50 protein-coding genes and 1 other RNA gene (1 of these 51 running past the window's edge) are annotated in these 57,671 nt (G+C 57.6%); 22 read left to right on the top strand and 29 right to left on the bottom strand.

All coding sequences use genetic code 11. The annotated features are described in order from the left end of the window. The 3 genes from RDK48_RS11730 to RDK48_RS11720 all read right to left on the bottom strand — a co-directional run. Positions 1-770: the 5' portion of a DUF169 domain-containing protein gene (locus RDK48_RS11730; RefSeq protein WP_298993993.1), read on the bottom strand. 10 nt of this gene lie to the left of the window's left edge; the window shows 770 of its 780 coding nt (coding positions 1-770); the start codon lies at positions 768-770; its stop codon lies beyond the left edge, outside the window. A 487-nt stretch (positions 771-1,257) separates the two neighbouring features. Continuing rightward, positions 1,258-2,295: an EF-hand domain-containing protein gene (locus RDK48_RS11725; RefSeq protein WP_298993995.1), complete on the bottom strand. Its 1,038-nt coding sequence runs from the start codon at positions 2,293-2,295 to the stop codon at positions 1,258-1,260. Positions 2,296-2,570: 275 nt separating this feature from the next. Beyond that, positions 2,571-4,007, bottom strand: coding sequence for a histidine-type phosphatase (locus RDK48_RS11720; protein WP_298993997.1), 1,437 nt, complete (start codon positions 4,005-4,007; stop codon positions 2,571-2,573). Positions 4,008-4,261: 254 nt separating this feature from the next. Between RDK48_RS11720 and RDK48_RS11715 the strand changes: the two genes are divergently transcribed. The 8 genes from RDK48_RS11715 (at position 4,262) to RDK48_RS11680 (ending at position 11,739) form a co-directional block, all read left to right on the top strand. Then, positions 4,262-4,810: an N-acetyltransferase gene (locus RDK48_RS11715; protein ID WP_298993999.1), complete on the top strand. Its 549-nt coding sequence runs from the start codon at positions 4,262-4,264 to the stop codon at positions 4,808-4,810. 60 nt (positions 4,811-4,870) lie between these two features. Next, positions 4,871-5,893: an ornithine carbamoyltransferase gene (argF, locus tag RDK48_RS11710; RefSeq protein WP_298994001.1), complete on the top strand. Its 1,023-nt coding sequence runs from the start codon at positions 4,871-4,873 to the stop codon at positions 5,891-5,893. 505 nt (positions 5,894-6,398) lie between these two features. After that, positions 6,399-8,354, top strand: a complete 1,956-nt coding sequence (locus RDK48_RS11705) for an NADH-quinone oxidoreductase subunit L (protein WP_298994003.1) — start codon at positions 6,399-6,401, stop codon at positions 8,352-8,354. After that, entirely contained in the window at positions 8,354-9,205 is an 852-nt protein-coding gene (locus RDK48_RS11700) for a respiratory chain complex I subunit 1 family protein (protein ID WP_298994005.1), read from the top strand. Before RDK48_RS11705 ends, RDK48_RS11700 begins: the two co-directional genes overlap by 1 nt. Before the next feature lie 12 nt (positions 9,206-9,217). Further along, complete coding sequence (locus RDK48_RS11695; protein WP_022658252.1) at positions 9,218-9,778, top strand: NADH-quinone oxidoreductase subunit B family protein; 561 nt, start codon at positions 9,218-9,220, stop codon at positions 9,776-9,778. An 18-nt stretch (positions 9,779-9,796) separates the two neighbouring features. Continuing rightward, a complete protein-coding gene (locus tag RDK48_RS11690) occupies positions 9,797-10,273 on the top strand; it encodes an NADH-quinone oxidoreductase subunit C (protein ID WP_022658253.1) in 477 nt (158 codons plus the stop codon). Further along, on the top strand, positions 10,270-11,352 hold the full coding sequence (locus RDK48_RS11685) for a nickel-dependent hydrogenase large subunit (protein ID WP_215647835.1): 1,083 nt from the start codon (positions 10,270-10,272) through the stop codon (positions 11,350-11,352). Before RDK48_RS11690 ends, RDK48_RS11685 begins: the two co-directional genes overlap by 4 nt. A gap of 3 nt (positions 11,353-11,355) precedes the next feature. Further along, a complete protein-coding gene (locus tag RDK48_RS11680) occupies positions 11,356-11,739 on the top strand; it encodes a 4Fe-4S binding protein (RefSeq protein ID WP_298994009.1) in 384 nt (127 codons plus the stop codon). Between the two features lie 210 nt (positions 11,740-11,949). Here RDK48_RS11680 and RDK48_RS11675 read toward each other — a convergent pair whose 3' ends face one another. The 8 genes from RDK48_RS11675 to RDK48_RS11640 form a co-directional block, all read right to left on the bottom strand. Further along, positions 11,950-12,456: a Fur family transcriptional regulator gene (locus RDK48_RS11675; protein WP_298994011.1), complete on the bottom strand. Its 507-nt coding sequence runs from the start codon at positions 12,454-12,456 to the stop codon at positions 11,950-11,952. Further along, positions 12,434-13,072 (bottom strand): DUF3299 domain-containing protein, encoded by a 639-nt coding sequence (locus RDK48_RS11670; protein ID WP_298994013.1) that lies wholly within the window; start codon positions 13,070-13,072, stop codon positions 12,434-12,436. Before RDK48_RS11670 ends, RDK48_RS11675 begins: the two co-directional genes overlap by 23 nt. 14 nt (positions 13,073-13,086) lie before the next feature. Next, complete coding sequence (locus tag RDK48_RS11665) at positions 13,087-14,358, bottom strand: ABC transporter permease (protein ID WP_298994015.1); 1,272 nt, start codon at positions 14,356-14,358, stop codon at positions 13,087-13,089. Further along, entirely contained in the window at positions 14,355-15,143 is a 789-nt protein-coding gene (locus RDK48_RS11660; protein WP_298994016.1) for an ABC transporter ATP-binding protein, read from the bottom strand. Before RDK48_RS11660 ends, RDK48_RS11665 begins: the two co-directional genes overlap by 4 nt. Positions 15,144-15,148: 5 nt before the next feature. Further along, the gene (locus RDK48_RS11655; RefSeq protein ID WP_298994018.1) at positions 15,149-15,778 is read right to left on the bottom strand and encodes a DUF2796 domain-containing protein; all 630 of its coding nucleotides are present in this window, start codon (positions 15,776-15,778) and stop codon (positions 15,149-15,151) included. A gap of 156 nt (positions 15,779-15,934) precedes the next feature. After that, the gene (locus tag RDK48_RS11650; RefSeq protein ID WP_298994020.1) at positions 15,935-17,194 is read right to left on the bottom strand and encodes an MFS transporter; all 1,260 of its coding nucleotides are present in this window, start codon (positions 17,192-17,194) and stop codon (positions 15,935-15,937) included. Between the two features lie 77 nt (positions 17,195-17,271). Continuing rightward, positions 17,272-19,836, bottom strand: coding sequence for a PEP/pyruvate-binding domain-containing protein (locus RDK48_RS11645; protein ID WP_298994022.1), 2,565 nt, complete (start codon positions 19,834-19,836; stop codon positions 17,272-17,274). 78 nt (positions 19,837-19,914) lie between these two features. Then, positions 19,915-22,626, bottom strand: a complete 2,712-nt coding sequence (locus RDK48_RS11640) for a sigma 54-interacting transcriptional regulator (RefSeq protein ID WP_298994024.1) — start codon at positions 22,624-22,626, stop codon at positions 19,915-19,917. Between the two features lie 252 nt (positions 22,627-22,878). Between RDK48_RS11640 and RDK48_RS11635 the strand changes: the two genes are divergently transcribed. The 10 genes from RDK48_RS11635 (at position 22,879) to RDK48_RS11590 (ending at position 31,838) form a co-directional block, all read left to right on the top strand. Next, complete coding sequence (locus tag RDK48_RS11635; protein WP_022658263.1) at positions 22,879-23,184, top strand: DVU0150 family protein; 306 nt, start codon at positions 22,879-22,881, stop codon at positions 23,182-23,184. 17 nt (positions 23,185-23,201) lie between these two features. Further along, entirely contained in the window at positions 23,202-24,266 is a 1,065-nt protein-coding gene (locus tag RDK48_RS11630) for a sulfite exporter TauE/SafE family protein (protein ID WP_298994029.1), read from the top strand. A gap of 13 nt (positions 24,267-24,279) precedes the next feature. After that, a complete protein-coding gene (locus RDK48_RS11625; protein WP_308587967.1) occupies positions 24,280-24,876 on the top strand; it encodes a DUF4881 domain-containing protein in 597 nt (198 codons plus the stop codon). A gap of 93 nt (positions 24,877-24,969) precedes the next feature. Continuing rightward, positions 24,970-25,281, top strand: a complete 312-nt coding sequence (locus RDK48_RS11620; RefSeq protein ID WP_022658266.1) for a hypothetical protein — start codon at positions 24,970-24,972, stop codon at positions 25,279-25,281. 59 nt (positions 25,282-25,340) lie between these two features. Next, positions 25,341-26,246 carry a hypothetical protein gene (locus tag RDK48_RS11615; RefSeq protein ID WP_298994033.1) on the top strand — a complete coding sequence of 302 codons (906 nt, stop codon included), beginning with the start codon at positions 25,341-25,343 and terminating at the stop codon, positions 26,244-26,246. Between the two features lie 169 nt (positions 26,247-26,415). Further along, the gene (locus RDK48_RS11610) at positions 26,416-26,928 is read left to right on the top strand and encodes a YchJ family protein (RefSeq protein ID WP_298994035.1); all 513 of its coding nucleotides are present in this window, start codon (positions 26,416-26,418) and stop codon (positions 26,926-26,928) included. Continuing rightward, complete coding sequence (locus RDK48_RS11605) at positions 26,928-27,314, top strand: hypothetical protein (RefSeq protein WP_298994037.1); 387 nt, start codon at positions 26,928-26,930, stop codon at positions 27,312-27,314. The genes RDK48_RS11610 and RDK48_RS11605 overlap by 1 nt, the downstream gene beginning before the upstream one ends. Positions 27,315-27,355: 41 nt before the next feature. Beyond that, positions 27,356-28,696 (top strand): glucose-6-phosphate isomerase, encoded by a 1,341-nt coding sequence (locus RDK48_RS11600; protein ID WP_298994038.1) that lies wholly within the window; start codon positions 27,356-27,358, stop codon positions 28,694-28,696. Between the two features lie 263 nt (positions 28,697-28,959). Next, a complete protein-coding gene (locus RDK48_RS11595; protein WP_298994040.1) occupies positions 28,960-30,450 on the top strand; it encodes an ATP-binding protein in 1,491 nt (496 codons plus the stop codon). A gap of 8 nt (positions 30,451-30,458) precedes the next feature. Beyond that, positions 30,459-31,838: a sigma-54 dependent transcriptional regulator gene (locus RDK48_RS11590; RefSeq protein ID WP_298994042.1), complete on the top strand. Its 1,380-nt coding sequence runs from the start codon at positions 30,459-30,461 to the stop codon at positions 31,836-31,838. A gap of 577 nt (positions 31,839-32,415) precedes the next feature. On the opposite strand, the gene RDK48_RS11585 is transcribed toward RDK48_RS11590, so the two are convergent. Further along, positions 32,416-33,663, bottom strand: coding sequence for a malic enzyme-like NAD(P)-binding protein (locus RDK48_RS11585; RefSeq protein ID WP_366125078.1), 1,248 nt, complete (start codon positions 33,661-33,663; stop codon positions 32,416-32,418). A 333-nt stretch (positions 33,664-33,996) separates the two neighbouring features. Here RDK48_RS11585 and RDK48_RS11580 point away from each other — a divergent pair, with 333 nt between their 5' ends. Continuing rightward, positions 33,997-34,785, top strand: coding sequence for an FCD domain-containing protein (locus RDK48_RS11580; RefSeq protein WP_298994046.1), 789 nt, complete (start codon positions 33,997-33,999; stop codon positions 34,783-34,785). Positions 34,786-34,931: 146 nt separating this feature from the next. Here the strand turns inward: RDK48_RS11580 and ffs are convergent. From ffs to tolQ, 9 genes are all read right to left on the bottom strand, one after another. Further along, positions 34,932-35,017, bottom strand: an RNA gene (gene ffs / locus RDK48_RS11575) — signal recognition particle sRNA small type. Positions 35,018-35,049: 32 nt separating this feature from the next. Beyond that, positions 35,050-35,883, bottom strand: a complete 834-nt coding sequence (locus RDK48_RS11570; RefSeq protein WP_298994048.1) for an amidohydrolase family protein — start codon at positions 35,881-35,883, stop codon at positions 35,050-35,052. Between the two features lie 9 nt (positions 35,884-35,892). Continuing rightward, entirely contained in the window at positions 35,893-36,861 is a 969-nt protein-coding gene (locus tag RDK48_RS11565) for a D-2-hydroxyacid dehydrogenase (RefSeq protein WP_298994050.1), read from the bottom strand. 346 nt (positions 36,862-37,207) lie between these two features. Beyond that, on the bottom strand, positions 37,208-37,675 hold the full coding sequence (pal, locus tag RDK48_RS11560) for a peptidoglycan-associated lipoprotein Pal (protein WP_192112865.1): 468 nt from the start codon (positions 37,673-37,675) through the stop codon (positions 37,208-37,210). Between the two features lie 231 nt (positions 37,676-37,906). Further along, entirely contained in the window at positions 37,907-39,220 is a 1,314-nt protein-coding gene (locus RDK48_RS11555) for a translocation protein TolB (protein ID WP_298994051.1), read from the bottom strand. A gap of 32 nt (positions 39,221-39,252) precedes the next feature. Further along, positions 39,253-40,464, bottom strand: coding sequence for a TonB family protein (locus tag RDK48_RS11550; protein ID WP_298994053.1), 1,212 nt, complete (start codon positions 40,462-40,464; stop codon positions 39,253-39,255). 49 nt (positions 40,465-40,513) lie between these two features. After that, entirely contained in the window at positions 40,514-41,485 is a 972-nt protein-coding gene (gene tolA / locus RDK48_RS11545) for a cell envelope integrity protein TolA (RefSeq protein WP_298994055.1), read from the bottom strand. 9 nt (positions 41,486-41,494) lie between these two features. Continuing rightward, positions 41,495-41,947, bottom strand: a complete 453-nt coding sequence (locus tag RDK48_RS11540; protein ID WP_022658281.1) for an ExbD/TolR family protein — start codon at positions 41,945-41,947, stop codon at positions 41,495-41,497. Between the two features lies 1 nt (position 41,948). Beyond that, complete coding sequence (gene tolQ, locus RDK48_RS11535; RefSeq protein ID WP_192112869.1) at positions 41,949-42,644, bottom strand: protein TolQ; 696 nt, start codon at positions 42,642-42,644, stop codon at positions 41,949-41,951. Positions 42,645-43,197: 553 nt separating this feature from the next. On the opposite strand from tolQ, the gene RDK48_RS11530 reads away from it, so the two are divergent. Beyond that, complete coding sequence (locus tag RDK48_RS11530; protein ID WP_298994058.1) at positions 43,198-44,631, top strand: TolC family protein; 1,434 nt, start codon at positions 43,198-43,200, stop codon at positions 44,629-44,631. 43 nt (positions 44,632-44,674) lie between these two features. Further along, positions 44,675-46,333 (top strand): ribonuclease J, encoded by a 1,659-nt coding sequence (locus tag RDK48_RS11525; protein ID WP_298994060.1) that lies wholly within the window; start codon positions 44,675-44,677, stop codon positions 46,331-46,333. A 307-nt stretch (positions 46,334-46,640) separates the two neighbouring features. On the opposite strand, the gene RDK48_RS11520 is transcribed toward RDK48_RS11525, so the two are convergent. The 6 genes from RDK48_RS11520 to RDK48_RS11495 all read right to left on the bottom strand — a co-directional run bounded on the left by RDK48_RS11520 (position 46,641) and on the right by RDK48_RS11495 (position 53,107). Beyond that, complete coding sequence (locus tag RDK48_RS11520; RefSeq protein ID WP_298994062.1) at positions 46,641-47,345, bottom strand: ABC transporter ATP-binding protein; 705 nt, start codon at positions 47,343-47,345, stop codon at positions 46,641-46,643. Then, positions 47,338-48,123, bottom strand: a complete 786-nt coding sequence (locus tag RDK48_RS11515; protein WP_298994064.1) for an ABC transporter ATP-binding protein — start codon at positions 48,121-48,123, stop codon at positions 47,338-47,340. Before RDK48_RS11515 ends, RDK48_RS11520 begins: the two co-directional genes overlap by 8 nt. Then, entirely contained in the window at positions 48,123-49,343 is a 1,221-nt protein-coding gene (locus RDK48_RS11510; RefSeq protein WP_298994066.1) for a branched-chain amino acid ABC transporter permease, read from the bottom strand. Before RDK48_RS11510 ends, RDK48_RS11515 begins: the two co-directional genes overlap by 1 nt. A 2-nt stretch (positions 49,344-49,345) precedes the next feature. Further along, positions 49,346-50,254: a branched-chain amino acid ABC transporter permease LivH gene (locus tag RDK48_RS11505; RefSeq protein ID WP_240825111.1), complete on the bottom strand. Its 909-nt coding sequence runs from the start codon at positions 50,252-50,254 to the stop codon at positions 49,346-49,348. 120 nt (positions 50,255-50,374) lie between these two features. Further along, positions 50,375-51,505, bottom strand: coding sequence for a branched-chain amino acid ABC transporter substrate-binding protein (locus RDK48_RS11500; RefSeq protein ID WP_298994068.1), 1,131 nt, complete (start codon positions 51,503-51,505; stop codon positions 50,375-50,377). 180 nt (positions 51,506-51,685) lie between these two features. Beyond that, the gene (locus RDK48_RS11495) at positions 51,686-53,107 is read right to left on the bottom strand and encodes a PLP-dependent aminotransferase family protein (RefSeq protein WP_298994070.1); all 1,422 of its coding nucleotides are present in this window, start codon (positions 53,105-53,107) and stop codon (positions 51,686-51,688) included. Positions 53,108-53,263: 156 nt separating this feature from the next. Between RDK48_RS11495 and RDK48_RS11490 the strand changes: the two genes are divergently transcribed. After that, a complete protein-coding gene (locus tag RDK48_RS11490) occupies positions 53,264-54,283 on the top strand; it encodes a DMT family transporter (protein ID WP_298994072.1) in 1,020 nt (339 codons plus the stop codon). Positions 54,284-54,761: 478 nt separating this feature from the next. On the opposite strand, the gene RDK48_RS11485 is transcribed toward RDK48_RS11490, so the two are convergent. Next, a complete protein-coding gene (locus RDK48_RS11485) occupies positions 54,762-56,357 on the bottom strand; it encodes a (Fe-S)-binding protein (RefSeq protein WP_298994074.1) in 1,596 nt (531 codons plus the stop codon). 11 nt (positions 56,358-56,368) lie between these two features. After that, positions 56,369-57,307, bottom strand: a complete 939-nt coding sequence (locus RDK48_RS11480; protein WP_298994076.1) for a respiratory nitrate reductase subunit gamma — start codon at positions 57,305-57,307, stop codon at positions 56,369-56,371. Between the last annotated feature and the right edge of the window lie 364 nt (positions 57,308-57,671).

The raw sequence follows: 57,671 nt of genomic DNA, 5'->3' as shown, positions 1-57,671 counted from the left end.
CGTTCTTTCTTGAAAACAATGAGAGGGCAGTTCTTGCACACGGCTGCGCCGGGGAAGGGTTCGCCAAGGCGGGTGATGGACGCGCCGCCCTTGTTGGTGACGCGGTCTTCAAGGCGCTGCACCAGAGCTTCCATGTGCTCGCCGGGGATGGACACGTTGATTTCGCCCCGTTCCGTCTTGCCGGAATTGTAGCTGCCGCTGCAAGCGAGGTACAGGTTCGCCTGCTTGGTGTTCAGCGTGTAAACGTTGCCGGAGCAGACGGCAGAGTTGACGCTCATGGACGGGTGGAAGTTGTCGATGCGCTGGGTTGCCATCCAGTCGCCAATGATGTGGTAGGCCTGCATGGTATCGCACACAAAGTGCACCACATCGGGCTGGGTGGTGGCTGCCGCAAGCGGGCTCACGGCTATGGCCAGCAGGTTGGCCGGAACATGTGGCTTGGCTTCGAGCACCTTGCGGGCATGGTCGGCATCGGCGCAGTACTTGAGGTGGCTTTTGATTTCGGGTTCGTCCAGCTCTTTCCAGCCGAACACAAAACTAGCATTGGTACAGCCCATCTTTTCACGCTCTACAATGACTGTAATACCTTCCATGCGTGCTCCGACTTCGCTCTGGCAGAAGGTCAGCGGCTTCATGGGAGAGTAGTGGGGCTGATTTTGCTTGAAAGAATCAAGCTCCTGCTGGTCGTAGAAGTATTTGATTGCAACGGGTGCATGAATGAGGCGCAGCTCACGCATCAACGTTTCACTAAGCTTTTCAAATGTGTTCATATAATCCTCTGGTCTAGATGCTATTATACAAGAGTCCATTGGTGCGGCCATGTTCATATTTCTTTATGCCGTTTATGTCAATATAATCACACTAATTTCACAAGTGGTATAACTGCCCCCTAATTTGTTTTATTCTTAAATTTAATCATTATAAAACAGTGCGTTACACTTGATATTTTTTTGAGTTACTGATTTTGTTTCGCAATTAGATTGTGAAAGTTATTATTTTCATATGGTTATGCATCGGCGATTTTTTCTTGATCAGTGCGGATTTTTTATGCTTTTGCGGCAGCTCAGCGGCGGCACTATCTGCCTTGCTGTGCAAAAAATGGCGAGCGGTTTTATCATAATGGGCAGGGCTGGAATTAACGCGTAGTCGGTCGCGTCATATAACATGAGCCCGGCTGTTTTGCACAGCCGGGCTCATGTTTGCGGGCATAATGTATGAGCGCCCCCTGCGTGGAGGAGGCATTGTTTCTGGTGGGGATCAGGCCACTGCTTCCACACTCTGGGCAGCGGCGGTGGTCTGGCTCACGCTCTGATATGCACTGTTGGCAATGGCTGACAGAAAGCTGCGGGCCATGGCGGTTCGGCTTGTGCTGGTCTGGTCCGTTCCCATTGCGGCGCGTTGCTTTTCAAGCGCGGTGGCAAGCTCGTCAGCAGAAACGGAGCCGTCCTGATTCACGTCCATGGAGTCGAACACTGACTGGCTGAGGCCTGTTTCATCAACGCTGAGGCCGTCACTGCCATCGCTGTCCAGGCTCGAAAAAAGCTTGGAAGCCATGTGGGATGATCCGGTCTGACCAGACGAAGCAGACTGCCCTTGCGAGGGAGGCGGCGGGGGCGTCTGGCCGTTCATGATTGAAGACAGCAGGGTTTTTGCGTCCATTTCGCCCGATGAGTTCTGCGCGCTGGACTGGTTTTGTGAATTCTGGGAGTTGTTGTTCATGGCTTCGCGCTGTTTTTTCAGCGCGGCCGCCAGTTCATCGGAAGAGACGGAGCCGTTCTGATCGGTGTCCATGGCGTCAAATACGGACTGGCTGAGGCCCGTTTCCTCGGCGCTCAGGCCGCCGCTGCCGTCACTGTCCAGCGAAGAAAAGAGCTTGGACGCAAGGTCGTCACCCTTGCCGCCGCGCCCCGCACCCTGCATGCCGCCGGGAACCTGTCCGCTCATTATGGCGGAAAGCAGATCCTTGGCAGTTGGCTGAGTCGACGCCGCTGTCTGTGCGGCCTGGCTCTGCCCCATCTGCATGTTGGTGAGCATGGCGTTGCGTTGGGTTTCGATGGCTTTTTGCAGTTCAGTCTGCGAAACGGCCCCATCGCCATCGGTATCAATTTTGTTGTAAAGATCACCGCTCAGCCCTGTTTCATCAAGGCTCAGCGCGCCGTTTCCGTCAGAGTCCAAATCCCCGAAAAGCTTGCTTGCCAGATTGTCCTGCGCTTGCGTCTCGCTGGAGCCTTTCATCTGCGCAAGCATCTTCTCCCAATAGGAGGAAGAGGATGATGATAACGCACTGACGCTCATACTGTCTCCCAGTCCTTGTGGACATTGTCGGCAACACCTGCAATCCCCTGCGGGCGAAGCCGAATACTGTAAGCGCACCTCCCTGTGTCGCGTATCAGCCGGGGAAATTTTTTCCCAATCTGATTATGCAAAAGACATTCCGTTTTGTGCGGGGGAAAATTTTGCCGCCAGCCTGTTTTTGTCGCGTCAGAAGCCACTATGCGATGTTGTGAAAATGAAAAACCGCTGCATCATTTGACGCAGCGGTGTGGAATACAGATGGGATGTCTATGAGGTCAGCGGTTTTTTACTGGCGAAGAGGGCTCAGCGGAAGAGATCGTGGCAGGGCTGTTGTCCACATCGCTGTCCACACGCAGGCGCAGAGGGGGGACCTCTTGCGGCACCAGGGATGCATTACGCAGTGCTTTGTTGACCCGCTGGGAAAAATTTTCAAGGCTAAAGCGGGCTTCCCCCACAACAGGGGGCGCTGTTACCAGAGCCGCAGTTGTCTTGTGGGTTCTGGCTGGGTCGGTAAACTGGGGGATGGTCAGGCCGCCCACTGGCTGGGGCGGATCAACAAAGGGTTCGTGCAGGGCTTCCAGCGACTGGGCAAAAAAGCGCACGCGAACTTCTTTTTTACCGCCCATATCCCACAGCTCAAGTATAAGGGCTGATCCTGGCGGGGTGGCGTCATCGGGGTAGCCGGGCAACTGCCAGTGCACGCCCAGCAATTCGCCCACATTGGCAAGGTTGGTGTCGTGCCCCACAAAAACAACCAGGGAAGCCGCGTTGCAGCGTTGATCCCTATGAGTGCCGTCAAGGGCCGCAGCCATTTCTGAAAGCAGCGATGCCCCCTTGAAAAGAGCCACAACTGGAGAGCGGTTCACAGTGTTGAACACGCTTGTGTGTACGGGCAGCACTTCACGCAGAACGTGCGCGTCCACCTGGCCCCATCCGGCAGAAGATTCAGGCCACTGGGCGTATTCCAGCAAAAAAATTTCCGCCATGCTTGATGCGGTTGCCAGTGCGCCGGAAAGCCCCGCGCCCTTGCCGTCAGCATCAACGCTCACAGAATTTGGCAGGTCTGCGAGCCCGCAGGTGGGCGGCAGATTGTAGCGCGAGCACAATGTGGGGGCCACGGGAGCGCTCAGGTGCTGGATGTGGGTCAAGGCTCCTGCATTGTCCTCGTGCAGCCGATCAAGATCGCCCCCGGCCGTGGCCATGATGCTTGCGGCTACCGAGGCGGGATCAAAAAGTTGAAACCCCGCCTGCACGGGATGAAAAAGCGGATCAGGCGTCTGACTTGAAACGGCATAGGTCTGCCCGCCCCCCCGGCACAGGCCATCAAGCAGGGCTTTGGCTGTTGCTCTGGTGCGCTGATCCACATCGGCGCGCACAAAAACCTTGCCGGGCGGCGGACAGGCGCTGTCAGGCAGCAGGCCAAGATTCAGCATTTGTCCGCGCATGTCTTCCCACATGGCGGTTACCAGCCGCGCACCGCGCGGCGTGAGGAAACCCCTCGGCACAGGCCACTGGGGCCAGTTGCGGGTGCTCCACTGCGAAAGCGTATCGGGAGCCTGCGTAGGCGAGCGCACCCCGTGGCGGGAAAGCGCTACAACTTTCATAAGGCGGGGTTGTTCATCCCCCTGCTGCGCCGCAATGCCAGATAGGGGCAAATGGCAGAGCAGTGCGCAGGCAAGGCAGACAGTGATTAAGCGTGGTGCAGTGCGCATGCGTTCTCCTTGATGGGGGGTACCATAGCCATAAAGGCCTGCGCGGGCAACGCCGATTTGCATGCGTAAAGGCTGCAGGCCCTGCGCCAGTGCAAATTTTGCCCACCTCGCGGGCCGTAATTGCTTGCACAGCGCGGAGCTTGTTATTATGGTTATTCTTTGCGGCAGAGTTTGGCTCTGGCTGCTTTGTACGTAACCTTTTTCGGCTTCTTCCCTGTCATGGGCGGAGCGTAATCCAGATATCGAGGCGTATAATGCCCATTGCCGTTCCACGCGTTGGCGTAGAAGACAAACCTCTTGTTCAGGATGTTCGCGTAGAAAACCTTTCAGCGCTGGTCATCCGTTCGGCCACGGTACGCGACGTGCACGGCATGTCTGCGCTTATCAACCACTATGCGTCGTCCAACGTCATGCTGGCGCGCGGGCCGCAGTATCTCTATCAGCATATTCAGGACTACATGGTTGCCACGGCTCCCTCGGCTGACGACGGGCATGAGGTTGTGGTGGCCTGCGGCGCTGTGCATGTGCTGTGGGAAGACTTGGCGGAAATTCGGTCGGTGGCGGTTCACCCCCTGTGTCAGGCGCAGGGCTTCGGCAAAAGGCTGGTGGCCGCGCTGGTTGACCGATGCCGTGGTCTCGGCTTGCCGAGGGTTTTTGCCTTTACGCTGGCTGCACCGTTTTTTTCCAAGTGCGGCTTCAGCGAGTTTAAACGCGATGACATGCCCGCCATTGTGTGGGTTGAATGCAGTAAATGTCCCAAGTTTTACTGCTGTGACGAAATTGGAATGATACTCGAATTATAGTTTTCAACCTGCGATATAATCGCAGGGATTCACACTGTCTGCAAAGGGTGGGAATGCGTCATGAGCAACAGGCTGTATCACCGGGATTTTCTGAAAGAAATAGACTTCACGCCGGAAGACCTCACGTATCTGCTGGATCTGGCGGCCCAGCTCAAGCAGGCCAAAAAGGTCCGGCGCGAGCCGAAGTTTCTGCAAGACAGAAATATTGTCATCCTTTTTGAAAAGGATTCCACGCGTACCCGCTGTTCTTTTGAAGTGGCAGCCTATGATCAGGGCGCGCGCGTGACCTATCTTGGCCCCTCCGGCTCGCAGATGGGCAAAAAGGAATCCATGGCCGATACCGCCCGCGTGCTTTCCCGCTTTTATGATGGTATTGAGTATCGCGGTTATGAACAGGCGAGGGTAGAGGCTCTGGCAGAACACGCTGGCGTGCCGGTGTGGAACGGCCTCACCAACGAATGGCACCCCACGCAGTTTCTGGCCGACATGCTGACCATGCGCGAGTGCTGCGAAAAACCTTTGAATCAACAAACGCTGGCATATCTTGGGGATGCACGTTATAATATGGGCAATTCCCTGATGGTTGGTTCGGCCCTGCTTGGGCTGGATTTCCGTTCTGTTGCTCCCAGGGCTTTGTGGACATCGGACGAAGTTTTTGAACTGGCCCTCCACATAGCCAAGAGCACTGGCGCGCACATTATGCGCACGGAAAGCGTGGCCGAAGGCGTTAAAGACTGCGATTTTCTCTCCACTGATGTCTGGGTGTCCATGGGCGAGCCTGATTCCGTATGGAAAGAGCGCATTGATCTGTTGACGCCGTATCGCGTGGACGCAGCAGCAATGGAACTGACGGGCAATCCCCAATGCAAGTTTTTGCATTGTCTGCCGAGCTTCCATAACCGTGATACCGCAGTTGGCGAAGACATTTATCAGCGCTTTGGCATTGAATGCATGGAAGTGAGCGATGAAGTCTTTGAATCGCCGCGCAACATGGCTTTTGAAGAGGCGGAAAACCGCCTGCACACCATCAAGGCCGTCATGGTCGCCACCATGGCTGAAGGCCCTCTGGTGTTCAACGCCTGATCCCATATCCCCTCCGGCTCCGACCGGGGGAGAGTGCATCTGTTTGAGCCAGCCGTTACGGCTGGCAGCAAGCGCCCTTGCAGCACAAGGTCATGTTTTTCGCATGGCTGTGCCGCAAGGGCGCTTGTGTTTTTTGGGGGGTGCAGCCCACAGCCCCCGCCGCTATCTGTTATCCCCGCTAGTTGCTCTAAAAAGTAATCTGGTCAGGTTCTGCCTGCGTTTTCTAGAAACCATCGTCTTGAGCAGAAAAACACGGCTGTTTTGCCGATTGGCGATTGGGCCATAAATCAGAGTGTTAAAATATTAGCGTTTTGCTAAGAATCATTCTTTGAGTAATCAATGTGGGCAAATTAATCAAATATGTTGACGCAAAAATGTACATAGATTAACTCTAATAAAAATAATATGTGCAAAGAATGTAAGGAGGGGGGCAGTTTTTTTATGTTGTGAGGAAGTTATCAAGAGTGAAGTTTTTCACAACTCGCAATGTAGTGGGGCAAAGAAGATGAGTACACTTGTTTTTTGTTGTGTAGCACTGCCGTTTATTATGGCGCTTGTGCTGTATTTCACGCAAAGCAGCAGCGCTCGCAAGTTGATAGTGCCTGCAGCGGTCACAGTCATGGCGGTGGCAGCCGTGATCCTGGGAGCGAACGGCGCTTTTCGGCTTGAGATAGACACCATATTTGGTCTGTCTGCCGATTCTGTGTTCAGCGTGCTGGACTTGCTGTTGCTGGTTTACATTCTTGGCATAGGTTGGAAGCTGGGCAGCCGCCTGATTATGGGCATGACCCTGCTGCAACTGATTGGTCTGTTATACCTTAAATTTGTTCTTCCCGGGCATGAAGTGCCCATCACTGCCTTTGTGGCAGACGGCCTGTCGCTCATCATGGTGATCATCATCAGCGTGGTCGGCGGGCTTATTACCATTTACGGCATGGGCTACATGGATCTGCACGAAGAGCATCTGCATCTGCGTGTTTCGCGCCAGCCCAGATTTTTTGCCATTATTTTCTGCTTCCTTGGCGCCATGAACGGCCTGGTGCTCTGCAACAACCTTTCATGGATGTTCCTGTTCTGGGAAATCACAACGTTGTGTTCCTTCATGCTCATAGGGCATGACCAGACAGACGAGGCCAAGGCCAATGCCCAGCGCGCATTGTGGATGAACGTTCTGGGCGGTCTGGCCTTTGTTTCGGCCATGCTGTTTATTCAGAAAAGCCTTGGCACGCTTTCGACCGAGCTCGTGCTGCAAAAGATGACCTCGATAGACGTAAAGAACACGGCCATTCTCTTGCCCTTTGCGTTCTTCTGTCTGGCGGCCTTTACCAAGTCGGCGCAGGTTCCTTTCGAGAGCTGGCTGTGCGGCGCAATGGTTGCGCCAACGCCAGTTTCGGCCCTGTTGCACTCGGCTACCATGGTCAAGGCGGGCACCTACCTGCTGTTGCGCATGGCTCCGGCCTTTGCGGGAACCACCATGTCCACCATCGTGGCCCTGTTCGGCGCGTTTACCTTTGTGGCCACATGTATTCTTGCGGTCAGTCAAAGTAATGCAAAAAAGGTTCTGGCGTATTCCACAATCGCCAACCTCGGGCTGATCATCGCCTGTGTGGGCATCAATACCGCTGCATCCATGATGGCGGCAACGACCATCATCATTTACCACTCCGTATCCAAGGGCCTGTTGTTCATGTGCGTCGGCGCCATTGAACAGCGCATTGGTTCGCGCGATATCGAAGACATGCGCGGCCTTTACGGTATAATGCCCCGCACAGCCATTATCACTGTGATCGGCATCTTCACCATGATGCTGCCGCCTTTTGGCATGCTCATAGGCAAGTGGATGGCCATAGAAGCCATTGCACGCGCCACTCAGGCCATGACGCCCATCGTCTTCTTTGTGGCGCTTGGCTCGGCCTTTACCGTGCTCTTCTGGGCGCGCTGGGCCGGTGTGCTGGTGTCGTCTTCCAAGATGCACGAGCATGCGGCTCACGGTAATCCCAAGCCCTCGGTCATGTTTGCGCTGCGTTCGCTGTGCGGGCTTGCCGTGGTGTTTTCGTTCATTTCACCCCTGGTGCTGAAGACCTTTGTGGAGCCTTCTGTTTCGGGTGTTTACGCGCGCTTTAACTTGCAGACTGAAGGCTTTATTCCCGGCGCAACCCTGACCAGCGCAGAAGGGTATGTGTGGATTTATCTGCTGTTCATTCTTCTTGGCTTGGGCGTGTGGTTTGCATGGCGAGAATCCCGCAGAACACCTGAGTCTGCCCATGCGCAGCCGTATTTTTCGGGCCTGGCGGCAGAAAAGGACGGCGTGGTGGGCTTCAAGGGTCCCATGAATGTGTTTGAGCCAGTGCGCGTATCCAACTTCTATCTCTGCCAGTATTTCGGCGAGAGCAAGATCACGCGGGCTATCGACATGATTTCCATCGCATTCCTGGTCGTTCTGGTAGGAGGTCTGCTGTAATGCTCACCATCTTCAGCGCTATCGGCGGGTTGATCCTGTCGCCCCTGGTGGGCGGCCTGCTTACCGGTCTGGATCGCCGGATCACGGCGCGTCTTCAGTCGCGCATTGGTCCGCCACTGCTCCAGCCCTTTTACGACATCCTCAAACTGCTGGGCAAACAGCCCCAGGTTACCAACGCATGGCTGGTGTTCAGCGCGTATATCACGCTGATTTCATCGGCGCTTGCCTTGCTGATTTTCTTCATGGGCGGGGATTTGCTACTGCTGTTCTTCGTGCTCACAGTGGGCGCGGTGTTTCAGGTGGTTGGCGCTATATGCGTGCCTTCGCCCTACAGCAACGTGGGCGCGCAGCGCGAGCTGTTGCTCATGCTTGCCTATGAGCCTATTCTGATCCTGGTGTTCGTTGGCTTTGCCATGTGCACGGGCTCGTTCTCCATTGCCGCAGTGTTCCATCTCGAGCAGCCGTTGCTGCTCAAGATGCCCCTGCTGTTTCTGGCGTTGGGTTACGCCCTGACAATCAAACTGCGCAAGTCGCCCTTTGATATCGCGGCCTGCCACCACGGCCACCAGGAACTGGTGCGCGGCGTGCAGACCGAATATTCCGGCCCGTACCTTGCGCTGATTGAAATTGCCCACTGGTTTGACCTTGTGCTTATTCTTGGGCTGTGCGCCATGTTCTGGCACACCAGCTGTGTGGGAATGGCCGTTCTTGTGGGCGCCTCACTGTTCACGGAAATTCTTATCGACAACATCACCGCCCGTCTGACGTGGCAGTGGATGGTGCAAAAGAAGTCTCTGCTGCTCGGCATGGGCCTGGCCCTGGTTAATCTTTTATGGCTGTACGTGGCGTAAGGAGGCCGGAATATGGGTTTCGTCGACAATATGATCAAGCGGAGCCGCCTGAAGTCTCCGTGGATAGTTCATTTTGACTGCGGTTCCTGCAACGGCTGCGACATCGAGGTGCTGGCCTGTCTGACGCCCATGTATGACGTAGAACGTTTCGGGGTGGTCAACGCGGGCAACCCCAAGCATGCCGACGTGCTGCTGGTTACAGGCACGGTGAACCACCGCAACCAGCATGTGCTCAAGCAGATATACGAACAGATGCCTTCGCCCAAGGCCGTGGTTTCCATCGGAGCCTGCAACCTTTCCGGGGGCGTGTTCAAGGATACCTATAATGTGCTGAACGGCGCGTACAACATCATTCCTGTTGATGTGTTCGTGCCCGGATGCCCGCCCAAACCCGAGGCCATCATTGACGGCGTGGTGCAGGCCCTTGGCGTGCTCAAGGCCAAGATGGGCCTTGGCCCCGAGCCTGTGCCCACCTTTATGCCGGGCGATGAGGACGGCACTCCCGACATGACGCCGCAGGCGGAGTCCGCGCCGGAAGAAGCCCCCGACAAGCCACAGCAAAACGCGGGTTAACCCGGAAAGGATAGAGCCATGTTTTTTGAAGCCAAGGAAGTGACGCCGCAAACGCTGCTTTCAGAAGTGCAGCAGCTTGCCAACGCCAAATACCGTTTTGTGACCATGTCGCAGACCGTCATGGACGAAAACACGCTGCGGCTTTTCTATCACTTTGACGTAAACCTCACCATGTCCGACCTGCGCCACAACGCCGAGCTGTGCGTGTGGGAACCCACTGACGCCAAGGGCATGGTGCATCTGCGCATGGATGTGAACAAGAACGACGCCATCCCCAGCATCACGCCCGTATATTTCTGTGCTGTCCTCGTTGAGAACGAAACGCAGGATCAGTTCGGGGTGCATTTTGCTGATCTGCCTCTGGATTACCAGGGGGCCATGTATCTGGAAGGCGAAGTCACCCACGCGCCGTACTTTACCATGACCACGGTCCGGCGGCCTGCCGCCAAGGCCGAGGCCGCCAAGGATGACACGGCCAAAGGAGAGAAGGCATGAGCAACCGCACAACCGTGATTCCTTTCGGGCCGCAGCATCCCGTACTGCCCGAGCCGCTGCACATCAAGTTTGTGGTGGAAGATGAAACCGTGGTCGGGGCCGTGCCCCAGCTTGGTTTTGTCCATCGCGGGCTTGAAAGCCTTGTGCGGCTCAAGGACTACAATCAGATGGTCTTTGTGGTCGAGCGCATCTGCGGCATCTGCTCGTGCATTCATGCCAACTGCTACTGCAACGCCATTGAAGACATGATGGGCATTACAGCGCCGCCGCGCGCGCAGTTTTTGCGGGTTATCTGGTCAGAACTGCACCGGATACACTCCCACATGCTGTGGCTCGGCCTGTTTGCCGACTCGTTTGGCTTCGAAAGCGTGTTCCAGCAGTTCTGGCGCATCCGCGAGCATGTCATGGACATCTGTGAAGCCACGGCGGGCAACCGCGTTATCCTTTCGGTCAACGTGGTTGGCGGCGTGCGCCGCGACCTCAGCCCCGATCAGATACGCTGGATGCATGGCCGTCTGGATGAACTGGAAAAGGGCATGCGCGAACTTACCCGCACCATGCTTGACGACTACACCGTGCAGGAACGCACGCGCGGCATCGGCTACCTGAGCAAGGACGATGCCCGCCTGCTTGGCGCTGCCGGCCCCACCCTGCGCGGCAGCGGCTGGGAAATCGACGAACGCATGCACGGCTACGCCGCTTACAAGGATCTCAACTTCATTCCCGTGGTTGAGAATGATGGCGACTGCTACGCCCGCTCCAAGGTACGCTTTTATGAAGTGCTGCACTCCATAGAGCTTATCCGCGAGGCCTTGAACCGCCTGCCCGAAAGCGAGCTGACCGTAAAGGTCACTGGCAACCCCGAGGGCGAATCGGTCTTTCGTGTGGAGCAGCCCCGCGGCGAGCTGTTCTATTACATACGGGCCAACGGCACCAAGAATCTGGAGCGCATGCGCGTGCGTACGCCCACCTTTGCCAACGTGCCGCCCCTGCTGCACATGCTGCCGGGCTGCAAACTGCCCGACGTGCCGGTTATCGTGCTGAGTATCGACCCGTGCATCTCCTGCACAGAGAGGTAGCCCATGTATATGCTCCCAAACGTGCTGCGCAATCTTTCGGGCAAGCCAGCCACGCGGCTGTATCCTCTGGAAGAGCGCGAACCCTTCCCCGCTTATCGCGGCGTGATCACCAACGAGGTTGAAAAGTGCATATTCTGTAGTTCCTGCGCAAGAGTATGCCCAACTGATGCTATTACCGTGGATGCAAAAGCCGGAAAGTGGAATTATGATCCCTTCCTGTGCGTGTACTGCTCCGCGTGTGTGGAAAAATGCCCCACAAAATGTCTGCATCAGGAGCCAGTGCACCGCAAACCTTCCATCAGCAAGTTTGTAGTGCACCGCACCGGAACCCCGCGCGTCAAAAAAGCCAAGGCCGAGGCCAAGGGCGGGGAAGACACGGAAAAATAACTGAAAAAGCGAAGGGCCTGCAACGGCCCTTCGCTTTTACCAAACTTTGCTTTCTGATTTACCCTTGAGTTGACTTTGCCAACATTCTCACCCCGTCTGTTTTCCGGACAGGGCAAGGCGGCGCGTTTTTTCTGTTATGGAGAACCGCGCCGCCTTTTGCGTTTGCGGGGCTATCGCTGGCTCAGAACCGCAATACTCTGTATTAATCCGTCACGCGCCGAATTCCGCACCGATTTGCGCGCACTGGGGGCAGATGCCGGTCAGTTCCACCGTGTCGCCCTGAAGCTGAAAGCCCTGCTGCTGCATGGTGGAAAAGATGGTCTGATACAGCGCGGGATTGTCTACCTCCCGGCTCTTGCGGCAACCGGGGCATACCAGCATGAACACGGGCGCATGAGGCTCCTGGCAGGCTTGCGCGCAGGCCACAAAGGCATTGAGTGAGCCGATCTTGTGCACAAGGCCCTGGTTGAGCAGAAATTCAAGCGTCCTGTAGACGCTTGCAGGCGTGAGGGCCTTGGAGGATTTGCCGCGCAGGGCATCAAGGATGTCATAGGCCTTAACGGGTTCCTGAGCCTGTTGCAGATAGGCAAGCACCATGCGCCGCAAGGGCGTAAGCCGCAGAGTGTGACCCATGCGCGGCTGGTCTGACTGACAGCACGATGTTTCCGCCTGACAGCAGGCAGGTTCTGCCTGATCAGTTGTTTTCGTCTTCCACATAGGGTTCCACCGCCTCAGCCTTGATGCGGTATCCCGCATCGCCGATGTCGCTTTCTGTTTTTTCGATTTCAAGCTTTCCGTATACCCACACGGTGTCCATCATCTGTATGCCGCGCGGCTTGTCCAGTGTGACGTAGATGATCTGGTTGGCCGGGGGCGGCGGCACGTGAATGCACGCGCCGAAATAGGGAACCAGCAGAAATTCGGCCAGTTCATCGCCGCCCAGAAAATCAAGGGGAGCCACAAATCCGGCTATGCGAACCAGCTTGCCGCCCAAGGCCTTGTTGGCTGGCGCGTTGCTCCACAGGGCCTGAAATTCTTTCAGGGCCTTGTCCGCTCTGGGGTCGTCATCGCTGAACTTGTCAAAATTGAACTTGTCAAAAACTTTTGCGGGATTCCATGATGGCGGAATCAGCTTGTCCCATGTGATTTCGGTGTATTTCCCGCTCTTTTTTGCGGCTGCGGCAGTGTCCGCATCTTCGCGCGAGGGCTGCCAGTGTTCGATTTTTTGCCGCTCGTAATCGTCAGTCAGGGCAAGGGCAGTTGCGCTGTGCAAGCCGCACAGCAATGCTGCCAGCATACAGAGGATGCGCCCTGTGGACGAGGCTGTTTTCATGGCAGGTTCCTTTATTATACAGAGGTGTTGAGGCCGTCAGCCAGACTCATGCGGTAGGCCCGCCATGCCGGGATAAGCCCGGCGGCAAAGCCAGCGGCCACAATCCAGCCAAGCAAGCGCCACTCGGCGGTTGTGGGCAGAGTGAGCGTAAGGCTCAGCCCATAGCCCGAAGCCAGCACCGGGCCAAACACAGCCAACAGGGCAGCCAGGGCGGCAGTTCCCGCCAGAGCGCCCGCAACGACCAGCAGTGTGCTTTCAAACGACAGGAGGGCCATAATGTCCAGAGGGCTTGCCCCTGCCGCGCGCAGCACGGCCAGCTCGCGCCGCCGTTCACCCAGCCCTGCCAAAATGGCGGCCACAAGGCCCGCCAGCCCTGCAACAGTTACAAGCCAGGAAAGGACGCGCAAGGCATTTTCTCCCGAGCGCAGCAGGCTCCACAGCTGATCCAGCGCCACCCCAGGCATAACAGCCATGAGGGCCTCCTGCTGGTCGGCGTTGATTTCCCTTTGCGCGGCGAAAACGCGGGCGCGGTTTTTCAGGCCAACTAGCACCGCCGTAATACTCTTGGGCGCGAGGCTGAACTTGGTTACCTGATCTGGCCGCACATGAAAACCCGGCACAGGCGCGCCGCCCTGCCAGTCGATGTGGATGGCCTCCATGGCGGCAAGGCTGATGTACAAAGCTCGATCCACAGGCGTACCTGTGGGCGCAAGAATGCCGCAAACAGTAAAGGGCTTGTCCGTATGTTGGGCAAGGTGGGCGCTGCCCGAGCCGTGGCTGAGTACCAACTTGTCGCCCAGCCTGTAGTGCTCTTTGCTGGCAACCTCCGCCCCCAGCACAACATCAAAGATGCCGTCAAAAGGCGCGCCCTGCGCAAATTGCAGATGCATGCGCCTGCTGTATTGGTACTGGGTAAAAAAATCGCCCGTAGTGCCAACTACGGCAAATCCCTTGTGCGAATCGCCGAGCGACAGGGGGATAGTCCAGGCCACGTCCTTGCGCTGGGCAATGCGCTGGGCGCTGTCCCACCCCATGTTGTTGGTGGCTTTGCCCATGTGGAACACGGCATAGAGCAGTAGTTGCAACTCGCTGCCGCGTGCCCCGACCACCATATCTGTACCAGAAACGGCCTGAATAAAATTATCGCGCACCTGAGTGCGCACTCGCTCCATACCGAGCAGCAAGGTGGTGGAAAGCGCTATGGAAAATACCACAAGGCTCAGGGTTCCCCGGCGGTTCCAGGCGCTCGACCAGGCAAGCCCCAACAAAAAACGCCAACGGCTCATTCGGTTTCCCCCTGCGGGATTGTTCCCTTGTCGGCCCTGCTGGCATCGGCCCGGTTAATCTCTGCCAGTCGGACCCGGCGTTCAAAAAAATCCGCCAGAGACAGGTCATGGCTGACAAACAGCAGGCTTAATCCGGCCTCGGCGCTTTCGCGTAGCAGCAGGTGCAGAAAATCCGCCCGCCGTTCCGCATCCAGCGCAGAGGTGGGTTCGTCAGCCATGACCAGCGGGGGCGAGCCTACAAGGGCGCGGGCGGCGGCAACCCGCTGCTGTTGCCCCACAGAAAGGCGGGTTACGCTTTTGCGCCACAGTTCCGGCCCAAGGCCAAGACGCTCAAGCAGACGTTGCGCGGAGTGCTCCGGGCTTCCATCCGTTTCCGTTGCCCGTGCGGTGCGTATGGGCGAAAAACGGCAGGGCAGCAGCACATTGTCCAGCATGGAGAGATGCGGAACAAGATTGAACTGCTGAAATATCAGGCCGATGGTGCCGCCGCGAAAGGAATCTCTGGCGAATCTGGGCAAGGTGTCCACACGAATTCCGTTGACGTGCACACTGCCAGAAGCTGGTTGCAGTATCCCTGCAATGAGGCTGAGCAGGGTGCTTTTGCCCCCGCCGCTGGGGCCGGAAAGAAAGACCGTCTCCCCTTTGCCCACACTGAACAGAGGGATTCGCAGGGTTTCTTCCTCCTGACCGGGCCAGCAAAAGGTGCAGTTTTCAAGCAGGACTGCCTGCTCGCCTGCATTCGTGCTGCAAGGCGCTTGCGGTGGTGTTGGCGTATCGGAATTCATGGGAGTTACCACTTGAGGGTGTGGGCCTGTTCGTTCAGCTCTGCGGCATGCTGCCCTGTGGGGCTGACTATCTGCACTCGCAGCTCATGCAGAGCTGGCCATGCGGAAAAAAGACGCACGTCCATGCCGTGCAGGGCATCGGGCTGCGCACATTCAAAAGTGAAGGACGCGTCCAGATCTGCGTGCCCGCTGTGTTCATCGTGCCCGGCGTGTTCGTCATGGTCTGCATGTGCCTTGGGTTCAACCTCGGGGGCGGCAGACGCGTTCTGCGTTGATGCTTGCGCCTGTTCCGGCTGCGTGGCTGGCTTTGCTCCCAGCAGGGCCTCGGGTAGGGCCTCGGATTCTAGCGTTACCTTTTTGATGCGGCACTGGGCTGCGGCGGGAAAAACAAAAATATTTTCTGCCTTATGCCAGGTTGCCGCCATGTTCTGCACGGCTTGGCGTTGGGCTGCATCGCGGGGAGCGTGCTCAAAGGGCAAGGCGTTGGCAAGGGGACTTTCGAGGCTGATTTCTACAATATTGCCTTCCACAGCCACGTCCAGGCGGGCTGCGCCGTGTTCGTGCGGGCCATGCGCAAGCGCGGGGGCGGCTGCGAACAGAACTGTGCAGGCCGTCACAAGAATCAGGTTTTTCATCATTTCTCCCATGTTTCTGGATCAGGATGTAAGCGTTTTTTGCGCCAGAAAATGAAATGATATATTATTGCATTTTTGTCAAAAGCGGCACATCCGCTCGCCATCGCATGGCTGCTGTTGACCGGGTTCTTGCCCTGCGCTTGTAGAGTCTGGTGCTTAAGCTATGTGGCGGCCCTGCCGTTGCCAGTGTGCAACGCGCAGTTTGTCGGCCACCATGGAAAGGCCGCACAGGCCGATGGAAACTGCCGTGGCCACAAAAACACCCCGGTAACCGAAGCCCTCGTACATAACCAATCCTCCGATTATAGGGGCAAAAATACCGCTGGAATCGAAGGTGGCCATCATTACATTGGAGTTGATGGAGCGTGTGGTGGGTGTGGAGCGGTCATAGACCATGGCCGCCAGCAGGGGGTAGAGCAGCCCCAGCCCCAGCCCGTACAGGAAGGTGAGAGGAATGAAGGCCCACAGCGGCCCCCAGGCCAGCCCAAGCATGCAACAGACCAGAAGGATGCTGCACAGAATGGTAATCCTGTGGCGCGGCAGCGTATCGAGCCTGTGGCTGCCCACCAGACGCACCAGAATGATGGTGAGCGTATAGGTGCTGAAAAACCACGCCGGGTGCGCGCCGGTGATGGAGCACAAACCCTTCATGAAAAAGATGGCCAGCACTGTCATGATGCTGAATGTCATGCAGGCCATATACACAAAAAATAGGCCGGAATGACTCACTGCATGCCATAATTCCCGACCAGACATGCCGCCTTCTGCCTCCTGGGCCATTTCTGGCTTGCGCAGGCGCGGTGCCAGCGGCACCAGCATGAGCAGGGAGGGAATGCCCAGCAGGGCCGTGAAGGCAAAGAGGTGGGGTTCGCCCCCGAGCAGGGCAAGTATCTGTTCCCCCACTGCCGGAATGATGGAATAGGGCAGCAGCAGGGTGAGCGAAAAGATGGCAAAACCACGCGCGCTTTGGCCCTTGGGTATGCAACTCACCAGCACGGACACCGTGCAGCAGGAGAAAAAGGCAAGGGCAATGCCCTGTACCACGCGCAACAGCAGAATCAGCTCAATAATATGGGAGCCACCCACATAAGGGTAGGCCAGCATGACGCCGCTTGAAATGATGATGGCAATGCCCATGGGCAGGAGTTTGCCACGGCGCAACAGAACCACGCTTGCCACCTGCCTGAAAATCAGAACCATGACAAACATGGAAGAGAGCAGCACTCCCCGCCAGTTCGGGCTGACAGAGAGGCCTTCGAGCCATTGCTCAAAGCAGTAAAAGACGGCCACAAAACTGTTGCAGCACATGGTCATGCAGAACAGCAGAACAAAATCACGGCTTAATAACGTCTGCGGCGGATCAGGGAAGGCAGTGCCTTCCGGGGTTTGCGCAGGCGATGCGGCTAGGGGCGGCATGGGGCCTCAATCGTGTTGTGCCGCGATGGCCCAGGCCGCCGTGCGGGGCCGGGCCCACCCCCGCAAAGGGTGTGCGGCTAATGATATTCGCCATTGAGGAACTTGGTGGCGTAGGATTGCACTGCTGCATCGTCCACCATGAGCATGTCCATCTGGCGGGTCATTATCAGGAGTCGTCCCAGTTGATCCAGGCGCGCGCACAGCTCATGCCTGGGGTATTTCTGGTAACGTGCCCGCAGTCTATCACCCGTTATCTCAACGGTAAAGCCCAGCTCTTTGAGGATCAGGCCTATGCACTGCACACGCCTTACGCGTTGGGCATTGGCGGCAGCGCCCCCGGCAAATTCAAAGCGGATGTAGTTCTTGCTCAGGGTTTCGCCGCACCAGCAGTCAAGGATGGCGTAGTGGTAGCCTACTCGGGACGAAAAATTGAGATAGCGGTCGGAAACTATGGCATAGCTGCGCTGGCCGAAGCGTGAACAGCCCTCCTCATTGCAGCCAATGGCGGTCTGCCCCATGACCGAAAGAAACCCGCGCATGTTTACAGGCCGTGGGCCACGAGCCTGCACCGCCGGATTGAGCATGCCGTCAAGCACGCACTTGAAAGGCACGCTCAGCACATCGTTTGGCGTTACCTGGCGGGATTCCGGATTGCGCAGCCCGCCGCCCAGATCAATCACATGCAGATCAAGCGGCACCGTGCAGACCAGCTTGCTGGCAACGCCTGCGCAGTGATCCGTAACTCTGTCGGATATCTGGAACATCTGGGAATAGCTCAATTCGTGCACATAGCGCATGATGTCGTGCAGCGATGTGCAGTGGCGGGGCGTGAAGGTATCCGCGCGCGGATCCACCAGATGCAGCGGTAAAATATAGGGTGCGATGCGTCGTAAAAGCACCAGCGCCGGGCTGCTGGGTCTGGCCTGAGGCTTCACCAGCCGTAGGGTCAGCAGCTCCTGCACTTCGCCGTCAAAAATTCTGCCGGTAAGCGCATCCACGGTGACGATCTGCTCCTCGGCCAGAATACTGTTGGCGCCCGGCAGGTTCATGATGGTCGGCACGCCAAATTCTCGGCAAATGGAAGCCATGTGACCGGTAAGACTGCCTGTTTCTGCAATGATGGCCGAGGCGCGGCGCATGGCCGCCATGGCGTTGGGCGAGGAGTGGGCAAGCAGCATGACTGCCCCTTCGGGAAAGTGCGTCATGTCTTCCCCTTCGCCCACATGGACAACAGGGCCGCAACCAACGCCGCGCGCGGCGATGTCGCCACCTGAGAGCAGGGGGCGCAGGTGGCGCAGGGCCGGGGCAGAATGTTCCTCAGAGGCGCTGTCCAGCCCCATGGGGCGCGTTTGAAGCAAAATAATCTGGTCGTCTTCGTCCACGGCCCATTCCATATCCTGCGGATACTGGTAGTGCCGTTCGAGTTCCATGACCATTTCTGCCAGTTTGCGCACCTGATCATCGCTGAGGCAGGGAACATCGCGCAGGGGATCGGGAACGGATTCGAGCGTGCTTTCCACAAGGCCGGTCTTGGTGCGCACAAGGCGCAGCCGCACTGTTTTGTGGGCAATGGTGGCCATGGTGATCTTTTTTGTGGCGCGGGAAACAAGCCACTGGTCGGGTGTTCCCGATCCGTCCACGACCATTTCGCCCAGACCCCACAGGCCGTTGATGACAGTGGCGTTGGAGCGCAGGTCTACCGGATGGCGGGAAAAAGCCACGCCAGCTGCCTTGGCCCGTACCATTTCAACACAGCAAAGACCCATGCCGGTAGCGTCCAGATCGTAGCCGTGTTCGGCGCGGTAAGTCAGGGCGCGGGGCGAAAACAGGCTGGCAACCACCTTCTTGAAGGCGGACAGCAGATCCTGACGGGTAACGCCGAGGATACTGCGGTACTGACCGGCAAAAGATTGCACGCCGTCCTCGGCAATGGCGCTGGAGCGCAGAGCCACAACCACATCCGCGTTTTTGCCGAAGGCGGCGTCCCATTCCGCAAACAGGGCTTGCTCAACCTCTGCCGGGATGGGGGCTTCCAGCACAAGCAGCTCAATATTTTTGGAAATTTCTGCAATTAACGCGGGTTTTTCGGGGTCAACAGATTTCAGCAGCCTGAACAGGCTTTTAAACAGGCCCGGCGTGCGCAGCAAAAAAAAGCTGCATGCCCGGATAGTGATGGAAAATCCGCGCGGCACAGGCATATCCAGCATATTGCGCAGCTCGCCGAGGTTGGCGTTTTTGCCGCCGACACTGTAGGCCATGCTGGCATCAACCTCTGAGAGGGGCAGGGTAAACTGCGGCACATCGCCGCGCGTGTGCTGATCCAGCTCGTGCTCAATGCGCGCGGCAATGGAATGTACGGCGCTGCCCAGAGAAATGTCGCACTGCCCTGACATTTCGCTCAGGGTCGAGGCCATGCGCTCGCAGTGGAATATGGCCCGGCGGGCCTGCTTGCGCACTTCACTGGTTTCCATGTGCTTGTCGCCGCGCAGGGTGGCGTCCAGCCCGGCCATTACCCCGGCCAGATCTGCATTGGCCTGGAGCAGTTCCTTGAACGAGACATAGCGTTTGTTGAAGGCGTCCATGGCCGCCTCGCGGCCAACACGAGGGGCAATGCCAAACAGTTTTCTCAGCAGAGAGGCCATACGGATATCCTTGATCGCAGATTTTCGTCATGCCCTGAAACTGATGATGCTGAATGCCTGATGCGTAAAAGTTGCTTGTCAGCGTCCCTGCCCGATCACAATATACCTCTGCGCAGGGCCGCGTCCGTCTTTGCGCACAAGCCCCAGCTGCACAAGCAATTGCAGGTCGTACTGAGCCGTGCGCATGGAAATATTTTTCCCGGCAAGCGCTTGATATTCCTGCCTGCTGATGCTGCCCGAAGCCGCGATGGTCGGCCAGACCTCCATGACGCGCCGATTGAGCTTGTCCGCAGAGTCCTTGCCGCGCAGCAGGGTATCCAGTTGCGTGGATGCCTCGTTTTGCGGCTGAGGGGCAGGGTCGCCCACTGAGGCCTGCATGGGAATATCTGCGGCCGCAGGGCTAACCAGCCTGCCGGGCAAACCTTCTGCCGATGCAGGATCTTCGGCAGGGGGCGTTGTGCAGAATCCCTGATCGCAAGGATCATCCTGCGGCTTGCGCGATTCCTGCGCCGGAGCTGCCGCAGTTTCGTTCTGTCCTGCCGGGATGGCGTCGTTTTGCGGCTGGGTAGCCGCGCCAAGCTGAATATCTTCTGCAAGTAGGATGCCACCTTCGCAGAATGTCAGAGCCCGCGTGAGGGTGTTTTTTAATTCGCGCACATTGCCGGGCCAGTCGTAGTCCATCAGTTTGGCCATGGCTCCTTTGCTGACCTGCGGCATGGCGGCGTTCATTGCAGCCAGCCCGCCAGCGGGCTGTGCTCCGCCCTCGGCTTTCAGCCTTGCCTTGGCCTTGAGAGCTTCCGAGAGAAAATAGACCGCCAGCGAGGGAATGTCCGTCTTGCGCTCCCGCAGCGGCGGCGTGTTGATGGTGATGACGGCCAACCGGTAGTACAAGTCTTCGCGGAAAGTACCTTTTTGCGAATCATCTATAAGTGATGCATTGGTGGCCGCAATGATGCGCGTGTCAAAAGGTACGTCTTCATCGCTGCCCAGCGGCCTGATTCGCCTGGTGGAGAGCGCCCGCAGCAGGGCCTGCTGCACCTTGGGGGCCGCATTGCCCACTTCGTCCAGCATGAGCGTGCCTCCCTGCGCCGTCAGAAAAGCCCCTTTACGTGGCGCGCGCGCCTCGGTGAATGCGCCTTTCACATGCCCGAAAAGGGTGTCCATGAGCAGATTTTCATCCAGCGCGCCGCAATTGATGGTAATGAACGGCCCCGAAGCCCGTGCGCTGAGCCTGTGGATGGCCTCGGAAACCAGCTCCTTGCCTGTGCCGGTTTCGCCCACAACCAGCACATCGGCCATCACCTGCGAAGCCTTGCGGACATTGTCGCACAGGGCAAGCATGGTGGGTGATGTGCCAATAAGGCTGTTGACGGGCAGGTCTTCGGGATGCGGCAGATCTTCCACTGGCTCGCGCTGTTGCTGGGCATCATCCTCCGCGGCGCGCAGGCGGCGGGCCTCCGCAGCAAAGCGCAAGCGTTCAAGCAGGGTGTTTATGCCAGTCTTGAGTCGTTCCAGCTCTCGCGGCATTTGGGGCATATCTATATTCTTGTCGTTCCCTTCGGCGTTGCAGCGTTCAAGTTCCGCAGTTACGGCATTGAGTGATCTGCCCGTCTGCCGCGCAAGCCACCAAAGGCTCAGCCCCAAAAGCAGCATGCCGCCAAGAAAGGCCCCCACATAGATGCCCATGAGCTGCACGCCCGTGCGCGTGGTGGTAAAACTGGTGTCCAATACCGCCAGACCGCCCAGTACAATTGTTGCCTGCGAAACCGGGCTGAAGGTCACCGGCACGTAACTTACCCTCTCCACCCGCATCTGGCTGCTGCTCCACAGGGAGCTGTTTTCAGAAAGGGGGAGCTGGCCTGACTTGCCCTCCTGCACATCGGATACCATGTTCCAGTAATTGATGTGTTCAGGGCTGGGCCGGAATGCGGTGTTAAATCCCGGCCTGCCAAAATCGCCGGTAAAGCCAGCGCGCACGGCATCTGTGCCCAGGCTGCGCTGGGCCAGACCAGCATCCGGCGCTTCGGACTGAAAGAGCATCCAGCCATCGCGGTCAAAAAAAAGTGTGCGCACGCGCCCCTCATCGCCTGACGCGGCAATGGGTGCATTGGGGCCGGAGTAGGTGGACAGGATATCCCGCAGCTCCCGCAGATCCAGAGAAAGCATCAGGTAGCCGGCAAATGTGCCTTCCGCATCATGAACCGGGGTGGAAAAACGCAGCACGTGCAGGGTGATGTTCTGGTTGCTGCCCTTAACCGGCACCATGGAGTAGGTCACTTCCACGGGTTGGGCAACACTGACGTGCCCAGTGCGGTGTTCAGAAGCAATGGAGTGGAAGGGGCCGGTGGGGCTGGCAAGGGCCTGCCGCATGGGAACATTGATGATATCCCCGCCTGTGTTGACAAGCAGATAGCGGTTGTCTGGGGCCAGACCCTCAAAGGCCAGCTCCCTGTAGCGCAAGCCGCCAGCCTTGGCGCGGAATTTGAGCCGGTTGGCCATGTCTTTTTGATCCATGGAGCCAGCAGCGAGAATAAGAAGCTGATTGCGCGTTTCTTCAAGCGCCTGTTCCAGAGCAAGGCTCATTGCCTGTGACTGAAGCTGTGCATTGCGCGCAATTGCGCGATCAAGAATGGCCTCGATGCTACTGCCCGTAGCAGTAAAAATAATCAGCAGTACAAGCGCCAGCAGGGGCAAGCCCAGCATCAACATGCGGCTTGCAAGGCTGCGATTCATAAAGAACGCCGTGAACTCCAGCGAGCTGCCCTGGGGAAGTGTTCTGTGTAAGCGCATGGTGCTCCCCTGTTTTGTGCAAAAAAGCGCAATCTTTGAGCTGAGTATAAAAAACATTGCTCTTCGTGACAAGATTTTTCGCGCAAAAATAGAAAAAAAGGCGCAATTGCAGACAATAATTATGCAATGGCACAGCCTTTGCTAATACTTTCACATTCGAGGCAACGAGGCGGTGCCTGCCCCCGACGGGAGGCATCGCAAAATGGGTAAGTGGTTGAAGTGGAGACGTCACATTTTGATGTGGAGGAAGTTATGAAAAGGATGCAGAGGCTCTGGACATGGCTTACAGGTTGCGCGCTGCTGGTTGCGGCATTGCCCGGCGCGGCCCTGGCTGCTGGCGGCGGCAAGGTTGCCAACGTTGTGGTGGTCGCCGATACGCGCAAGCTTGACGGCATACTGTACTGGTGGGCTGAAATGTATAATGAAAGCCATTTCTTTTTTGCCATTCTTACTATGGCCATCATCCCGGTTACTGGCTGCATTCTCGGGTGGCTGGCAGATATCGTCATGACGCATATCGGCATTGACCTCAAGCACCGCGAATTGTCCGAAAAGTAGTCGGAAGGAGGCAAGTTATGGAATGGTTGTATATTTTGATGCCCATTTCCGGCGTGTTCATTTTCTGGCCGGGCCTTGTCATTCTTGGTTTGGGCGTTGGCATTATCGGCGGCTTCTTCGGCATGGGCGGTGCCTGGATGGTTACCCCCGGTCTTAACATTCTTGGTTTCCCCATGGCCTTTGCCATTGGTACCGACGTGGCGCAGATGGCGGGTAAATCGCTTATCTCCACCATGCGGCACGGCAAGTTCGGCAACGTTGACTACGGCTTGGGCCTGACCATGCTGGTTGGTACCATCGTGGGCGTGGAAGTTGGCGCGCAGATGGTCATGTGGCTGGAACGTCTGGGTTCCGTCGACAAGGTTGTGCGCTGGTTGTACGTTGTCCTGCTTGTGCTGCTGGCATGGCTTGTATTTCACGATATCGCCGCTCGCCGCAAGAAGGAACGCGAAGCCAAGGCCCAGAACAGGGAACTTGACCATGCGGCCACCGGCGTTGACTGGGCCTCCCGCCTGCACGCCATCAAGATTCCGCCTGTCTTCCACTTCAAGCAGGCCAACATCACCTGCTCCGCATGGCTGCCCATCTTCGTCAGTTTCTTCACCGGCTGGCTGGCTGGTATCCTCGGCATCGGCGGCGGTCTTATCCGCATGCCCGCCCTGGTGTATCTTGTCGGCTGCCCCACCCATCTGGCGGTGGGTACGGACCTCTTTGAAGTCGCCATCTCCGGTCTCTACGGCACGGCTTCGTACGCATACAAGGGCCGCGTGGAACTGCTTGCCGCTCTCATCATGCTGTGCGGCGCGGCCATCGGCGCGCAGATCGGCGTTGTTGCCACCAAGTATGTAAAGGGTTACGGCATCCGCTTCGTGTTCGGCCTGGCTGTTATCGGCTGCCTCATCTCGGTTGTGTGCAAGCTGGTTGAAGCTGAATTCCCGGCGTGGAGCTGGCTGCTTGGCCCGGCTGCTACGATCGACGTGCTCGGCTTCGTGTCGGCTATCTCCCTTTACATAACCGTCAAGATGGTACAGGGCGCCAAGGCGGAAATTGCCGCCAAGAAGAACCAGCCCGCGGCCAACTAGAAGGAGACCCGCCATGAAGATTCGTAACCTGATGCTTATGCTGGCGATGGCCTTCTCTGTTGCACTGCTCACCGGCTGCAACTTCGACGGAGGCGTGGAACAGGGACGCTGCGTGGCCTTTGATGCCACAGCCAAAACCCTCACCATCGTGGTGGACGTGACGCACGATCAGTTTAACCCGCACTACAGCGGCGGCACGCATACCTTCAAGCTGCCTGTGGAATCCAAAGACATGGGCCCGACTCCCAGCGTGGGCGGCCGCCTGATGATCGACCTGGTCAAGAACACCGTGCTTATCTATGACCAGAAGACCAACAGCGTACGCGAACTGGCCGTGCAGTTCACCGATGTGGAAAAGAACGTCGGCTCTGACCATCCCAAGGTCAAGGGCAAGACCTTCCCCATTATCGACAAGGACCAGCAGACCGTCACCGTGTACTCTGGCCGTCAGAAGTCTTTGATCACCTTCAAGATTCCTGCTGAAGCCCAGGATTACCCGGCCTATGTATGGACCGCTGGTGATGAAATGCGCATTGCCTACCGCAATGCCGACAAGGCCCAGGCCATGCGCATCATGAACGTGACCAAGCCCAACATCTTCAAGAAGTAACCCCCCAGGGTGCCTACCCCCACCCTGCGCGCCGGAGCGGTTCGCCCCGCTCCGGCGCCCCTCGGGTGGACAAACACACTCAGGAGAGCATCAATGAACAGTTACCGTCAGACCCTTTATTCCAGCATAATCCGGGTTGCGGCCAACGCAGTCATGGTTGGCGCGATCTTTGTGGGCATGTATCAGTCGGCCCACAGTTCTGGGGCCTCGGAACTGGTGTTCTGCGCATGGTTTTTTGGCATCACGGTGCCTACGTGGGCAGGGGCCTTCTGGCTCACCAAAAAGGTGCGCCAGATATATCCCGCCGAGTTTCAGAGCCTTGTGGAACTGCCGCGCCTCGGGCAGCGGCTTGTAAGCTGGCACGTGGCCGAAACGTCCATGTGCCCCGTCATTGATCGCCGATAAACGGGAGCAGCAGCATGTCGTGTGTCATGACCATACCACAGGCGGGCAGGAAGGAACCTATGGGGGAATTCATCAAGAGTCAGGGTTGGCAGAACTGCCTCCAGACCCGTGCCCGGCAGCGTTATTGGGGCGCTCTGTGCGCCCTGTTGCTGGGTTTTGCCCTGCTGGGAATGCTTGACGGCCTGCAAGGCCTTGCAAGGTCTGGCGCGGATGTGATCGAATTGCTGCCCGGCGGCAGCGTGTCCATATCCGGGCCGCTGACCATCAAAAATCCCGTCAACAGCGACCTCAAGGCGCAATTTGTCCCGGAAAATCCGGCCCTTTTTTATGATCTGGAAGGATTCTTTGCGGGCTACTGGTTTGGCAACGGCATGTGGCGAGGCAGTGTGCGCGCCGATGCCGTGGCGGAACCCGGCAGTTACGCCCTGAAAGTTTCTTTCAGGGGTGCGGCTGCCAGCACCACGCAGCACTATACTGTTGTCGTGCATGCCGATGAAACCGCCATGCGGGCGGCGTCTACTTCGTACTTGCGGCGCGTTACCGGCTATAACCCCTTTGTGCTGGCTGCGGGATGCTGTGGTCTGGCCCTGCTGGGCGGGGTTGTGGTGTTCAGGCTTGGCAGCAAGTACATACGCCAGCTGACAACCCTTGGCTGCGGAGAAATCGTGCGCGTGGAACAGAGTGCTGACACTGCCGCGCAAGCGCAATCCGGCCACATCTGGTGCCTGCTGTATGGTCTGCGCGCGCCCGCAAAGGGAACACCCTGCGCCGTTTATGATGCGCAAGGCATGCCCCTTGGCACTGCCCGCGCCGAAGAAGCCAAGAACGGCACGCTTGAACTGAATTTTGACTCAATCACAAGCCCGGCGGCAGAAGCCGGTGCGACCAATACCGCCGTTCGTCCTGGCTGTCTTGTCCAATTGCGGCCCCCAAGGCCGCTCTCTCCTCCGGTCAAAGACAGATAAGGTCGTTCGGTCTCCTGCGGCATGCACTTGGCGCGTCACCTGTGCATGCCGCTTTTTTTTTGCCCGCCGCATTCATCCCGCCTTGCCGCTCTTGCCGCCTGCTTTGCCATAAGCTATGCTTATTGTGTTGCATATGCCCCCTGAGGGCTTAAACCAAGGCGGAATTTTCATGTCTCAACTTTGCCCCTGCGGCAGCGGCCAGTCTCTGGACCAATGCTGCGGCCCCCATATTGAAGGCGCGTCCTGGCCCCAGAACGCAGAAAGCCTCATGCGTTCGCGGTATTCGGCCTATGTGCTTGGCCGCCATCAGTGGCTTGTGGAAACCACGCATCCCGACTACCGGGAAAATGTGGACGCCGACAAGCTGGCTGAGCAGACCAGGGATATAACCTGGCTGCGTCTTGATATTGCCGCGACCGAAAACGATGTTCCCGCCGGAGAACACGGCGAACTTTTTGATGTTGTTGAATTCTATGCCTATTATGAACTGGAGGGGATCCCCCGCCAGTTGGGCGAGCGTAGCTTTTTTCTGCGTAAGGACGACAAGATTTATTATGTGGACGGCGTGGCCCTGCGGCCTGACGCCTACCGCAGGCAGGAACCCAAGGTGGGGCGTAATGATCCCTGCCCCTGCGGCAGCGGCAAAAAATACAAGAAATGCTGCGGGGCTTCCAAATCCTGATGACCACGGACGCAGAACGCGCAAAAAATTCCGGCAGGGGCAAGAATGGTTCTCTGACAGCCATCCGGCAGTTTTGTCTGGAGTGCCAGGGTGCGTCTGCCAAGGCGGTTCGCGCTTGCGCGGATGAAGAGTGCCCCCTTTGGGCCTGGCGGCTTGCCACACTGGCGGGCGAGGAATGCCCCGCCCCGGCGGAACAAGCCGCACGTCAGGCCTTGCGGGCCATTCGCAGGCAGTGCATGGGCTGTGCTGGCGACAGGGTCGAGGTGCGCGCCTGTGCGGCGCGTGATACCTGTGCCCTGTGGCATTGCCGGTTTGGCGTGCGTCCGCAGACTTACAAGGCCGTGCGGCGGCGTTTTTTTGCTCCCAAACCCTTGCGACTTTTGTAATGCGCCACCAAGAACGCGGCGCAACACCACAGGAGGTATCCATGCCTCATTTGCTCGAATGGTCGAGAGCGTATGCTCATCGCCTTGACGCTGATTCTGCTGCGGCCCTGAAGGCGCGCGCGCCGGAAGTGGCCCAGAGACTTCAGCGCGAGCTGGCATCCGGCGAGTTGCCCTTTATTTCCATGCCCTTCCGCGCCAAACTGGAAGTGGAAATGGCCCCGCTGATTCCCCGCATCAAGGCCTACAAGCATATGCTGGTGCTGGGCATCGGCGGCTCTGCCCTTGGGGCGCGGGCTATGCAGCAGGCCTTTGCGCCGGGGCAGGACGGCCCCGCTCATCGCGGCCCGTGGCTGTGGATTGCGGACAATGTCTGTGCGGAGCGCTTTGAAGCCCTGCTCGGCAAGCTCAATCCCGCGGAAACCGTGGTGGTGTGCATCAGCAAGTCTGGCGGCACCATTGAGACCATCTCCCAGTATTTTCTTGTGCGTGACTGGCTTAAGGCCAGCGTGGGCGAGGGCTGGCAGGATCAGATGATCGTTGTCACCGACGAACGCAAGGGCTACCTGCGCGAAGAAGCCAACCGCTATGGGCTGACCGCCCTTGAAGTGCCGGATTATCTTGGCGGCCGCTATTCAGCTCTCTCTGCTGTGGGGCTTTTGCCTGCGGCTTTTCTGGGCATAGACTGGCAGGCCCTGCTGGACGGCGCAGCCGATGTTGCCCGCCCCCTGCTGCAAAATCCGGAGCAGGTTGCTGATCATCCTTCGTTTGCTCTGGCCTGCTGGGCCAAGGCTCTGGAAGACAAGGGCTACAGCCAGCTGATATTTTTCAGCTACATTCCGCAGTGGGCCGCCTACGGCGACTGGTTTGCCCAGCTTTGGGCCGAAAGCCTGGGCAAGGACGGGCAGGGCAGCCAGCCTGTGCCAGCCACCGGGGTGACGGATCAGCATTCCATCAACCAGATGTTTTTGAGCGGCCCGCGGAACAAGGGCTGCATTTTCCTGACCAGCCGCGATCAGGCGCAGGGGCCCAATTTCGGCATGGATGTGCCGGATCAGTGGGCCTGGCTGCGGGCCAAACCCTTTGGCAGCCTGCTTGAAGCCGAGGCCCTGGGAACCCGTATGGCCCTGTGCCAGAGCGGCGTGCCCCTGCTGCATGTGGAAATGCACAACAACGGCCCCCGCGCCGCTGGTTCGCTTATGCTGCTGCTTGAGGCGGCCACCCTGTTTACGGGTTGGCTCATGGGCATCAATCCGCTGGATCAACCCGCAGTGGAGCTGGGCAAACGCCTTGCCAACGCACGGCTTGGGGCTGGCGGCTATGCGCAGGAAGAAGCCGATCTGGCGGAATACCTTGCCGTACCCAAAATGGAACAGACGTTTTAAGCAAGTGAACAGTGCGGGACCGTTGCCAAGGGCAAAAAAACGGTGTCCCGCGCTGGTTGCAACCCTTTGCCTGTGTGCCGAAATGTGCTTCAGGAGTGGCGGTGGCCGTCAGACGGCGGCTTTCGGATATGCCTGGGGTTTTTATAACCTGTCGCGTAGCGGCGGCTTTGCGGCGGGGCGTAGCGGTCGTTTTCCCTGCGCCCCAGCGGTGGTGGCAGAAGTGCCGCGCCGCCCGGAGCCGCCGTGCGCGCAAAGGCATTGCTATGTTCAGAAAAAAGCAGCGTAACGAAGCCTGCATCCGCCAGTGCGAGGATGCCTGCGCCCAGACCGTTGACACGGATAGCGCGTTGCCAAGTTACGCCCGCACATTATCCTGGCTCTCGCTGGTGGTCATTTTGCTGACCAGCCTGGGGCTTTCTTTCTTTATTTCCAACTCTGCGCGCGAGACCCTGCTCACACGGCAGGAGAACTTTGCCCAGCAGCTTGTGGAAAATCTCAACAGCCAGATATTTCGCCGGTTCGCCTTGCCCACCTTGCTGGGCTACGGACGTATTGCCCTGCGCCAGCCAGAACAGTATGACAGGCTGGATCAGGTGGTGAAGTCCGTCATTCACGGATTGCCGGTCGAGCGGCTGCGCATTTATGATTTTTCGCGTCTGGTGGCGTATTCCACCAAGAAGGAAGATCTGGGCCGCGCCGGTTTATCCCCGCCATATCTGGACGACATTCTGGAAGGCGGAGCGCCGAGGTCGGAAATCATCTCGACCATGCCGGGCTGGCAGGCTCCATTTCGTGTGCCGTTGCAGGAAGGCTCGTTTGTGCTGCGCATTCTTTACCCCCTGCGCGGCGAACCCCTGCACCCCGGTGAGGAAGCACCCATCATGGGCGCGCTGGAGCTCACGCAGGATATTACGGGCGACTATGAGCAGGTGCTGACGTTTCAGGGCATCATTGTTGTCATGTGTCTGCTTTCGTCTGTGATCATGTTTGGCCTGCTGCTCATGCTGATCCACCGGTCGGAGAGGGTGCTGGCGGCGCGTATGTACAAGAACCGGGTTCTTGAAAACCAGTTGCACAGCAATGAACGGCTGGTAAGCATGGGCAGGGTGGTGGCCAGTATCGCGCACGAAATCCGCAATCCGCTAGGCATCATCCGTTCCAGCGCCGAACTGCTGCAACGCCGTACCGACAAGGCCGACGCCAGCACACGCCGTATTCTTGGGGCGATTTTTGACGAGGCGGTTCGCCTTTCGCAGACAGTCAACGACTTTCTGGACTACGCCCGCCCCCGCCAGCCCAAGCAGGACGTTGTGGACGTGAATGTGGTGCTGGATCAGGTTCTGGCCTTTCTTGAAGGCGAGATGGGGCGCTGCGGCGTGGCGCTTGAACGGCAGTGCGAGAGTGGGCTTTTTACACCCGGCGACAAGGATTTGCTGTACCGGGCTTTTTACAATATCCTTGTGAACGGCCAGCAGGCGATGGATGGGCCGGGCGTTGTGCGCATAAAAGGGCGCATTGACGACAACGGCCACGTTTGCATTGAATTTCTTGATTCTGGCCCCGGTTTTGACCCCGCTACGCTACCCAACCTGCTGGATCCCTTTTTTACTACCAAAGACGGCGGCACTGGGCTTGGTTTGCCCATTGTGCAGTCGATCATCTCAAGCCACGGCGGTGTCATCAAGCTTGAAAACGGCCCCGAGGGCGGGGCGCTGGTAAGGGTTCTGCTGCCCAGAGCCCAAACTGGCGCATAGGATACATAATGAGCGAAAAAGCGCATCTTCTCATCATCGACGACGAAAAAAACTATCTGCTGGTGTTGCAAACCCTGCTTGAAGACGAGGGCTATGTCGTCACGGCCATCAGCGACCCTGAAACCGCACTGGCATTTCTGGACGAGAGCGAAGTGGACGTTGTTGTGACCGACATGAAAATGCCCAAGGTCACAGGGCGCGAAGTGCTTGAGCGGGTTAAAAAAAACTGGCCGTACATTCCGGTGCTTATCATGACGGCCTTCGGCTCCATTGAAAGCGCCGTCGAAGTCATGCGCTACGGCGCATTTGACTACATCACCAAACCTTTTTCCAATGACGAACTGCTGCTTTCCATCCACAACGCCGTGGAACTTTCGCGGGCGCACCGCCAGTACCGGTTGTTGCAGGAAGTTATGGAAGACCGCTACGGCGTCCACAAGATTGTGGGCCGCAGCAGGGCCATACGGGACGTTTTGCTCATGGTTGAGCGCGCTGCGCCCAGCCGCTCCACGGTGCTCATTACCGGTGAATCCGGTACGGGCAAGGAGCTGGTGGCCCGGGCCATCCACTATACCAGCCCCCGTAAGGACAAGCCCTTTGTGTCGGTGAACTGCATGGCCCTGAACCCCGGTGTGCTTGAGAGCGAGCTTTTCGGGCATGAAAAGGGATCGTTCACCGGTGCTGTCGCCATGCGCCGCGGGCGCTTTGAGCAGGCAGACAGCGGCACCCTCTTTCTGGATGAAATTGCGGAACTCACGCCTGACCTTCAGGTCAAACTGCTGCGGGTGCTGCAGGAACGGCGTTTTGAACGCGTGGGCGGCGGTGAGGAAATTGAAGTGGACATCCGCGTGGTGGCAGCCACCAACAAGGATCTTGCCACGCTGGTGGAAAAAGGGACATTCCGCGATGATCTCTATTATCGCCTCAACGTTGTCCAGGTTCCCCTGCCGCCTCTGCGCGAACGCAGGGAAGACATCCCCCTGCTTGTGGCGCACTTTGTGGAAAAGGTCTGCACAGACAATTCCATGCCGCCCAAAACCTTCAGCACTCAAGCGCTGAACTACCTCACGGGTTACGAGTGGCCGGGCAACATCCGCCAGCTTGAAAACGTGGTGGAAAGCTGCCTCGTGCTGGTGCCGGGCAATGTTATTGACGTGGATAACCTGCCCGCCGAGATCCGCGATGAAGAATCGCAGTTCAAAAGCGCGGTGGACTTGCTGCCTGTACAGCTTGATCTGGCTGATACGCTTGAAAAGATTGAAGCCGCGCTTATCCGCCGTGCCTTGGTGCGGGCGGAGCTTGTACAGGTCAAGGCAGCAGAATATCTTGGAATTTCAAAAAGTCTGCTGCAATACAAGCTCAAGAAATATGGCATTACCGGCCATTAATCAGGCTTGAAGCAGGGCCGGAGCGGCAAAGCTCTTCTGCGCCTGTCTTGCAGGAGTTCTGCCAAAACAGTGCGCAGACATGCTGCCTGTGTTTTAGCCCCCTCCATAGATATATAAAATAAGGCGTCCTGGCTTCGGCTGAGGGCGCCTTTATTATTTTTCATTTCTTGCTGAGTAAAAAATTAGTTAAATAACGCAATGGTATGTTGGACGAACTTGGTAGAATATGCCAGACCAGTTGCAAATTTGCGTCGGAGGTCTTTACAGAAATGATAATTTTTTATAGGTTGAGCAACCAGTCAGTGGCTGAAGGGTTTTGAAATGCAAGGGCCCACAGCAGGTAATTGCCCACAGGCATATTGCGTGGTATCACTTCTTAAAATGCTGTATTATCGACAGAACGAGTGACCAAACAGGGACTTATTTTTCCTGAATGTTTTTTCAGTCGAGGTTGAAATCTGACGCAGGCCAGTATTTGCGCGGCGCTGGATTTTGGCCCCGTAGACAACTGGCAAAAAAAGGGCCGCGCTGCATGCGCGACCCCTTGAATGGTGATGACCAGCCAGCGACCAGAAGTTTACCCCCGGCGCTTGGCGAGACGCTTTCTGAGGTTTTCTGCCACCTCGTCAGGATTTATGTGGACACGGGCAATGCCGCTTTCCATGGCGGCCTTGGCTGTGGCAGCCGCCACCAGAGGAGCCACGTCCGGGTTCAGGGTCGAAGGAATGATCATGCTGGGGCTGAGCTCTTCAGGTTTGACGAGTTCGGCAAGGGCCTTGGCGGCGGCGATCTTCATGGCATCGTTGATGTCAGTGGCGCGCACGTCAATTGCGCCCCGGAAGATGCCGGGGAAAGCCAGCACGTTGTTGATCTGGTTGGGGCAGTCGGAGCGGCCCGTTGCCACCACTTTTGCGCCGCCGTCAAAAGCGCGCTGCAGGGGCCAGATTTCGGGGATGGGGTTTGCCTGGGCAAAAACAATGGGATCCTTGGCCATGCTGCGGATCATGTCTTCGTTCAGGGAATTGGGCGCGGAAACGCCAATAAAGACATCTGCGCCCTTGATGGCCTCGGCCAGGCCGCCCTTGATCTTGTTGGGATTGGTGTGCTTGGCGATTTCATCCTTGTAGGGATTCATGCCTTCGGGGCGGCCCTGCCAGATAGCGCCCTTGGAATCGCACATGATGACGTTTTTGAGCCCCACAGCCATGAGCAGCTTGATGATGGCAATACCCGCAGCGCCAGCGCCGCTGGTGACAACGGTCACTTCATCAAGTTTTTTGCCAACAATTTTCAGGGCGTTGATAAGACCGGCCAGGGTAACAACGGCGGTGCCGTGCTGGTCGTCATGGAAGATGGGACCTTTGAAGATGCCGTTCTTTTTCAGGGTGTCTTCAATGACAAAGCATTCAGGGGCCTTGATGTCTTCAAGGTTCACGCCGCCAAAGGTCGGGGCCATCAGTTCAACCAGCTCCACGATCTTGCCGGTGTCCTTGGTGTCCACGCAGATGGGGAAGGCATCCACATCGCCAAAGGTTTTGAACAGCAGGGATTTGCCTTCCATAACGGGCATGGCTGCGGCAGCGCCGATGCTTCCAAGGCCGAGCACGGCAGTGCCGTTGGAAACAACGCAGACAAAGTTGGAGTGGTTTGTATAAACATCAAGCATTGCTGGATCTTTATGAATTTCCATGCAAGGCTCGGCAACGCCGGGCGAGTAGGCCAGGGTGAGGTCGTCGTTATCGCGCACAGGGGCTTTGACCCGAACCTCAATTTTCCCCTGATATTCCTTGTGCATGGCCAGGGCTTCTTCCCGCAGGTTCTTGATACGTGACATCACTTGCTCCTTCATCTGTTTGTCTGCCGTGACAGTGTAAAAAATGCGCCGTCGGCGCGGGGCAGCCTCAGTTGAACATGCTCGCAAAAAAGTTTTGGGCCAGCAACAATGTGGCTTTGCGGGCAATCGCCGGAAGTAACCGGTCAGCCGCGGCATTTTGTGTCGGCCTTCTTGTATAAGTATACAGAAATTCATGGGGTAAGGAAATATCTTATGAAACTTTTGTAAGGTTTATGGGATTACTGCTTTTTTAACGCATAAAAATTCTTGTTTTTTCATAAAGATGCGACGTACCGCAGACCTCAAGGAGAAACGAATTTCGCCATGAATACCGAAAATTCGAAAAATATGGATGCCGAGGCACAGGCCGGAAGAAAGCGCAACATCCAGCGGCCCAGAGTGCACACCGAAGTGCTGAGCTGTCTGCTGGATGACATTCAGAGCGGCGTTTATCAGGTAGGGCAAAAGCTGCCCTCCGAGCGTGAGTTGATGGACGAGTTCGGCGTGGGTCGGCCTGCTGTGCGCGAGGCTCTTTCCGGTCTGGCGCGCATGGGCCTTATTGAGGTTTCACCCGGCATGCGCGCCCGTGTGTGCCGCCTGACGCTCAAGCCCCTGCTGCGCGAGATGAGGGCTACACTGGAGATTTACTCCAGCTCGCCTGACGGCTGGCGTCAACTGCACGATCTGCGGCTCTTTTTTGAAACTGCTGTGGTGCGGCGCATGGCCCTTGAAATAACCGATGAGCAGCTGACCCGCCTGGACGAGCAGCTGCAAAATCAGCGCAGATTGCTGGACGCATCGGAAATACGTGCTTTTGCCGAAGCGGATATTGATTTCCACCGCTATCTTGTGGAATGCATGGGCAACAATTTTCTCGGGCTTTTGGCCGAGGGCTTTGCCGGTTGGCTGATCACGCCGCTGTATGCCTCCTTGCAGGTACGCAAGCAGAGCGAACGTTCATACCGCGCCCACGTTGGCGTGTACGAAGCGCTCAAAAAACGTGATCCAGATATGGCGGAAAAGGCCATGCGGACTCACCTGGACGAAATGCGCGGCATTTATCAGGTGGATGTGATGGTTGATGAGGACGAGCCGTCGAAAGATCAGAATTAGCGCGGCTTTTGCCCGCATAATTGTAGCAGAACTGGAATTGCCGTTGTGTCCTCTGGGGGCGGCGGCAATTCCTTTTTGCGGGGCTGGTGGCTGGCGCAAGTTCGCAAAGACGCAAAAAACCGCAACGGTAATCCCGTTGCGGTTTTTTGTGGGCCGGACACCCGGCAACGTCTGTTGCCGCTGCTTCCTTTCGGACCTGACGGGGTTGGCAGTGCTGCCGCCGTCCGGCTTGGCAAGACACTTACCCGCAAAGAGGGTCGGCTGTCAATGGTTGTGCTGGCTTTTCGCCTGTGGAGCACTGTCGCACAGCAAGGACGTGGCGTTGCTCATGATGGTTTCCATCTCCGCATCCTTGAGGTTGGCAAGGCGTTGCAGGCGTTGGCGCTCTTCCACAGGGTCGTACAGCGGCCAATCTGTGCCAAAGAGAATACGTTCTCGCGGAAAAGCCCCAAGAAGTTTTTTGGCAAGCAGCGGAGTCGCAAAGGGCGTTGTGCTTGAGGTGTCGAACCAAAGGTTTTCAAACCTGTTGCCAGCAAGTGCATCAAGCGCATGCGCCCACATGCGGTAGCCGCCAAAATGGGCCGCAATCACCCTCATGCCAGGGAACTGGCGCAGAATGGCAGCCAGTTTGTAAGGGCAGGAGGGGTTTTGGGCAGGCGTTGTTCTGTCGCCTATGTGGATTTCAAACACAAAGTCTTTTTGCGCTGCTTCAAAAATGGGCAAAAGGCGAGGGTCGTCCAGCCAGAAGCTCTGAAAATCAGGGTGCAGCTTGATGCCGCGGATGCCAGCGGCCTTGATGCGCTTAAGCTCCACCTCCCAGTTTTCATAGCCCGGATGCACCGTACCAAAGGCGATGACCCTGTCTGCATGCTCCTTTTGCAAGGTGATGGCGTAGTTGTTTGCCGGAATAACCTGGGCAGGCGCTGTGGCTGCGCACAAAACCACGCACTTTTCCATCTCGGCCTTACGTTCACGTTCCAGCAGGTGGGCGATGGTGCCATCGCCCGCGCAGTTGACGCTATAAAAATCATTCAGGTGATCCACTGCCTTGTGCGCTATCTTGGGATGAAAGGCGTGGGTGTGTATGTCGATGTACATGATTGGCGCTTATTTTACCCCATTCACCACATTGACGGGGGTTCCTGCCTGCCAGCGCCGGATGTTCTCCGCCATGAGGTCAATGATGTTTTGCCGCGCACGTGTGGTAGCCCAGGCAATGTGCGGCGTAATCAGCGTATTGGGTGCTGAAAAGAGTGGATTGTCGTCCTGAGGGGGCTCCTGCGCAAGCACGTCAGTGCCAAGTCCCCGCAGATGCCCGGATTTCAGGGCTTCGGCAGCGGCGGCTTCATCCACTAGCGGCCCACGCGAGGTATTCAGCAGAATAGCACCCTTGCGCATGGACGAAAGCGTTTTGGCATTGATGATATTGCGTGTTTCCTTGGTCAGCGGGCAGTGCAGGGAAACCACGTCTGATGCGCAAAGCAGGTGCTCAAGTGTGGCAAAGGCAAAGGGGCCGTAGGACGGCGGATCCTTGGGGGTGCGGCAGTAGGCGAGCACGCTCATGCCAAAGGCGTGGGCCAGTTCACCCATGCGGCGGCCTATGGAGCCAAAACCAATGAGGCCCATGGTCAGGCCTTCCAGGCACAGGGGCGGGATTTTCCAGTAGCACCAGCTTTTGGATTTGAGCCAGTCGCCGTTTTTGACGCTTTCGGAATGTAGGCTCGTATGGCGGCACAGCTCAAGCAAGAGCGCCATTGCATGCTGGGCCACATCGCTCACTCCGTATGCAACCACGTTGCACACAGGGACATTGCGGGCGGCCAGCGCATCAACGTCTACAATATTATAGCCGGTGGCAAGAACGCCAACCATGCGGACATTGCTGTCCAGTTGCTCAAGATTTGCGCCAGTCAACGGGGTTTTGTTGACAAGCACCACGTCTGCCCCTTGGGTGCGCTCTGCAACCGCTTCGGTGGGAGTGGTTTCATAAATGGACACATCGCCAAGGGATGCGATCGGGCCCCAATCCACATCGCCGGGATTGAGCACAGCACCGTCAAGAATGGCTATTTTCATGCAGGTAACCTCTGTTGCCTGCACTCTATCCTGTGATGCCGATGCCCGCAAGTTCCTGGCTCAAAGTCATATATCCGTAACAGTTGGGTGTATGCTTGCTGCGCAGCCCCTCCGATGTGGGGGTAAACGTGCACTGGCGGGCGCATGAAAGGGTGGCAATGGTTGCGCGCGGTGCTCCAGTGCATTGTGCAACCCGAGTGCGAAGGTGGCGCAGGCAGTCGCTCAGCAAAGCAATGCGCAGATGTGGAGTACAAGGTCATGTCTGGCAAAACCCCTTGCAGGTCTGCACGGGGCAAAAAAAGAGCCGCCCCAAGGGGCGGCTCTTTCAGTACTGGTCTTAAAAAGACTAGTGGGCGATCACGCGGAAGTCGTCGCGGCGGTTCTTGGACCACGAAGCTTCGTTGTTACCCTGAACGGCGGGGTTTTCCTTGCCGTAGCTGATCATTTCCAGCTGGCTGGGATTCACGCCAAGCGTAACCAGGTATTCGTAGGAAGCGCGGGCGCGGCGTTCGCCGAGGGCGAGGTTGTATTCCTGGGTGCCGCGTTCGTCGCAGTTGCCTTCGATGCGCACGCGGATAGAGGAGTACTTCTTCAGCAGATCGGCCTTGGTCTTCAGCATTTCTTTGTATTCGGGCTTGATGTCGAATTTGTCGAAAGCGAAGTAGACGCGGGCGTCAGTGATCTGCTGGATGGCCGCACGCATTTCGGGGGTCAGGCCATCGTCATAGCCGGGTTCGCTGGTGGTTTTCTTTGCGCAACCGAAACCGGCGGCAAGGGCCATAACCAGAGCGAGAATAAGAGCATAGCGTTTCATTGTGTGTCCTCCTGAACAGCTCATTCTCCAAAAAAATTGATACCTTTCCTTTCTGCACACGCGAGGCCGTTTCGTCCTCGCATAACAGATGGTATCTGGCCCGCAATTTTTGTCAAGGCGTGGAAGGGGGTTTCGACGCACTTTCGTAAAATATTTTTTACCCATTTCGCCCCGCGAGGGCCGGAAAATCGAGTAAAAATGCGGGTAAGAGGCCTATCTGTTAATTTCTAGCTATTTTTGCTGACCGGGCATGCCCCAGCGCGGAAAGTACACGGAACCACCGCCGGTGGGTACCTGCTTTGCATCACCGCCGTGGCGGGTGGTCAGGTAGATGCCGTGTCCGTTGCGCGTGGACGAGAACGCAATAAAGTAACTGTCGGCGCAGAAAGCGGGCTGTTCATCGCTGCCGGGGCCGAAAGTAACCTGACGTTCCGTGCCGGTAAGCATATCTTGCACAAAAATACGGTGACCATAGTCGGTCATGCGGCTGTATACCACCAGGGTTCCGTCAGGCGACAGATTGGCCTCAGTGTTGTACGTGCCGTTTTTGCTTACGCGCGTGACCGATCCGCTGCTCAGATCCTTGAGGAAAATCTGCGGGCCGCCAAGGCGCGAAGAGGTAAATGCCATCTTGGTGCCCGTGCTGTCAAATGTGGGCGAAACGTTGATGGAGTCGTTTTGCTCAAGCACGCGTTCTTTCTGGAAAACGTGATTCAGCTGGAAGATAACAGGGAACTTGCCGTTGGAAAGCGCCACGGCAACCTTGTTGTCGGGCATAAAGGCAGGGCCGATAACCACGTTGCCAGGAAAGCGGATACGCTGCACTTTGCCGCTGGAGCGATCCCACACGCCGAGGGCATGGGATTTTTCGTCAATGTGGGTAAAGACCACAAAGCGGCCATCAGGCGACCATGCGGGTGACATGGATTCGCCGGGCATGTTTGTGATCTGCCGCAGGTCGCGCCCGGTGGGCTTGACCAACCAAACGTTGGCGCTCATCTTGCCCGTCTTTTTTACAAAGGCGAGCGTGGAGCGGAAGAAGGCGCCATTGCCCGTAAGGGCTTCAAGCAGGTCGGCGCAGAAGCGGTCGGCCACTTCGGGCAGGTCTTTGGAAGTAACCTTGGGGTACTCCTTGCCGAAAAGCCGCCCGCCAGTGTTGGTTTCAAAAGCGCGGATCTGCACGGGGCGGGTGCCGCTGTCGCCCTCGGGCCAGTAGGTCGTTACCACAATGTCCGACCCGGCAAGCTGGAAGCGTTTGAAATCGAGGGACGGGGGCTCATACCCGGGCAGAACAACGCCGCCAAGCACTGCTCTGGGATCGGTAAGACGCATAAAGGGCAAAAAGCTCAGGTTTTCCTGCACGATTTTTTGCAGGTCGGTGCCCATGCTGTTCGCTTCAGCAGAGGGGCCCTTGATTGGGGCCGCCAGGGCAAGGTTAACAATGTTTTGCCCCGGACCGTAAATGTCCACGCGCATGGCGGCCTGCGCCCCGCTTCCGAGAGCCAGCCAGAACCCCAGGGTCAGGAGAAGAAGCTGTTTTTTCATGGCGTTAGTATTCCTTGTTCAAGCAGCACGCCTCAGCGGCGCACCAGTGTAAGGGTGATGTCCAGCGTTCCCCCAAGTTCGGCGGGCGGAGGGGGCAAGCTGCCTGCTCGGCGTATGCCTCGCTGCACATATTTGTCAAGAAGCTTGTCGCCCGTGGGCGATATTACCTTGAAATCAGTGATTTCTCCCTGAGGGGAAATCGTAAGCCTCAGGCGTGTCTGGTATTCGCCCGGTTCTGTTTCGGCAGGGATCAGAATTGCGTCGCGAACCTGCCGGGTGGCGTCACGCCGATATTTTACACGATCAACGTCGGATGCGCCAGATGCCGTTGTGCCAGCTGCAGTTGCCCCGGGCGCGGGCACCGTGGCGCGACCCGAGGGCGTGGCGGCTGAATCGGTTTTTGCCGGGGTCTGTGCTTTAGCCTGAGTCTGAGCCTGTGCTGGCACGGCAGCTGATGCGGCCTCCATGTCCGGGTCGCCGTAGGTGGGCAGATTGTCCACCTGCCGGGCTGGCTTTTCTTTTGCCGCAGGGGCGGCCTGTTCTCCTGCGGTGGGGCTGCTCCTGCCAATAAGCTGCGTGGCCGGTGCGTTGTCAGCCTGAGCCGTGGCAGGAGCCTTTGCGCCCTTCTTTTTGCTTTCAGCACTCGCCTTGGGCGCTGGCGTCGGGGCCACCGGCGCGGGCCTTACTTCCGGCGCGTCCTTGCCGCTGGCCTTGGCAATGGCCTCGGCTCTTTCACGGGCGCGGTCTTCTGCGGCTTCGGCTCTTGTGTCGCCAAGCGCGGCTTCGGCCTTGTTTCTGGCCTTGACCTCGGCCCGCAGCGCTTCTTCCGTACTCAGGGTTTCCTGCTTGGGTTTGCCCTTGGGGGTGCCGTTCCAGAATGTCAGGTGCACGTCCATGGGCGCGCCGTAAGGCGGTGTTCCAAAAGAACCAATCTGCCGCACTGCGCCGCATACCGAACTGTCAAAAGCTTCCAGACCCGAGGATTTGACTGGCTTGCAGTCTTCAACCTGCCCACGCCCGTTAACCGTGACCTTGAGGCGCACCCTGAAATCGCTTTTAAGCGCAGGGGGTGGGGCCCAGATTTCAATAATTTTGTCCAGCATGTTGCCGGCATAGGTGCTTTGATCCGCACTGGCGGCAGAAGCGGCAAAAGCCCCGACCGCCGTGACGTAAAAAAACGTCACGGCGATGAGGCTTGAGCATATGCAAAGACTGCTGAGGTTCGTGCGCGGTTGGGAAGGCATATATCCTCCTGAATGCGCGCGTTACCAATTGCGCGTTTAGGTGGCCGCCTTAGCGGCCCATGAGTTCGTCAAGCGTAAACACCAGATCAAGGTCACCGTAGTCCGCTGAAGGCGGGGGCGGGAACTGGCCGCTATTGGCAGTGCGCACAATGGCGCTCGCTGCGGATGCGTCAAACTGCGCATTGCCCGAACTGTGTGTTACCACGGGATTCTGCAACAGCTTTCCCTGGGCGTCTACCTTGACGTTGATGATGCAGCGCAGGTTCAGGCGGCTGGCCGAGGTAAAGCCCCAGTTGGGCCGTACAGCCAGCATGACCTGCCCCATGTACACATCGCCAAGGCCACCGCCGCCGGGGCCGGCGCCTTCGCCGCCACCGCCGCCCCTGTTGCCGCCTGCGCGGCGCTGGGCTTGGGCGAGAGCCTGCTCCACGGCGCTGCCCCTGTCGCCGGAATCTGCCCTGGAGGATGCTTTGCGCGCCTGTTGCAAGGCCGCTGCCACAGGGTCAACGTTGGATTTGGCGTCCTTGGATTCCTTGGCGTCCTTCTTGGCGTCCGCCTTGGGAGGCTCCGGCTTCTTCTGATCCTTGGGAGCTTCCTTCTGCGGTTCTTCCTTGGGCTTGGGCTTGTCTTCTTTTTTCTGTGCGATGGGTTTAGCTTCTTCCTTGGGTTCCGGCTTAGGCTGCGGTTTCGGCTCGGGTTTGGGCTCGGGCTTTTTTACAGCCGCTGCATCCTGCTTGGGCTGCGGCGGAACAGGTTTGGGCTCTTTGACTTCAACGCGCTCGGGCGCGGCCACTTCTGCCTTGGGGGCGGGCGGCGTAGGCGCAAGGGGGCCATCGCCGGGCTGCCCCATATGCCCGAGAATGGGCGAGGGGGTACGGTTGCCGCCTGTGGCGCCCTCAACCAGACTGATCATGACCGGAGGCGTGTCCAGCTTGATGGGCGGGCTGCTGGGCCAGAACCATATCAGTAAAAATATGGCTGCGTGCAGGCAGAATGAAAGAACGTATGAGGCCAGGCGCATAGAGCAATCCTATTTTCGGGCGCGTGCGGGCTTGCCGCCCTTGGGCGAGGCATCATCGGGCTGTTCGGCGATAACGCCGAGCTTTTCGATGCCCACGGCCTTGATGTGACCCATGACTTCCACAACAGTGCCGTAAGGCACCGCCTTGTCGGCCTGCAGAAAGAGCGTCTTGTTCTTTTCCTTGACCAGACGCTGCAAATACCCCTCAAGGTCTTCCATGGTGTCCACAGGGTACTCGTCAAGGTACATCTTGCCGTCATTGCGCACGGTCAACACCATGTGGTCTGCCTCGGTAGAAAGCACTTCCACCTGCTTGGTCTGCGGCAGATCCACGTCCAGCCCCTGACTCATCATGGGGGTCGCCACCATGAAGATGATCAGCAGCACCAACATGACGTCCACAAAGGGCGTGACGTTGATGTCCGAAACAAACTTGTTGCCGCCGCCAACACTAGCGCCCATGCTACATCTCCGTTGCGCCCGTGCGCTGCACGGGGCGGTGGGCGTTGATTTCGCGCTGGACGCGGTTGAGGAACACGCCGGCAAAATTCACCAGCAGCGTGTCAACCTGCGAAAGCTTGCCCATGAAGATATTGAAGCCAATGGTGGCCGGAACGGCCACAGCCAGGCCGATGGCCGTAGCAACCAGAGCTTCCGAAATACCGGGGGCAACAGTGGCCAGAGAGGCCGACTTGAGCATGCCGATGGAGTGGAAGGAGCTCATGATGCCCCAGACCGTGCCAAACAGGCCGATAAAGGGGGCCGTGTTGGCGCAGGTGGCCAGAATAGACAGCGAGCTTTGCAGCCGGGCCAATTCCGTGCCCACACCCTGGCGCAGTGCGCGGCGAACGTTGTCGACCACCACTTCACTGCTGTTGCCAAGTTCTTTGGAACGGTTGAATTCAAGAACGCCCTGATGGGCGATGTAGTACAGCGGGGAAGTTGGGTCGGAGCCCAAGGACTGCACGGCTTCGCGCAGATTGGCCGCCTTCTCGAACCTTTCCGTGCCGCTGAGAGCCTTTTTGTTAGCTGCGCTCAAGCCGATGAATTTCTGGATCATCAGCCCCCAGCTCCCAATGGACATCATGACCAGAAACGCCAGCACCGCCTTGGCCACCAGGCTTGCCTGGGCGATCATCGAAAAAAAACTGAATTCCATGAGGTTCTCCATATCTGCGCAACAACTGTGGTCTGTTTCAGTGCGCCGCAAAAAATGCCAGCACGGCAGACGCAAAGATGCGCCAACCGTCACGGCGGAGCTGCGGAATCCCGCAAGGACTCTGCTGCGCAGCATGCTACGACTGAGGTAAACTTTCAAGAAATTTTTTAGAATCCCCTTGCGGCTCCTTAAGGGCAGGGATTTTCAGGTTTCACTGCAGGCTTGCCTGGCCGGTTTTGAAACAGATGTTGCAATTTATGAAAAATTCAATTTTGCAAGTAAGTCTGTTTGTTGTTGAAACTGGCCATATTTTCTGTATGTTAGGGCACAAGAGTTACGCTTTGTTGTCCTTTATTTAATAAGCAGTACATGTAGAAATAGTTATTATTCAGCGCGCACTGAGTAAAAATACCTTTTAAAGAATGTCTGTTTAGCCGTTTTGCGTAAAATTATCTTTTTCCATGAAGTGTTGCCAATGCCGTCTTCTGCGGTGTATGTAATCCGGGTCGAAGTAATTTTTAAAAGGTAGCGGAGCCATTCCGTCTGTAAATATATGAAGCGCATTCCTGAATTGGGCCTGGTATTTCTTGTTGTTGGTGCGCTTGCCGGGCCTGTGGGCGGCAACGCTGTGTTTGCCGATTCTTCTGTTGCCGCGCGCCCATCGGGCAGCGCTGCCGTGCCCGTTTTTAGCGGAAGAACCTTGCCTTCGGGCAAGGACAATGCTGTGCCTTCCGGGGCAGTTTCCATGCCCGATGCTGTGGATCGCGCTTTGCGGCATAATCCGAGCCTGGGTTCGCAAGAGGCGCAGGGGCAGTCTTCTGAAGAGGCGCGCAAATCTGCGCGCGGGGCTTTTGGGCCCAAGCTTGGCACAACGTATTCCGCCTCCAAGCAGGAAAGAAAAACATCGCCCGCCTTACCCAGCAGTAGCAGACCAGCGGAAAAAGGCACCTATACCTGGGCCGTAGAAATTTCTCAGCCCGTGTTTCAAGGGTTTCAGCTCCTGGCCAATTATCAGAAGGCAGCCCTTCAGGCTGACAGCGATAAAGCCTCAGTGCGCAATGCCGAACTGTCCATGACAGAAAGTGTTCAGACCCAGTTTCTGAATTATCTGCGGTACGAAGAAAGCGTGCGCAGCCAGCGTGATGCTCTGGCCCGTTTGCAGGATCAGTTGCGCATTACCACTGCCTTTTTTGGTGTGGGCCTTCGCCCCCGGCTGGATGTGCTCCAGGCAGAAGTGGATGTGCGACAGGCCGAGAATACCTTGATTCAGGTCGAAAACAGCCGCGACACCAGCCTTGCCAAGCTGAATACCTTGCTGGGGCTGCCCGCCACGGCCCAAATCAAGTTTACCGGCAAGCTTGCCCATGTGCCCTTTACCCGTTCGCTGGAGCAGTGCCTTGAAGCGGCCTACCGCCAGCGGCCCGATCTCTACATGGCGGCGCGCTCGGTGGAAATCGCGGGCAAATCGCAGCAGGCCGTGCAGAGCGGCTATTATCCGCAGGTGGAAGCCTATTACAATGTTTCGCAGAGCGGCAATTCGCTTGATCTGCAGGAAAATGGCGACCGGGGTTCACGCAGCTCCGTATGGGAAGTGGGCGCCCGGGCCACCTGGGACGTTTTTCAGTGGGGAACCACGTATTATGCCGACAAAGAGGCAGGCTGGCTGGTCACAAAGATGCGCTATGCCGAAGAAGACCTGAAACTCAGCGTTGGCTACGACATCAAGTCGAAACTGCTTGCCGTGCAGGAAGCCGCCAAACGGATAACCGTGGCGGAAAAGGGCGTGGAGCAGTCTACTGAGGCATACAATGTGGCATTGGCCCGTTATCAGGAGCAGGTGGGCACCAACTTTGACGTGCTGGACGCTTCGTCCAAGCTCACCACCGCTCAGGCGACGTTAACAGGAGCAAAAGCCGATTATTTGACCGCTCTGGCGCAATTATATGTGGCCATGGGCGAATTTCACCCTGATCTTATGCGGCGTTGAGCGACGGCACGACCTTAGCAGCGCCGCCCAAAAGCGATTGCGAATGAATGAACCTTATTTGAACATTACCCCCCTCGGGGGACTGGGAGAGATCGGCCTCAACTGCCAGCTGTGGGAAACCTCCGGCGGCGTTGTGATGGTTGATTGCGGCCTCATGTTTCCTGACGACGCGCACCTTGGCGTGGACGTTGTTATCCCGCACTTTGGCGCTGTCAGCGGCATCAAGGACAAGCTGCTCGGTATTGTGCTGACGCACGGGCATGAGGATCACATTGGCGCACTGCCCTGGATTGTGCCTGAAATCAAGGGAACCCGTATCTATGGCTCACGCTTTACCCTGGCGCTTGTGGAACACAAGCTCAGGGAGCGGGAAATTCTGGATTGGGTGGAGCTGTGCCCTGTCGATATCAACACCGTGCTGCCTCTGGGCGACCTGACCTTTCATTTTTTCCCCGTCTGTCACTCCATTCCCGAAGGCTTTGGTCTGGGCGTAGAAACGCCCGTAGGCCGGGTGGTGCACAGCGGCGATTTCAAGATTGACCCGCATCCCCTTGACAGCACAGGCACCGACCTGAATCTTTTCCGCAACTTTGCCGGGCCGGACGGCGCACGGCTGTTGCTTTCGGATTCCACCAACATCGTGCGCGAGGGGCGTTCCCTCACGGAGCGCGAAGTCAAGGATTCGCTGGACAAGATATTCGCCAAGGCCGAAGGGCGCATCGTCATCACGCTCTTTTCCAGCCATATTCAGCGTATTCAGGAAGTTTTTGACCTTGCGCGCGAGCATGGGCGCACGGTGGTCATCAGCGGCAAGTCGCTGGCGAACAATATCGAAATGGCCCGCGATCTTGGCATTGCCAAGCTGCCGCCTTCGTTTTTCAACGCGCACAACGGCGTACCCGACCTGCCGGATGACCAGATCGTGCTTGTTGTGACAGGCGCGCAGGGTGAACCGCTCTCCGCCTTGTCGCGCATGGTGCTTGGCGGCCACAGACAGCTGGAGATCCGCAAGGGCGACACCGTGGTCATGAGTTCGCGTATGATCCCCGGCAATGCCAAGGCCATCTCCCGGTTGATCAACGAAATGTACCGCATCGGCGCGGAAGTGCTGTACGAAAGCGTACACGCCATCCATGCCTCGGGCCACGGCCAGCGCGAAGAACTGCGCGACATGTTTGAGGCCGTGCGGCCCACGCTGTTTGTGCCCGTGCACGGCGAATACCAGCATCTGGTCAAGCATGGCCGCCTTGCTGTTGAATGCGGCGTGAAGCAGGACAACGTCATTCTGCTGGAAGACGGCCTGCCCCTTACCCTGCTCAAAGATTCCTTCCGTCTGGAACCGCGCGTTCCGGTCGAGTGTACGCTCGTGGACGGCAAGGGCGTGGGTGATGTGGGCTACGCCGTGCTCAAGGAGCGCCGTATCCTTGGCGATGAAGGTATGGTTATTGTGGTGCTGGTGGTGGATTCCGAAACCGGCAGCATACTGCACGGGCCGGAAATGATCTCCAAAGGCTTTGTATTCGAGCAGCACTACAGCCACTTGCTGGAAGACGCCAAGTGCCTGGTGCTGGACGAGATTGAAGCGGCCCGCCCCGGTCAGCTTGGCCGCTTGCAGGAAGGCATTCGTTCTTCGCTGCGGCGTTTCTTCCGCCGTGTGCTGGAGCGTGACCCTGTGGTCGTGCCCATCATCAGCGAAGTCTAGGGCAAAGTTACAGATAAATCTTCATATTGTTGCGGGGGCTGAGGGATAATCCTCCTCCTCGAATAGCTTCAATACAGCTCAAAAGCCGTTGCCGACTGCCAGTCGGCAACGGCTTTGCTTTTGAGAAAGATAGGCAGGTGGAGCAGGGCACGTGTCCGTTACTGCGGTTCGGGAATATACGCGGAAGGAGTATGCTCGTTTCGTTTTGGCTCTGCACATAAAAAGCGGTGCGTTTGCCTGGCAAACGCACCGCTTTACTATCGATTGCAGCGCGGCACTGGTTAAGCGCCGCTATGGGGACTGCGGTCTACATGCCCAGATAGGCAGTGCGCACTTCTTCACTGGTGAGCAGATTGGCGGCAGTGTCGTGCATGACTATGCGACCATTTTCCATAACATAGCCGTGGTTGGCGATGCGCAGGGCCTGGTTGGCGTTCTGCTCCACCAGAAAGACCGTAGTGCCGTTGGAATTGACCTTCTGGATAATGGAAAAGATCTGCTGAATGATGATGGGGGCGAGGCCCAGTGAAGGCTCGTCCAGCAACAGCAGCTTGGGGCGGCCCATGAGGGCGCGGCTGATGGCAAGCATCTGCTGTTCACCGCCGGAAAGCGTCCCGCCCGCCTGCTTGCGGCGTTCGGACAAAATGGGAAAGAGGCTGAACACGTAGTCCAGATCGTCCTTCACGCCTGCCGGATCACGCCGCAAAAATGCGCCGAGGTCGAGATTTTCGCTGACGCTCAGATCAGGGAAAATCAGGCGGCCTTCCGGTACCTGCGAAATGCCCAAGGCCACGATTTCGTGCGGGGGCAACTGGTGTATGGGCTTGCCATACCAGAGTATCTCGCCTTTTCTGGGGCGGTTGATGCCGCAGATTGTCATAAGCGTGGTGGACTTGCCCGCGCCGTTGGCCCCGATCAGGGTGACAATTTCGCCTTCCTCAATATTCAGCGAAATATCGCGCAGGGCCTGAATGTTGCCGTAATAGGTGTCTACGTTACGCAGCTCAAGCATCGCTTTCTCCCAGATAGGCCTTGATGACGCGGGGGTTGGTGCGGATTTCAGCGGGGGTGCCTGTGGCGATGCAGGAGCCGTATTCCATGACGTAGATGCGGTCGGAGAGCGACATGACCATGCCCATATCGTGCTCGATAAGCAGGATGGAGAGCTGCTGGTTGTCGCGGATGGAGCAGACCAGCTCCTTGAGCTCGTTGGTTTCCTGGGGGTTCATGCCCGCTGCGGGTTCGTCCAGCAGCAGCATGCGCGGCTCAGTCGCCATGGCGCGGGCGATTTCAAGCCGCCGCTGCGCGCCGTAGGGCAGGTTGTTGGCCGTTTCGTTCCAGAAATCCTGAAGTTTCACCAGTTCCAGAAGTTCATAGCTGCGGTCGATGCAGTCCTGCTCTTCACGGCGGGTGCGGCCATCGCGCACGATCGCGCCAAAAATGCCCGCCTTGGTGCGGCAGTGGCGGCCAATCATCACGTTTTCAAGCACGGTCATTTCGCTGAAAAGGCGAATGTTCTGGAACGTGCGGGCCATGCCCATAGCCGTGATAAGGTGGGGCTTTTTGCCGTTGAGCATCTGTTTTTCGCCCGTGGCGTCGTGCAGATACATCTGCCCTTCAGTGGGGGTGTAGATGCCGGTCACGCAGTTGAAAAACGTGGTCTTGCCTGCGCCATTGGGGCCGATAAGGGCAACGATCTCGCCGCTGTTCACGGTAAGCGAAAGTTCGTTAAGTGCGCGGAGACCGCCAAAATCCTGAGAAAGATCCTTTACTTCCAGCACCGGTTTCATCAGCGGCCTCCTTCAGCACCGTGCAGGTTGCTGATGCGGTAGCGGCGTCGTTCACCGCTGATGAGGCCCTGTGGCCGGAAGAGCATCATAATCACCATGATCGCTCCGAAAAGCAGCATGCGGTAGTCAGAGAAAGCCCGCAGATATTCCGGGGCAAGAATGAGAATCAGCGCTGCAATGACCACGCCCGCAATGGAGCCCATGCCGCCCAGCACCACCATGGAAAGAATCATGGCTGATTCCATGAAGGTAAAGCTGGAGGGATTGATATAGGTGGTCTTGGCGGCAAAGATTACCCCGGCAAAGCCAGCCCAGCAGGAGCCGAGCGCAAAGGCCGAGAGTTTCACCCGCGTGATGTCCACGCCCATGGCCTCGCAGGCGATTTCGTCTTCCCGCAGGGCTTGCAGGGCCAGCCCCACGCGCGAATTCTTGAGCCGGGTGATAACAACAATGGTAACTACAACAGCGGCCAGCACCAGATAGTAGATGTAGGTGGTGGACTGGGTGATGTCCATGCTCATGCCAAAAAAGCCGGGGCGCGGAATGTCGCTGACGCCGCGCGGGCCGCCGGTGACGGTGTTCCAGTTTTGCAGGGTGAGGCGCACGATTTCGCCAAAGCCCAGGGTCACGATGGCGAGGTAGTCGCCACGCAGCCGCAGCACGGGAAAGCCCAGACCAAGGCCGAAAAGCACGGTGAGGAAACCGCCGATGGGCAGGCAGGTCCAGAAGCCGAGGCCGAAATACTGGTTCAGCAGGCCGTACGTGTACGCGCCAATGGCGTAAAAGGCCACGTAGCCAAGCACAAGCTGGCCCGCCAGACCCACAACGATGTTCAGGCCCAGCGCCAGCATGACGTACAGCAGGGCGGAGATCATGATGTTGGTCTGATAGAAGGAGCTGACCAGAGGCATGCCGATGAGCACAACGGCAAGCACGGCAAGCCCGCCAAGGCGGAGCCCAGCGCTGTTTCTGAATGATTCAATAATCTCTGCCAGGTTGAAGCACTTGGGCAGGGTGATGATCTTCATGCCCGATGCCTTGCGGCTGAAGCACCAGTCCCAGATAAGGGCAAGCACAAATATACCTGCACCCAGGGCGAATATGCGGTCAAAACGCCAAACAACTGTTTTTGCCGCTGTGTTCAGCTTGATGCCCAGCACCGGCAGGGTGAGGAGCATGAACCACAGGGCGGCGATGGCGGCTTTAAGTATGCGCTGCATGGCTACACCTTCTGCACTGTGGCTTTGCCCAAGATTCCATCGGGCCTGAAAATGAGAATGAGGATAAGAATGCCGAAGGCCAGCATGTCTTCGTAGTTGCCGGAAAAATAGCCCGTGGTGAAGCTTTCGGCCAGGCCAAGCACAAGCCCGCCCACCATTGCGCCGGGGATGGAGCCAATGCCGCCGAGCACTGCGGCGGTAAAGGCCTTAAGCCCAGCCAGAAAACCGATGCCAAAGTTGACCTGCCCCATGTGCGAGGCAATAAGCACGCCGCCAAGGGCCGCCAGGGCGGAGCCGATGATGAACGTGAGGGATATGATGCGGTCGGCATTGATGCCAAGCAAAAGGGCCATCTTGCGGTTTTGGGCCGTGGCGCGCATGGCTTTGCCCATGCGGGTGTAGCGGATGAAAAGCGAAAGGGAGACCATGGCAAAGGTGCTGACCATCAGAATGAGAAAGTCGCTGGCGCCCATGACATAGTCAATGTGCTCAAGAAAATTCATTTCCGGCAGCAGGTTGGGAAAGGGCACAAAGTCGGATGTCTGCGCAAGCAGCACATAGTTTTGCAAAAAGATGGACATACCAATGGCAGAAATAAGCGGCGACAGGCGCGGCGCGCCCCGCAGGGGCTTGTAGGCGACCTTTTCCAGCGTATAGCCGTAGGCGGAGCACCAGACTATGGCCGCAAGAGCCGCCACAATAAGAATGCCGCCAGCAGGGAAGCCGTAGACGCCAAGCGCGCCAGCTATCAGCAGGGCCGTGAATGAGCCCAGCATATACACTTCGCCATGGGCAAAATTGATGAGCCCGATAATGCCGTAAACCAGCGTATAACCGAGGGCGATCAGCGCATAAATGCTGCCTCGGGTTAAACCGCCGAAAAAGAGCTCTATAAAAAATTGGATGTCCATGCAAACTCGCGCGCGGTACGGGGGGTGTCCCTGTTCGTTCCGCCTGTCCCGTTAATGCCGTCAGCTTCCGGCGATGCGTGAAAAGCCGGGGCGCGGCCATGGCCGCGCCCCGGTAGACGTTTAGTCCAGGGTAATGCTGTGATTAAGCTCTACGAACTTGCCATCTTTGATCTGGTAGATGGAAAGGCCCATACCGGCGGCATCGCCGGTCTTGCTGAAGGTCAGCTTGCCCAGCGGGGTTTCCACTGGGTTGGTGCGCAGGGCTTCCACAACCTTGGCGGCATCGGTGGAGCCAGCCTTGGCAATGGCGTTCACCAGAGCCTGGGTGGCGGCGTAGCCGTTGTAGTAGAAGGAACCGGGATCGCTGCCGAACATCTTCACATGGCCTTCATGGGCATGCTTGTAAGCGGGCAAGTTACTGGTGTCCTTGGGATAGGAGGCGTACACGCCTTCGGCGTCCTTGCCAGCCATCTTGATGAAGGCATCGTCCTTGAGGCCGTCGGGGCCGATCATGGCGGTGGTCACGCGGTCGCGGCGCATCTGCTGCAACAGCTTGGAAGCGGTGGGCTGGTAGCCGCCGAACACGAGAATGTCGGGCTGGGCGCGGCGCAGTTTGCGCACAACGGCAGAAAAGTCAACAGCGTCAGGCGTAACGGCTTCGTACAGAACGGTTTCCACGCCAGCCTTTTCAAGGGCTTCGCGATTGTTGTCCACAAAGCCCTTGCCGTAGTCGCCATTGTCATGCAGGTAGGCGACCTTCTTGGCCTTGAGGCCGTTCAGGATAAAGTCGCTGGTCAACTTGGCCTGGGCCTTGTCGTTGGCGATGGTGCGGAAGAAATAGGGGTTGGTGCCGCTTTCGGTAAGGCTGGGGGTCGTGGCAGAAGGCGACATGGAGACGATCTTGGCTTCGGTGTACAAAGGCAGGGTAGCCTTGGTCGCGCCGGAGCAGATGTGGCCCATGACCACGTTCACCTTTTCGGAAATAAGCTTGGTGGCCGCGTTGGTGGCCAGTTCAGGCTTGCACTGGTCATCCTGGGCGATCAGTTCAATCTGACGGCCAAGCACGCCGCCGTTGGCGTTAACTTCGGCAATCACAACCTTGGCGGCGTTCAGGCTGGGAACGCCGTAGGAGGCCAGGTCGCCGGAGTGCGCGCCGGCAACGCCGATTTTAATGGGATCCGCAGCCATTGCGGGCGCGGCAATTGCCACGCAGAATGCCATTGCAGCAAGCCATGTCATACCTTTTTTCATCTCCGCCCTCCGCGAGAAAAGATGTGCGCACAAATGATGCGCCGCTTGTGGATGAAGGCTTTTCTATTGCCTCATTGCGGGCATCCTGTCAATGCGCGCATGGCGCGGCGATTGAAAGGCCACAGGGCGGCAAACCGCCGGATGCCTTGCAAAAAATGATATTCCATTAAAACTGTCTGCTCACTGCGCAAGGGCCTCTTGCAGGGCATGTACCCCGCGCTCCATGGACTGCTCCGACAGGTGGGCATAACCCAGTATCAGTTCGTGCGCGTGCGCGCCGTTGCGGCACAGCGAATGGTGCTCCACCGGCACGGCCCGAACTCCTTGTGCGCGCATGGCCGCGAGCACTTCGTCCGAAAAACAGATACCGGGAAATCCCGCCACCAGATGCAGCCCGGCAGCCTGTCCGCTGGCTGTGAAGCTGTCACCAAAGTACCGCCGCAGACATTCCAGCAGGAAGAGCCTTTTGCCTTTATACAGCTTGCACATTTTCCAGATATGCCGCTCAAGCCCCCCGCTTGAGATAAAGGCGGCCAGCGTGCGCTGCGAAAGCGCATCGGTGTGCACATCCGTGTACTGCTTTTCCTCTGCCCAGGGGTGCACCATATCCTGCGGTATCACAGCAAAGCCCATGCGCAGGGCAGGAGCCAGAATTTTGCTGAACGAACCAATATATATGACTCTGTCGGGCGCAAGCTCACGCAGGGCGCTGACAGGTGTTCCCTCAAAGCGGAATTCGCCATCGTAGTCATCCTCCACCACCATGCAGTCGCGCTGCCGGGCAAAGTCCACCAGCCCCTGCCGCCGCTGCGCGGAGAGGATGCCCCCGGTCGGATACTGGTGCGAAGGGGTCACATAGACAAAGGCGCATCGGCGGGTTGTCTGCTCCGCGAGGCTTTGCAGGCGGCTGACGTCCATGCCCTGCGCGTCTGCGGCTATGCCTTCAATGGCGTACCCGGCGCGCGATATCACTTCCACCAGCCCCCGGTGAACGGGGTCTTCCACAATTGCCAGGGCATCCGGGCGGTTGAGCAGGCGCGCCACAAGCCTGAGACCTTGTGTTGCGCCTGTTGTGATCATTATCTGCTCCGGTGCAGCGCGCAAACCGCGCATGCGCAGCAGCCATCCGGCAATGGCCACCTGTAGGTCGGCAACGCCTTGAGGCCTGCAATAGCGCAGGGCCGATGCGGGCAATGTATCGCAAACCTGCCGGTACAGCCTGCCCCATTCCGCCGCAGGAAAGTGCTCCAGAGCCGGGATGCCGGACTGAAAATTCACAAATCCCGGCGGGTCGGTGCGGGCATCGGCGCGCGCATGATCATCTGGCGTTGATTTTTGCCCGCATATTTTCGGCTGGGGCCGAATACCTTGCGCCACATGTGTTCCCGAGCCGCGCCGCGATTCAAGATAGCCTTCGGCCAGCAACTGGTCGTAGGCCTCAATGGCAGTGCTGCGGGCCACATGCAGTTCTTTGCCCAGTTGCCGGGTGGAGGGCAGACGGTCGCCTGCTGCCAGATGACCGCGTAAAATCAGTTCCCTGATCTGTGCGCTGATCTGGCGGTTCAGCGAAAGCGGGCTGTCTGCATCAAGGCTGATCCACATGGCGCACCTGCAATTGGTATGGTAGAAAATGCCAAAAAGTGGCGCTTATCAAAACCACTTTTACTACGCTAGCCTCTCAAACGTCAGATGGCAATACGTGTCGGAAGACGTTCAGCATGCCGAAGCATTGTTCGGACATCAAAAGGAGAGGAAGTAATGAGCGTGTGCGAAAACAGTGCGCAACGAGCTGCGGCTGAGAAAGCTGCCGGGGGAGCGCAACATCTGGTGCAATCGGGGCAAGCGCGTCCCTGGGGAGCATGGATCAGCCTGACACTTGCCATGAGCATCGCTGGCAGCGCCGTGGTGGCGGGAAAGTTGCTGGTGGGCAGCCTGCCTGTGTTTCTTGCGGCAGGGCTGGGCCTTGGAGCAGGGCTGCTGGTGATGCTGCCCCAGTTGTGGCTGCGGCGTGAAAGGGGGGCGCTCGATGGGCGTACCCATGCAACATTGGCGCTTCAGGCATTGTGCGGCATTGCTCTGTACCGGATTTGCACCTTTGAGGGGCTTCGCTTCACCAGCGCGGCTTCCGCGGGCTTGATGAGCAGCGCTGCGCCAGCGGTCATCGGCTTGCTGGCATGGGGCATGCTGCGTGAGAGGCCCCCGCTGCGGCGCATTGCGGGCATAGCCTGCGTGAGTCTGGGCCTGCTTGCCATTAATCTTACGCCTTTTCTGGCAGCGCAGGGGGCCGCTGGTGTGGAAGCCACGCCAGCAAGCGGAGGCGAGGCCTGGCGCACATTGCTGGGCAACGGCCTTGTGCTGGTGGCTGTATTGTGCGAGGCGGCATTTTCCGTACTCAGCAAGGCGCGCTGTTGCCCCATGTCGCCCATGCGGCGTACGACAATTGTGTCATTTTATGCTTTTGTCATGCTATTGCCCATAGCCCTGTTTGAGGCTCGTGATTATGATTTTACCTCGTTGTCTGCCTCAGCCATCTGGGGGCTTGCCTACTATGGCGCAGCGGTTTCTTACCTGTCGTATGTGTTGTGGTTTCGGGGGATTGCTCAGGTGCAGGCCAGCGCAGCCGCTGCCTTTACAGGTTTGGTGCCTCTGAGCGGCGTGGCGCTTTCGTGGCTGGTGCTTGGTGAGCAGATTCTGTGGACGCATCTTGCAGGTCTGGCCTGCGTGATGGTGGGCATATGGCTTTCGTGCGCTGCAAGAAACGCATCGGACGACAAATGAAAGTGCGGGCAAGCCGCAGCCTGCTCCTGATTTCTGGTCGCGTTGCCGATGGCAACGTTCATAAATAGAAAAGGGGGATTGTGCCCCCTTTATCATTCAGATGACAAACCCCGTTGCACGGGGTTTGCGCTGCCAGCGGCGGCAGACCGCCGGGCAGGAAACACAGAAATCAGTCGCTCGTCGGCGCGGGCAAGCCGCAGCCTGCTCCCGATTTCTGGTCGCATTGCCGATGGCAACGCTCATAAATAGAAAAGGGGGCTTGCGCCCCCTCTTATCATTACAGATGACAAACCCCGTGCACGGGTTTTGCGCTGCCAGCGGCGGCAGACCGCCGGGCAGGAAACACAGAAATCAGTCGCTCGTCGGCGCGGGCAAGCCGCAGCCTGCTCCCGATTTCTGATCGCGTTGCCGATGGCAACGCTCATAAATAGAAAAGAGGGCTTGCGCCCCCTTTTCTATTTATCCCACGGTCGGGAAACTATTCTTCTTCGCCTTCAAACTTGATGAACCCGGGGTTCACGTTGACCATGGCGTTGACGATGAGTTCCACCAGGCCGCCGTATGCGAAGTTGTTCTTGGTGTACAGATCGTTGTGTTCCAGCATTTCGCGGATCTGGCCCTTGCAGTTGGAGCAGGGAGCGCAGATGTACTTGCGGGTTTCCGGTCCAAGGCAATCCTTGAAGGCTTCGGCGATCTGCCACATCTTTTTGCGGCCAGAGATGTTGCCGCGCCATTGCTCGATGTTGTTGCGGGTCATGATGGCAAAGCCGGAGCCGCCGCCGCAGCAGTAGTTGTCCACACCGTGGCAGGGCATTTCGCGGAACATGGGCGCAATCTTGCGCACGATTTCGCGCTGGGGTTCAACAATGCCCATGAGGCGCACGATGTTGCAGGGGTCGTGCAGGGTCACGGGGAAGTTGTTGCGCGAAGGATCAAGCTTGAGGCGGCCCGACATGACGATGTCGTGCAGGGTCACATAGCAGCTTTCGCGCGGCACCTGATATTCGAAGGGGATAACGCGGTCGGCGATAACGGTCAGGGCCTTGTGGGCGTGGCCGCATTCACCGATGACGATCTTCTTCACGCCAAGTTCCTTGGCGGCCATCATGTGCTGCAGGGCAATACGGGCGGTCTGGGCGTCGTCGTAGAACACGCCGTAGTTCACGCCGTCGTATGCCAGAGCCTTGCTCGAAAGCGTCCAGGAAAGACCAGCTTCCTGGAAGATCAGCGAGAAGGCGGCGATGTTTTCAGGCCAGGCCATCACTTCGCCAGCGTTGTGCAGCAGCATGATGTCTGCACCCTGCACGTCGAAGGGAGTGTGGATGCCCACGCCGGTGATTTCGGTGTAGTCCTCGTCGATGAACTCCACGTTTTCTTTCACCACTTCAGGCGTCATGCCGGTGGAAGACCCGCACTTCATCTGGTTCATGGTGCCTTTTTCGTGCAGTTCGCGGGCGTAGATGCCCATCTCCTGGCTGAAAAGCTTGCGGATTTCGCGGGCCAGCAGGCCGTTGTCCACACCGATGGGGCAGGTCTGCGCGCAGCGACGGCAAAGGTTGCAGCGGTAGGCCAGCTCGCCCAGGCGGGCCACGGTCTTCCAGTTCAGGCCCATGTCGCCGTAGCGCCATTTGGCAAAGGGTTCTTTCTTCACATACTGCTTGTAAATGCGGCGGAAGATTTCAGACCGGAAGTTGGGCCGGTACATTTCGTTCTTGCCCGACATTTCGTACAGATGGCAGGCATCAGAACAGGAGTTGCACTGGGCGCAGTAGTCCATGCTGGTTTCGAGCATGGGCAGGAAGGTCCAGTTGTTTTCCTTGGTGAACAGCTTGCGCATGCCGTTGAGGAACTTGTTGACCAGTTCCTCTTCTTCTTCCTTGTTCTTGGGCACAGGAATGTTCAGCACGCACACATCGTCAAGGATGCAGGCGGTGTTCTGCTTCTGTTCATCGGTGAAGGGCTTCCAGGGCATGGTGTGCACGTCCAGGGGAAGCTCAGGAATATCCTTGAGGTCAATGCTGACCATCTGCCCTTCGGCAGTGGAAACATCTTTCAATTGCAGATTATCTTTCATTGTGGAACTCCCTAGTCTTCCTTCTTGGGGGCTGCGGGATTTGTGGTGGCCACGTCCACCCAGGTCTTGGGCTGGCCATCGCCATTGATATGATCGGCAGACCACGTGACGTTGAACTTCAGGGCGTCCATGATCTTCTGCTGGTTTTTGGGGCTGTAGTTGGTGGGTTCGTCACCCCAGCGGATGTCGTGGTAGGTGAAGTACTTCATGAAGACGTGGCCCATGTGGGTCATGGGAATCCATATCAGCAGGAAGAAGCCCACCAGCAGGTGCAGGCTGAACAGCACGTTGGTCTGCGGGGCAAAGTGGAACGTGATCAAGTTGTGCATGAAGGTGCGGGCCAGCTCGAAGTAGGAAGGAGCGGAAGCCCAGGCAGCCAGGCCCAGCACGCCGAAGAGCACGAAGACAAGCAGGTTGAAGTAGTGCTCGGGGGTGCTGTAGCGGCGCAGGCCTTCATCGGCGCGACGGCGCAAAATAAGGCTGACGCCGCCCACAATGATGCACAGTGTGCCAGCCAGGGCACAGGCGCTGATGATGTTGCCGACAAAGATCATCAGACCGCCCTGGGGGTTGAGGCCCAGAACCTGCGCAATGGCGGCAAACAACACCACGATGGTGCCACCCATGAGCATGTACATGCCCACATGGAAGGGGTAAGTGCGCACCCAAAGTTTGAGGTTGTGTTCAAAGGTGGCGTGCAGAAAAAGCACTTCGGTCAGCAGGGCCTTGACGTCGCCCATGTGAGCGATGTGACGAGGCTTGGTCCACCAGTCCTTTTCTTCCATAAAGCTGCCGCCGTACACCGTCTTGGAGCCTTCGTGAGGCACGGGGTACAGTTCCCAGCGTACGTGCAGGGGGCTGGCTGCAAGATACGATTTGATCTTGAGGTAGGCCATGCAGAAAAAGCCAGCTACCGCCAGATAGCCAAGAATGTAAAAAAGTGTGGTCATGCGTTTACTCCCGTGGGGTCAAGATGCCGCTAGATCGTGGGTTAGTTGCGGCCGGCACAGCCGACACGCTTTCAAGCCCGGCATGCGTCTGCCTGCCTGCAACCTCTCCTTTTAATGGGCCGACGCCTGAGACAAATCTGACCGTTGTAATCAGGAATTGATCACAATAGCCGACATAGTCAAGGTGTACGGTGACCCCCCTGATACTCAAAATTACAAAAAATGCAAAGATGTCAGATGGAAACAATACAGTAAACTTAATCTGGATTAACCTAATTTTATTTAACTAAATCAAGTAGATTACACCTATAAAAAATTTTTTTCAAGTAAACTAAAATTTTTTTTAACAAGCTTGGGATGAAAA

Origin of the sequence: uncultured Desulfovibrio sp., from assembly GCF_902477725.1 — a bacterium.
Taxonomy (GTDB): domain Bacteria; phylum Desulfobacterota; class Desulfovibrionia; order Desulfovibrionales; family Desulfovibrionaceae; genus Desulfovibrio.
Note: the sequence above shows the minus strand (reverse complement) of the source record. Positions and strands in the feature narration are given on the sequence as shown.

Bases quoted from the DNA above. Each gene is read 5' to 3' on its own strand.
- RDK48_RS11505 (WP_240825111.1), bottom strand. From the start codon at position 50,254: ATGGACATCCAATTTTTTATAGAGCTCTTTTTCGGCGGTTTAACCCGA.
- RDK48_RS11685 (WP_215647835.1), top strand. From the start codon at position 10,270: ATGAGCAACCGCACAACCGTGATTCCTTTCGGGCCGCAGCATCCCGTA.
- RDK48_RS11520 (WP_298994062.1), bottom strand. From the start codon at position 47,345: ATGCTTGAGCTGCGTAACGTAGACACCTATTACGGCAACATTCAGGCC.
- RDK48_RS11640 (WP_298994024.1), bottom strand. From the start codon at position 22,626: ATGCGCTTACACAGAACACTTCCCCAGGGCAGCTCGCTGGAGTTCACG.
- RDK48_RS11625 (WP_308587967.1), top strand. From the start codon at position 24,280: ATGAAGATTCGTAACCTGATGCTTATGCTGGCGATGGCCTTCTCTGTT.
- RDK48_RS11590 (WP_298994042.1), top strand. From the start codon at position 30,459: ATGAGCGAAAAAGCGCATCTTCTCATCATCGACGACGAAAAAAACTAT.
- tolQ (WP_192112869.1), bottom strand. From the start codon at position 42,644: ATGGAATTCAGTTTTTTTTCGATGATCGCCCAGGCAAGCCTGGTGGCC.
- RDK48_RS11670 (WP_298994013.1), bottom strand. From the start codon at position 13,072: ATGAAAACAGCCTCGTCCACAGGGCGCATCCTCTGTATGCTGGCAGCA.
- RDK48_RS11630 (WP_298994029.1), top strand. From the start codon at position 23,202: ATGGAATGGTTGTATATTTTGATGCCCATTTCCGGCGTGTTCATTTTC.
- RDK48_RS11620 (WP_022658266.1), top strand. From the start codon at position 24,970: ATGAACAGTTACCGTCAGACCCTTTATTCCAGCATAATCCGGGTTGCG.
- argF (WP_298994001.1), top strand. From the start codon at position 4,871: ATGAGCAACAGGCTGTATCACCGGGATTTTCTGAAAGAAATAGACTTC.
- RDK48_RS11600 (WP_298994038.1), top strand. From the start codon at position 27,356: ATGCCTCATTTGCTCGAATGGTCGAGAGCGTATGCTCATCGCCTTGAC.
- RDK48_RS11495 (WP_298994070.1), bottom strand. From the start codon at position 53,107: ATGTGGATCAGCCTTGATGCAGACAGCCCGCTTTCGCTGAACCGCCAG.
- RDK48_RS11540 (WP_022658281.1), bottom strand. From the start codon at position 41,947: ATGGGCGCTAGTGTTGGCGGCGGCAACAAGTTTGTTTCGGACATCAAC.
- RDK48_RS11485 (WP_298994074.1), bottom strand. From the start codon at position 56,357: ATGAAAGATAATCTGCAATTGAAAGATGTTTCCACTGCCGAAGGGCAG.
- RDK48_RS11645 (WP_298994022.1), bottom strand. From the start codon at position 19,836: ATGGCCTCTCTGCTGAGAAAACTGTTTGGCATTGCCCCTCGTGTTGGC.
- RDK48_RS11720 (WP_298993997.1), bottom strand. From the start codon at position 4,007: ATGCGCACTGCACCACGCTTAATCACTGTCTGCCTTGCCTGCGCACTG.
- RDK48_RS11570 (WP_298994048.1), bottom strand. From the start codon at position 35,883: ATGTACATCGACATACACACCCACGCCTTTCATCCCAAGATAGCGCAC.
- RDK48_RS11610 (WP_298994035.1), top strand. From the start codon at position 26,416: ATGTCTCAACTTTGCCCCTGCGGCAGCGGCCAGTCTCTGGACCAATGC.
- RDK48_RS11655 (WP_298994018.1), bottom strand. From the start codon at position 15,778: ATGAAAAACCTGATTCTTGTGACGGCCTGCACAGTTCTGTTCGCAGCC.
- RDK48_RS11665 (WP_298994015.1), bottom strand. From the start codon at position 14,358: ATGAGCCGTTGGCGTTTTTTGTTGGGGCTTGCCTGGTCGAGCGCCTGG.
- RDK48_RS11555 (WP_298994051.1), bottom strand. From the start codon at position 39,220: ATGAAAAAACAGCTTCTTCTCCTGACCCTGGGGTTCTGGCTGGCTCTC.
- RDK48_RS11565 (WP_298994050.1), bottom strand. From the start codon at position 36,861: ATGAAAATAGCCATTCTTGACGGTGCTGTGCTCAATCCCGGCGATGTG.
- RDK48_RS11500 (WP_298994068.1), bottom strand. From the start codon at position 51,505: ATGAAAAAAGGTATGACATGGCTTGCTGCAATGGCATTCTGCGTGGCA.
- RDK48_RS11635 (WP_022658263.1), top strand. From the start codon at position 22,879: ATGAAAAGGATGCAGAGGCTCTGGACATGGCTTACAGGTTGCGCGCTG.
- RDK48_RS11480 (WP_298994076.1), bottom strand. From the start codon at position 57,307: ATGACCACACTTTTTTACATTCTTGGCTATCTGGCGGTAGCTGGCTTT.
- RDK48_RS11690 (WP_022658253.1), top strand. From the start codon at position 9,797: ATGTTTTTTGAAGCCAAGGAAGTGACGCCGCAAACGCTGCTTTCAGAA.
- RDK48_RS11715 (WP_298993999.1), top strand. From the start codon at position 4,262: ATGCCCATTGCCGTTCCACGCGTTGGCGTAGAAGACAAACCTCTTGTT.
- RDK48_RS11725 (WP_298993995.1), bottom strand. From the start codon at position 2,295: ATGAGCGTCAGTGCGTTATCATCATCCTCTTCCTCCTATTGGGAGAAG.
- RDK48_RS11580 (WP_298994046.1), top strand. From the start codon at position 33,997: ATGAATACCGAAAATTCGAAAAATATGGATGCCGAGGCACAGGCCGGA.
- RDK48_RS11705 (WP_298994003.1), top strand. From the start codon at position 6,399: ATGAGTACACTTGTTTTTTGTTGTGTAGCACTGCCGTTTATTATGGCG.
- RDK48_RS11660 (WP_298994016.1), bottom strand. From the start codon at position 15,143: ATGAATTCCGATACGCCAACACCACCGCAAGCGCCTTGCAGCACGAAT.
- RDK48_RS11515 (WP_298994064.1), bottom strand. From the start codon at position 48,123: ATGAAACCGGTGCTGGAAGTAAAGGATCTTTCTCAGGATTTTGGCGGT.
- RDK48_RS11530 (WP_298994058.1), top strand. From the start codon at position 43,198: ATGAAGCGCATTCCTGAATTGGGCCTGGTATTTCTTGTTGTTGGTGCG.
- RDK48_RS11615 (WP_298994033.1), top strand. From the start codon at position 25,341: ATGGGGGAATTCATCAAGAGTCAGGGTTGGCAGAACTGCCTCCAGACC.
- pal (WP_192112865.1), bottom strand. From the start codon at position 37,675: ATGAAACGCTATGCTCTTATTCTCGCTCTGGTTATGGCCCTTGCCGCC.
- RDK48_RS11695 (WP_022658252.1), top strand. From the start codon at position 9,218: ATGGGTTTCGTCGACAATATGATCAAGCGGAGCCGCCTGAAGTCTCCG.
- tolA (WP_298994055.1), bottom strand. From the start codon at position 41,485: ATGCGCCTGGCCTCATACGTTCTTTCATTCTGCCTGCACGCAGCCATA.
- RDK48_RS11550 (WP_298994053.1), bottom strand. From the start codon at position 40,464: ATGCCTTCCCAACCGCGCACGAACCTCAGCAGTCTTTGCATATGCTCA.
- RDK48_RS11680 (WP_298994009.1), top strand. From the start codon at position 11,356: ATGTATATGCTCCCAAACGTGCTGCGCAATCTTTCGGGCAAGCCAGCC.
- RDK48_RS11605 (WP_298994037.1), top strand. From the start codon at position 26,928: ATGACCACGGACGCAGAACGCGCAAAAAATTCCGGCAGGGGCAAGAAT.
- RDK48_RS11595 (WP_298994040.1), top strand. From the start codon at position 28,960: ATGTTCAGAAAAAAGCAGCGTAACGAAGCCTGCATCCGCCAGTGCGAG.
- RDK48_RS11650 (WP_298994020.1), bottom strand. From the start codon at position 17,194: ATGCCGCCCCTAGCCGCATCGCCTGCGCAAACCCCGGAAGGCACTGCC.
- RDK48_RS11675 (WP_298994011.1), bottom strand. From the start codon at position 12,456: ATGTGGAAGACGAAAACAACTGATCAGGCAGAACCTGCCTGCTGTCAG.
- RDK48_RS11525 (WP_298994060.1), top strand. From the start codon at position 44,675: ATGAATGAACCTTATTTGAACATTACCCCCCTCGGGGGACTGGGAGAG.
- RDK48_RS11700 (WP_298994005.1), top strand. From the start codon at position 8,354: ATGCTCACCATCTTCAGCGCTATCGGCGGGTTGATCCTGTCGCCCCTG.
- RDK48_RS11490 (WP_298994072.1), top strand. From the start codon at position 53,264: ATGAGCGTGTGCGAAAACAGTGCGCAACGAGCTGCGGCTGAGAAAGCT.
- RDK48_RS11510 (WP_298994066.1), bottom strand. From the start codon at position 49,343: ATGCAGCGCATACTTAAAGCCGCCATCGCCGCCCTGTGGTTCATGCTC.